This window comes from Streptomyces sp. NPDC053426, from assembly GCF_055585405.1.
In genome coordinates this window covers 1-56421 of sequence record NZ_JBVJKE010000011.1, presented here as the reverse complement: position 1 = coordinate 56421, position 56421 = coordinate 1, and the positions used below count along the sequence as shown (strand labels likewise).

Sequence of the window (56421 nt, the reverse complement as noted above, 5' to 3'; positions counted from 1 at the left end):
TCCCTGACGTCACCCGCCGCAGCGAGCGCTCCCGGCGGGCCATCTACGACGCCGCCCTCGCCCTGGTGGCCGAGATCGGCTACCCGAAGACCACCATCGAGGGCATCGCCTCCCGGGCCGGCGTCGGCAAACAGACGATCTACCGATGGTGGTCGTCGAAGGCGGACGTACTCCTCGAAGCCTTCCTCGACCTGGGCGAGCAGGCCGCGGAGGCCGCCGGCCAGGCCCCGTACACCTTCCCGGACACGGGTGACCTCGCCGCCGACCTCAAGCAGGTCCTGCGCGCCACGGTCGACGAAATGCGCGACCCCGCCTTCGAGGCCCCCTCCCGCGCCCTCGCCGCCGAGGGCGTCGTCAACGAGGAACTCGGCCGCGAGTTCGTCGCCAAACTGCTGGAACCCCAGCTCCAGCTCTACGTCGACCGCCTGCGCTCCGCCCAGGACGCCGGAGACGTCCGCCCCGACGTCGACCCCCGCATCGCCCTGGAACTCTTCGTCTCCCCCCTCGCCCAGCGCTGGCTCCAGTACACGGCCCCGATCAGCTACGAGTACACCGACACCCTCGTCGACTACGCCCTCAACGGCATCGCCCCCCGCTGACCTCACCGCCCCAGCGCCGCGCTCACCCTCCCCGGCACCCGCGCCGGATGCCGGGCCAGCCGCCCCGGCGCGTCCGTGATGATGCCGTTGCAGCCCAGGGCCAGGGCGCGGTCGCGCTGGCTCGGGGTGACGACCGTGTGGGCCCACACCCGGGGGACGCCGGAACGCACCGCGCGCCGCAGATCGGCGTCCCGCGCCTTGACGTCGACGTCGAGCAGATCGACGTAGGAGCGCCATCGCCCGGGCCGGTCGGTGCGCATCTGGCGGGCCGAGCGCCACAGCTGGGTCAGCAGCCCCAGCCGGTGGACGCGGCGGGCGACCTCGGGGTCGTTGGTGTTCACGAACACCGAGCGGGTCAGCCCGCGGGCACGGATCAGCGCGGCCAGCCGGCCGAGCCCGCGCGGATCCTTCGCCTCCAGCATCAGCACGATCCGCCCGCCGAACCGGTCCAGCACCTCGGCGACCGTCGGCGGCCGCTCCGAGCGCCAGCTCCCCGGCAGCCGGTCGCGCGGACGCAGCCGCACGCCCCGCCACTCCCCGGCGTCGAGACCGCGCACCTCGCCGCCCAGGAAGGTCGTGCGGTTCAGGGTCGCGTCGTGGAAGACCACCGGCGTGCCGTCCCGCAGCACCCGCGTGTCGAAGTCCAGCACCTGCGCCGTACCGCGCCGGAACGCCGCCATCAGCCCCGACATGCTGTTCTCCGGCACCTCGCGCGCCCCGCCCCGATGGGCGACGTACGGGATGCGCGGCAGCGAGTCCACCGTCAGCGGCCCGCCGCCCCACTCCAGCGGCCCCGGAGGACCCGTGAGGGTCAGCGCGACCACGGAGGCCACGGCCGCCAGGCCCGTCGACGTGACACTTGTGACCATGACGACCACGGTAGGTCCGCGGATCACCGCAGACCGCCCGATGACACCCGGAAAGGTGCACGCGCCCGCGCCGCGCGTGCACCTTTCACCACCCCTCGTCCCCTCGGGGCCCCCTCGTCCCACCTGCGCCGATTGTGCGCTCCGGCCCCCCGGCGCGCACGATCGTGGGACCATGGGGCATGCTGTTGGGCACGACGGCGAGGCGAGGGGATAGATGAGCGCGGAGTTCGGTGGCCGGAACGGCCGGCAGGGCAGGCTCTCCCAGTGGCTGCGCGGACGCCGCCCGAAGCAGGCCGCCGACGAGGGCGGCCGTGAGGCCCTGCTGCTCGCCGCCGCCGGAGCGGGACTGCCGCTCGCGCCCGCCGCCCACCCCGCCGCCGGATACGGCTGCTCCTGCGACCGCGTGGGCTGTCCCACCCCCGCCCGGCACCCGGTGTCGTTCGCCTGGCAGACGCAGTCCACCACCGACCGCGCCCAGATCGAGCGCTGGGCCCGCCACCAGCCGCAGGCCAACTTCATCACCGCCACCGGCATGGTGCACGACGTCCTCGACGTCCCCCTCGACGCCGGCCGCGAGGCGCTCACCCGCCTCCTCGACGCCGGCATCGAGGTCGGCCCCGTCGCCGAGAGCACCGACGGCCGCCTGCTGTTCTTCACCCTCACCCGCGGCACCCCCGAGGACGAGGACGAGTGGTGGCCGTGCGAGCTGGACTGCCACCCGGAGACCATGGACGAGCACCCCGGCCTGCGCTGGCACTGCCGCGGCTCCTACGTCCTCGTCCCGCCCGCCCGCCTCCCCGGCGACGACGGCCGGTCGGTGCACTGGGTACGCGGCCCCGAGCATCCGCTCCCGGACCCGCTGAGCCTGCTGGAGGTCCTCACCGACTCCTGCGCCCGCCACGCCGTCGAACAGCCCGACCACGCGGCCACGGCCTGGCCCCTGCGCCACTGATCCGAGTCAGGGACCTACTCGCCCTTCGCCGACGTCAGCCCCTGGATCCGCCCCAGCACCTCCACCGCACCGTCGCCGGCCGGATCGAGCACCACCTCGTTGGAGACGAACTCCATCGTCAGCGACTGCCGTATCTCCCCGGTCGTCAGCGCCAGCACGTCCTTGTTCGGCGTCGGCACCGACGCCCCGGCCGCCGCGGTCTGCTTCTCGAAGTGGCGGGTGGTGAAGAACACCAGCGCCCCGCCGTCCTCCGTGCGCAGCGCCAGCGGCGCGTAGTCGCCGTTCGTCATCGGCTCGTCGATGTACTGCGTGGCCAGCCCCGGCCGCGACGACTTCTTCTCGCGCTGCGCCCGCCACTCGCTGGTGTGCGGCCCGTCGGCGAAGGAGTCCCCTCCGCCCTTCAGATACGTGACGTAGTCCTTGCTCAACTCGCCCGGCTGCACCGCGAGTTCCGTCGAGTTCGCGGGTACGGCCTCGGCCCACCCGTCCGTGTCGGTCTTGAACTCGGGTATGTCGTCCGGGGCGACCAGTGTCAGATACGCCGCTTCCCAGGTCTCGTCCAGCCCGTTCCGGGTGAACACCAGCAGCCAGCGCGACTCGCCGCCCTTGTTGCCGGCCGCGTCGGCGAGGAACCAGCGCGGCCAGCCGGCCTTCTTCGGGATGGTGAACTTCGCGTCCGTCAGCTCCAGCGGCGTGTGCGAGGCGTTGCCCTCCGGGCTGTTGGCCCGCCCGGCCTCCAGCCGCGCCCCGTCGATGTCGGCGAGGGCGCCGGTGGTGTGGTCGGCGTCCAGGGAACTGTCGTACGCCTTGTCGGCCTCGTTGTACGCGGCCGTGAACTCCTCGAGCGCCTCGGCGGCTTCGGCGCGGGTGGTGGCCGGGAGCACCTCGCGCTCACCGTGCACCACCACACAGCCGCTCGCCGTGACCGACAGGGCGACCACGAGCACGCACGTGTCGAGCCTGCGGAGCCCACGAGAGCCGAGATCCCTGCTCATCCGGTTCCCCTCACCTTCCCCTTCCCGGAGGCGAACCCTACCGGGGCGCGGAACGGCGCGAGCGCCGGGACCGGAACCAGCGGCCACACCGTGACCTGGAGGACGGCCGTCAGTGCCGGGCCGGGCCGGACGGCCGGCGGGGGAGCACCAGCACCGCCCCCGTCCGCGGATGCGGGAACACCTCGACGGGCTGCTCGTACACCTCCGACAGCAGCTGCTCCGTGAAGACCTCCGCGGGCGGCCCGTCGGCCGCGACCCGGCCGGCCCGCAGGACCGCCACCCGGTGCGCGTAGGCCGCCGCGAGCCCCAGGTCGTGCAGGACGACGACGACCGCGTCACCGGCCCGCGCCCGCGCCCGGCACAGCCGCAGCACCAGCTCCTGGTGCCGGAGGTCGAGCGCGGCGGTCGGTTCGTCGAGCAGGAGGAGGGGAGCGTGCTGGGCCAGCACCCGGGCGAGCGCGACCCGGGCCCGCTCCCCGCCGCTCAGCGCGGAGAAGGGGCGGGCGGCGAAGCCGGTCACCTCGGTGGCGGCCATCGCGCCGGCCACGGCCGCCTCGTCCTCGTCGGGCCGGGCGGCGGCGGTCCAGGGGGCCCGGCCCATCCGGACCACCTCCTCGACCGTGAACGGGAAGGAGAGGGACGCGGACTGCGGCAGCACGGCCCGGCGCAGCGCGAGTTCGGGCGCGGACCAGTCCGACGCCGGACGTCCGTGGATCCGTATGCTTCCGGCGGCCGGCGGGAGATCGGCGGCGAGGGCGCTCAACAGGGTCGACTTCCCGGCCCCGTTGGGGCCGACGAGGGCCAGCACCTCCCCGGCGCGGACCCGGACGCCGACGTCCGCGAGGACCTCGCGGGCGCCGAGCCGGACGGACAGCCCCTCGGCCTCGGCGAGCACCTCACCGGGCTCGGGAGCGGCCGGCGGGACGGGACGGCCGCGCAGGCGGATCGAGCCCAGAGGGCGGTTCGTGCCCGGGGGACGGTTCATGCCCAGCCTCCCTGCCTGCGCCGGGTGCGGCGCAGCAGCCAGAAGAAGAACGGGCTGCCGAGCAGCGCCGTGAGGACACCGAGGGGGAGTTCGGCGGGTTCGGCGACGGTACGGGCGGTCAGATCGGCGGCGAGCAGCACCAGCGCGCCCAGCAGGGTGCTGCCCGGGAGCAGGAACCGGTGCCCGGGACCGGCCGCCATCCGCAGCAGGTGCGGCACGACCAGCCCGACGAACCCGATGATCCCCGACACGCTGACGGCCGCCGCCGTCAGCAGCGCGATGACCAGCACCAGCACGATCCGCAGCCGCTCCACGTCCACGCCCAGGTGCCGGGCCGGACGTTCGCCGAGCGCCAGCAGGTCGAGCCGGCGGGCGTACAGGGGCGCGACGGTCAGTCCGAGCGCCGCGCACGGCAGGACGGCGAGCACCTTCGGCCAGGTGGCCTGGGAGAGGGAGCCGAGCTGCCAGAAGGCGATCTGGTTGACGGCGGCGGTGTCCGCGACGAACAGGAACAGTCCGATGAGGGCGCCCGCGAAGGCGTTCACCGCGATGCCGGTGAGGATCAGCGTCACCACTTCCGTACGGCCGCCCGAGCGGGACATCGCGTACACCAGCAGGACGGTGGCGAGCCCGGCGGCGAACGCGAGCACCGAAACCGTCCAGTTCCCGGCGAAGTCCAGCCCGAGCGCGATGGCCGCCACCGCGCCCACCGCCGCGCCGGAGGAGACCCCGATGACGCCCGGTTCGGCGAGCGGATTGCCGAACACGCCCTGCATCAGCGCGCCCGCGCACCCCAGCGAGGCCCCGACGAGCAGCGCGAGCACGATCCGCGGGAACCGCACGTTCCACAGCACCGACTCGGCGACCCGGTCCAGTCCGGTGCCGCCGAGCCCGAGCCGGTGCTGCACGGAGGCGAGCACGTCGCCGACGGGCACGGGGTAGGCGCCGGTGCCGGCGGCCACGGGGACGAGGACGAGGAGTCCGGCGACGAGTCCGGCGGTCAACAGCCGGGCGACGGTGTGCCGTCGCCCGGTGACAGGGGGCGCCGGCTCCCGCACGGTCTTCTCCAGGACGGTCACGCGTCACCGCCACTTCCGCCGTACAGCTGTGTGACGACCGACTCCAGCACCCGGTCCGTGCGCGGCCCGTAGTTCAGCAGCATCCCGTCCTCCACGGAGACGATCCGCCGGTCCGTCCCGGCCGGGGTCTGCGCGACGCCGGGGATCTCCACCAGCCCGTCCACGCCGCCCACCGACTCCAGTCCCTTCGACATCACGAGGATGGCGTCGGGCGCCGCCTTCACCAGGGCCTCGCCGGTGATGGCGGTGAAGTCCTTCTCCAGTCCGGACTCGGCCCCGGCGTCGACCGCGCCGGCCGCCTCGATCAGCGAGGTGGCTCCGGAGCCCTTGCCGCCGATGAGGTAGACGGAGGCGGAGCCGCGCAGATAGAGGAAGGCGACGCGCGGCCGGTCGCCGTCCTCCGGAACCCCCTCGCGCACGGCGGCGATCCGCTGCTCGGAACGGCGGGTCAGTTCCCCGCCGGCGGCCGGTACGCCGAGCGCGTCGGCGACGGCCCCGATGCGCGGGCCCACGTCGTCGAGTCCGGTGGCCGCTTCGACGACCAGCACCGGTATCCCGGCGGCGCGGATCTGGTCCATGGCCTCCGCCGGGCCGGTGGTGGCCTCGGCGAGCACCAGATCGGGCCGCAGCGACAGCACGCTCTCGGCGGAGACGTCGTGGCCCCGGGTGACGACGGGGAGGCCGGCGGCCTGCGCGAAGGTGGCGGTGACGTCGCGGGCGACGACGCGGTCGCCGAGGCCGAGGGTGAACACGATCTCGCTGAGGCTGCCGGAGAGCGGGACGAGCCGGTCGGCCCGCTCGACCGTGAGCCGCTCGCCGTCGGCGGAGCGGACGGTGACCGGGAGCGCGGGTTCCGGCGGGTCGGTGAGGGGTTCCACGCGGTCGGGCCGCGCGGACGTGCCCGTCCTCGCGGACGGCGTGTCCGTCTGCGGACCGCCTCCGCACGCGGTCGTGGTGAGGGTGAGGGCGAGCACGGACAGCAGTGCTCCCGCCAGTCGAGTGCGCAAGCGTCGCACGGTCCCGTCCGTTCCTTCCGTCCGTGGCGGATGTCGATGCGGTGGATGTTGCCCGAGATGCAGCTTAGGTTAGCCTTACCTTCGTTCGCTACCGGCTGTCGTCTCCGGAGGACCCGCCATGCCCACCCGTCCGCATGCCCTGGTGGCCGTGGTCTGCGCGGCCGTCCTGGGAGCACTCCTCCCGGCCGCCACGGCACACGCCGAGGCACGCACCGTCCAGGGCGGCCGGCTCGACTGGGGCATCAAGTCGTCCTTCCAGCGCTATGTCACCGGCCCCGTGGCGAAGGGGAGCCACTCCCTCACGGGCGGCGCCGCGACCGTCGGCGGCAGCGGCTTCCGCTTCCACTCGGCGACGGGGACGTACGACGGCGACACGGGCACCTTCCGCGCCGCCTTCTCCGGCGGGGTGCGCTTCACCGGCCACCGCACCGAGGCCGGGACGTACCAGCTCGACCTCACCCTCAGCCGCCCCACGGTGAGCATCGCGGGCTCCACGGGCACGCTGTACGTGGACGTCACCAGCAAGGCGAAGGACACCGGGACGGTCACGACGTCCCGCCAAGTGCCCTTCGCCTCCCTCTCCCTGGGCGGGATCGACATGCGCGGCGGCGGCACGTCCGTCGTCCTGAACGACCTGCCCGCGACGCTCACCACGCGGGGCGCGCGGTCGTTCGCCGGTTACTACACGGCCGGGACGGCACTCGACCCGGTCAGCCTCTCGGCGGACGTGCTGCGGGCGGAGAAGCGCGAGCGGCCGTCGAGCACGCCGAAGCCGACACCGACGAAGGCCCCGAAGCCCGAGGCGACGTCGGACGGCGAACTCGTGGACGCCGCCGTCGACTGGGGCGTGCGCCGCACGTTCCGGGAGTACGTCACCGGGGACATCGCGAAGGGGGAGTGGGCCCTGTCCTCCGGAGCCCTCGACGGGGGCGCGCTGTTCCGCTTCCCGGGCGGGAAGGGGACGTACAGGAGCGGCGACCTGACCGCCTCCTTCAAGGGCGCGGTCCGCTTCACCGGCGCCCACGGCCTCGACCTGAACCTGAGCGGCGTCCGCGTCACGGTGGAGGACGACGAGGGCACGCTGTACGCCGATGTGAGGTCGCCCGGCCACAGCGGCGAGGAGGTCCCGCTGGTCACCTTCACGGCGAAGGACCTGAAGCCGAAGAACGGCCTGGTGGCGGTGGTGGAGGCGCCCGCGAAACTCACGGCGGAGGGCGCGGAGGCGTTCGCCGGGATGTACCCCGAGGGCACCGGGATGGACCCGGTGACCCTGGCCGTGGCCCTCACCGAGGACGCCGAACTCCCCGCACTGCCGGACCTCGGCAGCACCCCGTCCCCGTCCCCGTCCCCGTCCTCGTCCGGGGCGTCCCCCGAGCCGGTGGCGAAGGCCGCCGCGAAGGCGGACACCGGCGACGGAACGGGGGCTCCCGTCCTCCCCCTCGCCCTCGCGGCCGGCTCCCTGTCGGCACTCGCCGCCGCGGCCGCGTTCACCGTCCGCCGGCGCCGCGCGCGCCGGGCGGACACCACCCCGAACCGAACTGATCCTTGAGGAGAAGCCGACCATGCCCGTCAGACGACGCAGTTCCCTCGTCCTGGCCGCCGCCGTGGCGACGGCGGCGGCCGCCTTCGCCGCCCCCGCCGCGTCGGCGGCGGAAGTCCCCCTCACCGGCTACGAGTTGACCTGGGGCATCAAGCAGTCGTACCGCTCCTACGTCACCGGCATGGCGCAGGGCACCTTCACGCCCGGCGACGGTGCCACCCAGGCGGAGGGCGACGGCGCGTTCACCTTCACGGAAGGCACGGGCGGCTACGACTCGACCGCGCACACGGTGAACCTGGCCTTCAAGGGCACCCTGGGCATCAAATCCGAAGCCCACCACTTCGAACTCGTGCTGGCCGACGTGAAGTTCGACAGCGCCGCCGCGGAGGTCACGGCGGACGTGACGGCGAACGGAGCGACGAAGGACGACGTCCCCCTCGCCACGGTCACGGTCACCCGCGAGATGAAGGACATGGCGACCACGCTGACCAAGGAGGCCGCGGAGGTCTTCGGCAGCGCGGGTTACGAAGGAGCGGCGGGCGACCCGCTGACGGTCGTGCAGAAGACGAAGCCGTCCCCGTCCCCGACCCCGACGACGACGCCACCCACGTCTCCGTCACCGAAGCCCACGGAGTCCCCCACCACCTCACCGACGACGAAGGCCCCGTCCCCGTCCGTGTCCACCACCAAGGGCCCGATAGCCGACGGCACGCTCGGCTGGGGCGTGAAGCAGTCCTTCCGTACCTACGTGGTCGGCCCGATGGCGAAGGGCGAGGTCACGGTGTCGGCCGGTGCGACGCAGGCCGCCGGCAACGGCGCCTTCACCTTCACCGGCGCGACCGGCACGTACGACACGGACGCCGGCACCCTGAAGGCCGCCTTCAGGGGCGCGGTCGACTTCAAGGGCCACGAGGCGAACGGCACCTACGGCCTCGACCTCACCCTGACCGACCTCAAGGCCACGCTCGACGACGGCACCGGCACGCTCTCCGCCGACGTCACCAGCCTCGGCAAGGGATCGCAGGACGTCGCCCTGGCCACCCTGAAGGCGAAGTCACCCGCCCTCACCGCGAAGGACGACGTCATCACGGTCGACGACGTGACCGCGACCCTCACCGAGGCCGGCGCGAAGGCCTTCGGCGGCTTCTACACGGCCGGGACCACCCTCGACCCGGTCGACCTCTCGGTCGCCCTGACCACCGGCGCGAACCTGCCCGACGACAACGGCACGGGCTCCACCGGCGGCGGCACCGACCCCGCCACGACGGACCCCACCGGCTCCACGACCGGCGGCACCGGCTCCACCACGGGCGGCACCACCCTGACCGGCAGCCTCGCCGACACCGGTTCGGACGTCCCGGCGGCCGCCCTCGGCACGGCGGCCGGGGCCGCGGTGGCGGCGGGCGCGGGGGTCGTCCTCGCCCTGCGCAGGCGCCGTACGACGATCGAGCGGACCGGGTGAGGAAGAGCGGGGGTGCCCCTGCCGAGCAGGGGCACCCCCGCCCACGGCCCACGCGCCTCTGCCAGACTGCCGGACATGGAGCTGATCGCACGGGGGCGGGACGCCGACGTGTACGCCCTGGACGAGTCCAGGGTGCTGCGGCGTTATCGGCGGGGTGGGCCGACGGAGCGGGAAGCGCGGTTGATGGCCCATCTGGCGGGCTGCGGATATCCCGTGCCGAAGGTGTACGAGGTCACCGATACCGACATGGTTCTGGAACGGGTGACCGGTCCGACGATGCTGGACGCGCTGGCCCGGAGTCCATGGCGGGTCGGCTCCCTCGGCCGGACCCTGGGCCGCCTCCACGACCGGCTGCACGCGTTGCCGGCGCCGCAGTGGCTGCCCCGGCGGTTCGCGACGGCGGGCGACGACCGGGTGCTGCACCTGGACCTGCATCCGGGCAACGTGCTGCTGACCGGGCGTGGCCCTGTGGTCATCGACTGGAGCAACGCGGGCGCCGGCGACCCCGCCGCGGACGTGGCGATGACCGTGGTGACCGTCGGCAGCGCGGATGTCCCCGGACTGACCGTCCGCTTCGGACGGAGCCTGCTCGTCCACAGCATCCGCAAGGGCTGCCGGACCGACCCCCGGCCACGCCTGCGGGACGCGGCCGAAGCCAAGCTGACCGACCCGAACCTCAGACCCGCGGAGGCGGCCTGGCTACGGCGTCACGTCGACGACCGGCCCCACGGCCTGGGACGACTCCGCCGCTCGCGCGGTGCTTGAATGCCTCCGTGACTGACTACGACGTGCTGCGCGTCTTCTGCGGACCTCGCGGCGGGTACGGCAATGAACTGGGTGTCGTGCGCGACGGTTCGGTGATGCCCGGGCGGGAGGACCGGCAGGCGTTCGCCGAGAAGCTCGGTTTCAGCGAGACCGTGTTCGTCGACGACCCCGAGCGCGGGGTGATCGACATCTACACCCCCACCCTGCGCCTGCCCTTCGCCGGCCACCCCTGCGTCGGCGCGGCCTGGCTGCTGGACGTACCCGAGCTGGTCGTCCCCGCCGGGGTGATGGGCGCCCGGCAGGACGGGGAGTTCTGCTGGATCGAGGCGCGGGCGGAGTGGGTGCCGCCGCGCACCCTGCGCCAGTACACGAGCGCCGCCGAGGTCGACGACCTGCCCGTGCCGCCGAAGGGGGAGTGGATCTACGCCTGGGCCTGGCTGGACGAGCCGGCCGGCCGCGTCCGGGCCCGCGCCTTCCCCGGCCGCGACGACGGCATCGACGAGGACGAGGCGACGGGCGCCGCGGCCCTCCTCCTCACCGACCGCCTGGGCCGGGCCCTGAACATCACCCAGGGCACGGGCTCCCAGATCCTCACCGCGCCCCAGCCGGAGGGCTGGACGGAGATCGGCGGCCGCGTCTACCTGGAACGCTGACGGCCAGGACCGGATCAGTCGGCCGTCATGGCGCGGCGCACGCTCTCGCGGAGCAGGGCGCGACGCCGCTCGTGCAGCTCGGAGGGCTCCTCGGCGGTCGCCGCGTAGACGTTGCTGACCGGTGACCAGGCCATGGACATGGCGATGACCACGGCCATCACGTCGAACGGGTCTCCCTGCCGCACCAGGCCCGCGGCCTGCGCGTCGGCGATGGCGCGCAGCTTGGCGTCGTGGTGGCGGTCGTGGTTCTCCACCAGATGGCCGGCCGGGCGGCGCTCCAGACGTGCCCAGGTGGCCAGCCGGATGAGGTCGGGGCGGCGCAGATACTCGTCGTAGAGGCGTACGGCCCAGTCCGCGAGGTCGGTCGCGTCGATCGGGGCGACGTCCACGATCCGGTCCAGGGAGCCGAGGAAGATGGCGTCGAAGAGCCCTTCCTTGTTACCGAAGTAGGCGTAGAGCTGCGCCTTGTTCGTGCGTGCGGCGGCCACGATCCGCTCGATGCGCGCCCCGGCGATCCCGTACTCGGCGAACTCCCGGGTCGCCACGTCGAGGATGCGCTGATACGTCGCCGCTCCGCGCGGGGTCAGGGGTTGGTCGGGCATGTCAGGCACGCTACCAAACAGAACTGTTGGTTTGCCTTCGGGCGGCGGATGTGCCTACTTTGAAATAGACGGAACAGTCTGTTTGAAGGAGGCGTACTGTGCGGACGACGACCGGCTGGCAGGTGGAGGGCCCGACGGTGCCACTGCGGCGCACATCGCTGGAGCGGCGCGACCTGCGTCCCGACGATCTCGCGGTCCGGGTCGACTACTGCGGCGTCTGCCACACCGATCTGCACGCCGTCCGCGGCCACGACGGTGCCGCGGGCCGTCCTCTGGTGCCGGGACACGAGTTCACGGGCGTGGTGACCGGGACCGGACCCGCGGTCACCCGTTTCTCCGTCGGCGACGCCGTGGCGGTCGGCAACATCGTCGACTCGTGCGGCGAGTGCCCCATGTGCCGGGCCGGTCAGGAGAACTTCTGCCACGCCTTCCCGACCCTGACCTACGGCGGTGCCGACCGCCACGACGGATCGACCACCCTGGGCGGCTACTCCCGCGAGTACGTCGTCCGCGAAGGGTTCGCCTACGCGCTTCCCGCCGGCCTGGATCCTGCCGCCGCCGCGCCTCTGCTCTGCGCCGGGGTCACGGTCTGGGAACCGCTCCACTCCCTGGGCGTGGGCCCGGGGACCCGCGTCGCCGTGGCGGGCCTGGGCGGCCTCGGGCATCTCGCGGTCAAGTTCGCCGTGGCGCTGGGGGCCGACACCTCGGTCATCAGCCGCTCACCCGACAAGGCCGACGACGCCCGCCGTCTCGGCGCCCGGGGCCTGGTCGTCTCCACGGACCCGCAACAACTGGCCGACGCCCGTGACCGGTTCGACGTCGTCATCGACACCATCTCCGTCCCGCACGACCTCGGCCCCTACCTGCGACTGGTCGCCATGGACGGCACGCTCAGCCTCGTCGGGTACCTCGGACCCGTCACCGTGGAGACCATGGACCTGCTCGTGGGCCGCAAGAAGCTCAGCTCCGCGGGCAGCGGCGGCAGGCCCGCGACCGCGGCCATGCTGGACTTCTGCGCCGAGCACGCCATCACCGCCGACATCGAACTGCTCGCCTCGGCACGGGTGGACGAGGCCCTCGACCGTCTCGGCCGCAACGACGTCCGCTACCGCTTCGTACTCGACATGTCCGACCTGGACATCGGCCCGGCCGTGCGATGAACGCACTCCGGGCGTCCCGGGTGAGGTCGCGGAAGCTCCGGGAGTCACGCCGACAACGGGAACTCCTCGCCCAGCGCCCGGAACACGTCCGTGTTCAGCGCGAACGCCCGCTTGCACTCCGCCACGATGCGCCGCTTCCCCAGGTCGTCGACCGGGACCGCGTCCAGCAGTTCGCGGTAACCCCGCTTGAAGGCCGCCGGGTTGGGGATCTCCTCGAAGACGTAGAAGCGGACGCCGTCGCCCTTCCTCGCGAAGCCCCACGTCTTCTCCGCCTTGTCGCGGATGATCTGGCCGCCGGAGAGGTCGCCGAGGTAGCGGGTGTAGTGGTGGGCGACGTAGCCGGACGGCCAGGTGCGGGCGCACTCGGTGACTCGGGCCGCGTAGGCGCGGGTGGCGGGGAGGGCGGTCAGGGTGGAGCGCCAGTCGGGGCCGCGCAGGTGGGCCAGGTCGCGTTCCAGGGAGGGCAGGCGGAACAGTTCCGGCCGGACGAACGGGCCCGCCACCGGGTCCGGGGTCAGCCGTCGCGCTTCGGACTCCAGGGCCTCGTACACGAACCACAGCTGCTCGGTGTAGCGCGCGTACGCGTCCACGCCCAGTCGGCCGCCGAGCAGATCGCTCATGAACGTCGACGTCTCCGCCTCCATGTGCTGCTCGTGGGAGGCGGTGCGGATGAGGGCCGAGAAGGAGTCCATGGGTCCAGATCTTCTATGGTTAGGCTTACCTAAGTCAATGGCTTGCCGACGGCTTGTCGGCAACTCCCACCCTGCCACGGCACGCGAAAGCCCGCCCTCCGGGAGGAGGGCGGGCCGGGAGAACGGGGAACCGCTACGGCAGCGTCAGGATGTCCGCGCCCGTGTCCGTCACCACCAGCGTGTGCTCGAACTGCGCCGTGCGCTTGCGGTCCTTCGTCACGACCGTCCAGCCGTCGTCCCACATGTCGTACTCGTGGGTCCCCAGCGTCAGCATCGGCTCGATGGTGAAGGTCATCCCCGGCTGGATCACCGTCGTCGCGTGCGGACTGTCGTAGTGCGGGACGATCAGGCCCGAGTGGAAGGACGAGTTGATGCCGTGGCCGGTGAAGTCGCGGACCACGCCGTAGCCGAACCGCTTCGCGTACGACTCGATCACCCGGCCGATGATGTTGATCTGCCGGCCCGGCTTGACCGCCTTGATCGCGCGGGCGAGGGACTCGCGGGTGCGCTCCACCAGCAGGCGGCTCTCCTCGTCCACCTCCCCGACCAGGTACGTCGCGTTGTTGTCGCCGTGCACCCCGCCGATGTACGCCGTCACGTCCAGATTGACGATGTCGCCGTCGCGCAGCACCGTCGAGTCCGGGATGCCGTGGCAGATCACCTCGTTGACCGACGTGCACAGCGACTTGGGGAAGCCGCGGTAGCCGAGCGTGGAGGGGTAGGCGCCGTGGTCGCACATGTACTCGTGCGCCACCCGGTCCAGTTCGTCCGTCGTCACGCCGGGCGCGATCAGCTTCGCGGCCTCCGCCATCGCCCGCGCGGCGATCCGGCCGGCGGTGCGCATCGCCTCGACCGTCTCGGGCGTCTGCACCTCCGGACCGGTGTACGGCGTCGGGGCGGGCTTGCCGACGTATTCGGGACGACGGATGTTCCCGGGCACGGAGCGGGTGGGGGACAGCTCCCCAGGGACGAGCAGCGACTGGCCAGACATGCCGGCGAGTCTAATTCAGCGGCGACGGGGGACCATCTTCCTGGTGAGATGGCGATGAGGGCGAGAGGAGAGCCGGTCATGCCCCTGTTCAAGAAGCGGACGGTCGGAAAGCCGGGCGAGTGGTACTACTGCCTGGAGCACAAGAAGGTCGAGGAGGGGCCCGACTGCCCCGGCAAGGACCGCTTCGGCCCGTACGCCAGCCGCACCGAGGCCGAGCACGCCATGGAGACGGCCCGCGAGCGCAACCTCCAGTGGGAGAACGACTCCAGGTGGCGCGACGCCCCCGCGGGCGAGCGGGGCGACGACTGACCGCACCGGCGCGAGCCGCGCTACCAGCGCGTCGGCGGCGGGGCCGTCAGCAGGTCGGCCAGCCGTGACAGGCGGTCCCGGAAGCGGCGGGGGCCCCGGCGGGCCGGCAGCGCGTTCTCGCCCGCCGCCGCGCTGACCAGGTGCTGCACGGTGTCCAGGTCCAGCTCGGAGCCGTCGGGGACGGGCAGGACCTCGTGGGCCATCGCCGGGAGCTCCCCCTCGCCGGGGCCCAGCGACAGCACCGTCGCCCCGGCCCGGCGGGCGTCACACACCCGCTCCAGGAGCGGGGCGGCCACCTTTCCGGCCGCTTCCCCGGCCGCTTCCCCGAGCGCCTCTCCGGCCGTCTCCCCGGGCGCCACCACCAGCAGCGTCTCACCCCGCCGCGCCGCCTCCAGGCGCCCCAGGCCCACCGACAGATGCGCGGGGTTCGAGGGGCGCGCGTCGTGCCGTACGAGCGTGGGGGCCAGCTCGGGGGTGCCCGACCAGGCGGCCTCGTCCGCCAGGTGCGCCGCCAGGTGCCACGGCTCGTACGCCGGTGTGCCCACGAGCAGCAGCCCGCCGCCGTGCGAGACCACCGACCCGCGCAGCGTCCCCGCGAAGTGGCGGGTGGCGCCCAGCCACTCCGTCCCGGCGAGCACTTCCCGCAGCAGCGCGACCCGTACCGCATCCATACGGCCGCATCCTGTCCCAACCGCGCGCCCGCGTCCCGGTGTTCGGCCCGGATTCGCCCGAACCGGGGACACGGCCCCGGACCGCGTGACAGGGCTCACGTACACCGGGCGCGGCACCGTCACGGACGTAGAGTCGGGCCATGACCTCCAGTGACAGTGACAGCACGCAGCGGCCCGCGAAGACCCCCGCCAAGGACCCCTGGGACCTGCCCGACGTCTCCGGGCTCGTCGTCGGCGTGCTCGGCGGCACCGGACCGCAGGGCAAGGGCCTGGCCTACCGCCTCGCCAAGGCCGGCCAGAAGGTGATCATCGGCTCCCGCGCCGCCGAGCGCGCCCGGGACGCCGCCGAGGAGCTCGGACACGGCGTCGAGGGCGCCGACAACGCCGAGACCGCCCGGCGCAGCGACATCGTGATCGTCGCCGTGCCGTGGGACGGCCACGGCAAGACGCTCGACTCCCTGCGCGAGGAGCTGGCCGGCAAGCTCGTCGTGGACTGCGTCAACCCGCTCGGCTTCGACAAGCAGGGCGCCTACGCGCTGAAGCCGGAGGAGGGCAGCGCCGCCCAGCAGGCCGCCGCGCTGCTGCCGGACTCCCGGGTCACCGCCGCCTTCCACCACCTGTCCGCCGTACTGCTCCAGGACCCGGAGATCGACGAGATCGACACCGATGTGATGGTGCTCGGCGAGGTCCGGGCCGACGTCGAGATCGTGCAGGCGCTCGCCGGGCGCATTCCGGGCATGCGGGGCGTCTTCGCCGGGCGGCTGCGCAACGCCCACCAGGTGGAGTCGCTGGTCGCCAACCTGATCTCCGTCAACCGCCGCTACAAGGCACACGCCGGGCTCCGCGTCACGGACGTATGAGGCGATGGGGGACACTGGACGCCGTAGCAGTGCCCCAGCAGCGCCGTAGCAGTGTCCCCCGACAGGAGCCCCCAGCCATGCCCCGCCTCGCCCTCTACGCCCTCGCCGTCTGCCTCCTCGCCGTCGCCGCGGCCGTCGTCTCCTTCGTGCGGGGCAGCGTGTTCATCGGCATCGTCTGGGTGCTGCTCGCGGGCCTGTCGTCCAACATGACCTGGTACTACGCGCGGCGCGGGCGGGCGGCGTCGCGGGACGGCGGGCCGGTCACGGGCTGACCGAGCAGTACCCGCTCGTCTCCCGCCAGAAGCGGAACAGGTCGTAGCCGCAGTACGTGTCGAGCTCGTCGATGCCCAGCGTCCCCAGCAGCGAGTCGATCACGTCGAAGAACGCGCCGTTCACCGACGGCACCCACAGCAGCGCGAACACGAACAGCAGACCGAACGGGGCGAACGGCTCCACCTGCCGCCGGACGTCGTACGACAGCCAGGGCTCGATCACGCCGTAGCCGTCCAGGCCCGGAACCGGCAGGAAGTTCAGGATCGCAGCCGTCACCTGGAGCAGCGCCAGGAACGCCAGCGCGAAGCGGAAGTCGGCCGGTACGCCGTCCAGCGCGCCCAGCCAGAACGGCGCCGTGCACACGATCGCGAACAGCACGTTCGTCAGCGGGCCCGCCGCCGAGATCAGGCTGTGCCGCCACCGCCCCCGGATCCGGCCGCGCTCGATGAACACGGCACCGCCCGGCAGACCGATCCCGCCCATGATGACGAAGACGACCGGGAGCACGATGCTCAGCAGGGCGTGCGTGTACTTCACCGGGTTCAGCGTGAGGTAGCCCTTCGCGCCGACCGATATGTCGCCGCTGTGCAGGGCCGTGCGCGCGTGCGCGTACTCGTGCAGGCACAGGGAGACGATCCAGGCGGCCGTCACGAACAGGAACACGGCGACCCCGGGCTGCTCGGCGAACCCGGTCCAGGTGGCCCACCCGGTGACCGCCGTCACGGCCAGGATGCCCAGGAAGACCGGGCTGATCCTCCGGTCGCTGTGACGGGTGGCGGCGGTGGTCATGGGGCTCCTCGGACGGTCGGGCGCGGACGGGGACCGCCCGACGGTACCGGGCGCACGGTGAAAACGTCTCGCGCCGGCCGCCGGTTCCGCGCAGGGTGGGAACGACCACACCGACCACGCCGACCGGGCCCCGTGCCCCCCGCCGGCACCACCGGAGACAATGGACCCCGTGCGCTACCGCATCCTCGGCACCACCCAGGCACTCCGCCCCGACGGCACCGTCGTCCCCGTCGGCGGGGCGCGGCTGCGTGCCCTGCTGACCGTGCTCGCCCTGCGGACCGGGCGCACCGTGCCCGTGGGCCTGCTGGTCGACGAGGTCTGGGGGGACGCCGATCCGCCGGCCGACGCCACCGGGGCGCTCCAGGCCCTGATAGGGCGGCTGCGCCGGACGCTCGGCGCGGACCAGATCGCCTCCGTCGACGGCGGCTACCGGCTGACCGCCGCGCCCGACGACATCGACCTGCACCGTTTCGAGCGGCTGGCCGGCGAAGGTCTGCGCGCCCTCGCCGACGGCGACCCGGCGAAAGCGGCCGCCGTCCTCGACGACGCCCTCGCCCTGTGGCGCGGCCCCGCCCTCACCGGCCTGCCCGACCGCACCGCGGAGGCGGCCCGCCTGGCGACCCGGCACCTGGACGTGCTGCGCGCCCGGCACACCGCCGCCCTCGCCCTCGGCGACGCCGAGCAGTCCCTGCCCGAGCTGACCGCGCTGTGCGAGGGCCACCCCCTCGACGAACCCCTCCAGGCGCTGCGGCTGCGCGCCCTGCGCGACGCGGGCCGCACCGCCGAGGCCCTGGCCGCCTACGAGGACGTACGACGCCTGCTCGCGGACCGCCTCGGCTCCGATCCCGGCGCCGAACTGCGCGCACTGCACGCCGAGTTGCTGGAACCCGGGCCGGCGCCCAAAAGCCGGGCCGGTGCGCCGCCCGGCAACCTGCGGGCCCGGCTGACCTCGTTCGTCGGCCGGGAGGCCGACATCGAGACCATCCGCGCCGACCTCACCGCCGCCCGCCTGGTGACCCTGCTCGGACCGGGCGGGGCCGGCAAGACCCGGCTGTCGCAGGAGGCCGCCGAGACCGTACGGCAGACCCTCCCCGACGGCGTGTGGCTCGCCGAACTCGCCCCGGTCGACGACCCCGACGCCGTCCCCGAGGCCGTCCTCACCGCCGTCGGCGCCCGCGAGACCGTGCTCTACGGCGCCGGCGCCGAGAGCATGCGGGCCGTCACCGACCGGCACGACGACCCGGTGGAGCGCCTCGCCGAACACTGCGGCCCGCGCCGCATGCTGCTGATCCTGGACAACTGCGAGCACGTCGTCGAGGCCGCCGCCCACCTCGTGGAGGCGCTGCTGGAACGCTGCCCCGAACTCACCGTCCTCGCCACCAGCCGCGAACCCCTCGGCGTGCGCGGGGAGTTGCTGCGGCCGGTGGAACCGCTGCCCGAGCCGGTCGCGCTGCGCCTGCTCGCCGACCGGGGGGCCGCCGCCCGCCCCGGCTTCCGCACCGACGCCGACGACGACACCGCGGCGGCCTGCGCGGAGATCTGCCGCCGCCTCGACGGACTGCCGCTGGCCATCGAACTCGCCGCCGCCCGGCTGCGGATGCTCACCCCGCGCCAGATCGCCGACCGGCTCGACGACCGCTTCCGGCTGCTCACCTCCGGCAGCCGCACCGTCCTCCCCAGACAGCAGACCCTGCGGGCCGTCGTCGACTGGTCCTGGGACCTGCTCGACGCGGACGAACGCGACGTGCTGGGCCGCCTGTCGGTCTTCGCGGGCGGCTGCGACCTCGCCGCCGCCGAGGCCGTCTGCGGACCGGCCGCGCTCGACGCGCTCGGCTCCCTCGTCGACAAGTCCCTGGTGGTGGCCGCCCCCTCGGGCGACGGCGAGATGCGCTACCGGCTCCTGGAGACCGTCGCCGAGTACGCCGGCGAACGCCTCGACGAGTCCGGCCGGCGCCCCGAGGCCGAGCGGGCGCACCTGACGTACTTCCGTGAAGTCGCCCGCACCACCGAGCCGATGCTGCGCGGCCCGAACCAGGTGGCCGCCATCGCACTGCTGGAGCGGGAGTACGAGAACGTGCGCACGGCCCTGCGCCACGCCCTCGCCCTGCGCGACGAGCAGGAGGCCCTCTGCATCTGCCTGTCGCTCGTCTGGTACTGGCAGATGCGCGACCTGCGCATCGAGGCCCGCAACTGGTGCTCCGAGGTCATGACCCTCGCCCCCGACCCGTTCACCGAACCGGTACGGCCCGCCGCCCCGCTGTGGCAGCGCTGCACCGACGCCCCGCCCCCGATGACCGGCGAACTCCTCGCCGAGGCCCGCCGCGGGGTGCACCTGGCCCATCTCGCCCACATGGACACCGAACTCGACGACTGGCAGACCCCGCGGGCACAGCACAAGCTGCGCCTCGTCGGCGCGACCTACGAGCCGGGCCTGCCGCAGGTCTGCCGGCCGCCCGGCCTGCTCTGGGTCTTCGCCGTGATGCTGACCGGCGACATGGAGCGGCTGCGCGAGGTGGTCGACGCGGCGATCCGCACCTGCCGGGAGAACCCCGGGTTCGAATGGGAGCTGGCCTCCAACCTCCAGTTGCGCGCCAACTTCCTGGCCAACCGCAGCGACTGGGCCGGCGACGCCCGCCGCGACGCCGACGAGGCCCTGGAGATCCACCGCAGGCTCGGCGACACCTGGGGCATCGCCGAGGCCCACTCCGCACGCGGCGAGGCCCGTGAACAAGCGGGCGCGTACGAGGACGCCGCCGCGGACTACGAGGCGGCGATCGAGCACGCCGAGCGTCTCGGCGCCCGTGCCCACACGGCCATCCTCACCGCCCGGCTGGGCAGCGCGCTGCTGGAGGCGGGCGAGGCGGAACGCGGTGAGCGGCTGCTGCGCGAGGTCATCGACGACACGCGCGGCCGGCACGTCGAGGCCCTGCCCGCCGCCCGGCTCTTCCTGACCGGCTGGCTCTGCATGACCGGCCGCACGGCGGAGGCCCGGGAGCATCTGCGGGCGCTGCGCGAGGAGTTCCGCATCGCGCACTACGTCGTCTTCGACGCGTTCATCCTCGGAGCCGAGAGCTGGCTGGAGGTGGCCGACGGCAACGACGAGCAGGCCCTGGTCATCATCCGCGAGGCGATCCGGAAGGCGGGCGACCCGCTGTCCGTCGCCATGGCGCCCTACATGCCCTCGGCGTACGTCACGACGGGCGCCGTCGCCCTCGCCGGAGTCGACGGCGGGCGGCGCGCCCGGGACGCGGCCCGCTGCCTCGGCGCGGCCGACTCCTGGCTGCCGCCCGAGCACCATGCCGGGCAGGTGGAACGCGAGGTGCGCGAACGCGCCGAGGCGCGCACCCGGGCGGTACTGGGCGACACGGCGTACGACACCGCGTACGCCGAGGGCGCCGGCCTCTCCCCGGAGGAGGCCGCCGCCCTGCTCGAACCGGCGTGATCAGCTCTTCGTACGGAACTTGTGGATCGCGACCGGCGCCATCACCGCCGTGATCCCCACCGACCAGGCCAGCGTCATCCACAGGTCGTGGGCGACCGGGCCGCCCACCATCAGCCCGCGCGCGGCGTCCGCCAGCGCGGACAGCGGGTTGACCTGGGTGAAGGACTCCAGCCAGCCCGGCATCGACTGGGTCGGCGCGAAGATCGACGAGCCGAACTGCAGCGGCATCAGCACCAGGAAGCCCATCGCCTGCACCGACTGCGCGTTCTTCATCACCACACCCAGCGTGAGGAAGATCCACATCAGCGCCGAGCCGAACACCGCGGACAGTCCCACGGCGGCGAACAGCCCCGGCCAGTTGTTGATGTCGAAGCCGACGAGCACACCGACGACCATCAGGATCGCGGTGGCGATCAGCATCCGCACCATCTCGACCGAGATCTTCGCGAACAGCACCGAGCCGCGCCCGATCGGCAGCGACCGGAAGCGGTCCATGACCCCGGTGTTGAAGTCCTGGTTGAACCCGGTGCCCACCCCCTGGGCCATGTTCATGCCCATCATGGCCATCAGGCCGGGCACGATGTACTGCACGTACGCCTCCTGTCCGCCGCCCAGCGACTGCCCGATGGAGCCGCCGAAGACGTACACGAACAGCAGAGTGAAGACGATCGGGAACAGCACGGCGTCGAACATCGACTCCGGGTCCTGCCGTATCCACAGCAGATTGCGGCGCACCAGCGCCCCGGTGTGCCGCAGATGGGCGCGCAACGGGATCCGCGCGTCCGCGCGGAGGTCGGTGGTGGCGGCGACGGCGGTGGTGGCACTCATACGGCGACGACCTCCTCGTGGGTCTCGGCGGGTACGGCGTCCTGCGGGGCACCGGCGCGGTGGCCGGTGAGGGACAGGAACACCTCGTCCAGGCTGGGCAGTTCGGTGGTGATGGAGCTGAGGGTGATGCCGCGCGCGGTGACCGCGCCGACCACGGCGGTCAGCTGCTCGTCACTGAGCACCGGGACGAGCACGGCACCCCGCTCGGTGTCCACGGTGGTCGTGGCGAGCCCGGTGATGCCCAGCGTGTCGAGGGCGTCCGCCAGCGGGCGCAACTGGAGCGGATCGGCCGGGCGGACCCGCAGCGTACGGCCGCCGACCTTGGCCTTCAGCTCCTCGATGCCGCCGCTCGCGATGACCTTGCCCCGGTCCACGACGGTCAGCTCGGAGGCGAGCTGCTCGGCCTCCTCCATGTACTGGGTGGTCAGCAGCACCGTCACCCCGTCCCCGACCAGCCGCTTGACCTCGTCCCACACCTCGTTGCGGGTACGGGGGTCCAGTCCCGTGGTCGGCTCGTCCAGGTACAGCACGGCCGGCCGGCCGATCATCGAGGCGGCCAGGTCGAGGCGCCGCCGCATACCGCCCGAGTAGGTGGCCGCCGGCCGGCGGGCCGCCTCGGTGAGCGAGAACCGCTCCAGCAGCTCGTCGGCGCGGGAGCGGGCCTCCTTGCGGGACAGGTCGAGCAGCCGCCCGATCAGATACAGGTTCTCCCAGCCCGGAAGCTTCTCGTCCACGGAGGCGTACTGCCCGGTCAGCCCGATCACCCGGCGCAGCTGCCTCGGCTGGCGCACCACGTCGTACCCCGCGACGGTGGCGTGCCCGGCGGTCGGCGTGAGAAGGGTGGACAGGATCCGTACGAGCGTGGTCTTCCCGGCCCCGTTCGGCCCGAGCACCCCCATCACGGTGCCCTCGCGCACATCCAGGTCGACCCCGTCCAGCGCCTTGGTCCCCCCGTAGTGCTTGACCAGCCCCCGCACGGTGACGGCGCTCCCCGCGCCCCCCAGGTCCTTGTCGTTTCGCGTCATGCCAAGGACTGTCCCAACCCCCACCGACAAACCCCCGACATCCCACCGACACGACCACTCCCGCGGGCAGCCGTGCCGCAGGGCGGCACGGGTGGGCGGTGGGGGAGGCACCCCGCAAGCGCCGGGCAGCGCGAACACCCCCGCCCAGCCCGGACATGCGTCGGCCCCGCCGACGGGGGAAGATCGACGGGGCCGACAGGTGGTGCGGCAATGGCTCAGCGGCAGCAGAGCTGCTCAGTGCACGGAGTGCGCCTCCGTCGGGAACGTCCCGCCCACCACATCCTCGGCGAACGCCTTCGCCGCCCCGCTCATGACCTCACGCAGATCGGCGTACTGCTTGACGAACTTGGGCACACGCCCACCCGTCAGCCCCAGCATGTCGGTCCACACCAACACCTGCGCGTCCGTGTCCGGCCCGGCCCCGATCCCGACGGTCGGAACGTGCAGCACCCGAGTCACCTCGGCCGCCAGCTCCGCCGGCACCAGCTCCAGCACCACCGCGAACGCCCCCGCGTCCTGCACGGCCTTCGCGTCCCGCAGCAACTGCTGCGCCGCCTCCTCGCCCCGCCCCTGCACCCGGTACCCCATCGCGTTCACCGACTGCGGCGTCAGCCCGATATGGGCCATCACCGGGATCCCGGACTCCACCAGCAGCTCGATCTGCCGGTGCGACCGCTCGCCGCCCTCCAGCTTCACGGCGCCGACACCGGCCTCCTTCACCAGCCGGGTCGCCGAGCGCAGCGCCTGCACCGGACCCTCCTGATAGGAGCCGAAGGGCAGGTCGCCCACGATCAGCGCGCGCGAGGTCCCGCGCACGACCGCCGCCGACAGCATGGTCATCTCGTCGAGGGTCACGGGCACGGTGGTCTCGTACCCGAGGTGGCAGTTGCCGGCCGAGTCGCCGACGAGCATGACCGGGATGCCGGCCTCGTCGAACACGGACGCGGTCATCGCGTCGTACGCGGTGAGCATGGGCCACTTCTCGCCGCGCTCCTTGGCGGCGGCGATGTCGCGGACAGTGATACGGCGCGTGCCCTTGCCCCCGTACAGCGTCTTGCCGTCGGAGGGGGAACCGGACGTCGTCCCGGTCTGGGCAGCCGAAAGCTGCGTCATTGAACCGTCTCCCAACACGTCATCTCGAGGCGCCCTGACGGCGTCCCCGGACCACGTCCATGGTGGCACCTCGCCCCGACGAGGGCCAGAGGTCCCCCTGTGAGTTCCGCCGTGCAATGTCCCGGCAAGTTCTGGGCAAAACGTTTACGATACGAGACGGTTCCGTATCGTAATTGGCTACTGTGGGTCGCATGACTTCTCCTGCCGCCCCTGCCCGCCGCCGGGTCCCGGAAGCCGTGCACCGGCGCCGTTGGGTGATCCTCGGCGTGCTGATGCTGAGCCTGCTGATCGTCGTACTCGACAACTCGATCCTGAACGTCGCCATCAAGACGATCTCCACCCCCGCCCCCACCGGCCTGGGCGCCACCCAGAGCGAGCTGGAGTGGGCGATCAACTCCTACACGCTCGTCTTCGCCGGCCTGCTCTTCAGCGCGGGACTCCTCGGCGACCGGCTCGGCCGCAAGAAGGTGCTGATCGGCGGTCTCGTCGTGTTCGGCGCCGGCTCGGCGCTCGCCGCGTTCTCCGGCTCACCGGCCGAGCTGATCGGCTTCCGCGCGGTGATGGGGTCGGGCGCCGCGTTCGTCATGCCGGCCACCCTGGCCGTCCTGATGAACGTCTTCGAACGCGACGAGCAGCCCAAGGCCATCGGCATCTGGGCGGGCGGTGTGGGCCTCGCCATCGCCATCGGCCCGATCACCGGCGGATTCCTCCTGGACCACTTCTGGTGGGGCTCGGTCTTCCTCGTCAACGTGCCCATCGTCGTCCTCGCCGTCGCCCTGATGCTGTGGCTGGTCCCCGACTCCCGCGACCCGAACCCGGGCCGGATCGACCCCGTCGGCGTCGTCCTGTCCGTGGCCGGACTGGTCCTGCTGGTCTACGGCATCATCAAGGGCGGCCAGCTCGCCGACTTCACCGACGTCACGGTGGTGTCGACGATCGGCGCAGGTCTCGCCGTGCTCGCCGCGTTCGTGGTGTTCGAGAAGCGCAGCGACCACCCGTCCATCGACGTCACCTACTTCAAGAACAAGGTGTTCTCCGCCTCGGTCGTCGCGATCGCGCTGGTCTTCTTCGCCCTGATGGGCGTGACGTTCTTCGCGGTGTTCTACACCCAGAGCGTGCGCGGCTACTCGCCGCTGGAGACGGGCCTGCTGATGCTGCCGCTGGCCGCCACACAGATGATCTTCGCGCCGCGGGCCCGCCTCATGGTGGACCGCTTCGGCAACAAGGTCACCACGACCGCCGGACTGCTGGTGCTCGCCGCGACGCTGGCCGCGTTCGCCACCCTGGACGGGGACACGCCGATCTGGATCCTGGAGGTCGTCTTCTTCCTCATGGGCGCCGGCATGGCGCACGTCATGACACCGGTCAGCGTCGTCATCATGCAGGCCCTGCCCCGCGAGAAGGCCGGCTCCGCCTCCGCCCTCAGCAACGTCTTCCGCCAGGTCGGCGGCGCCCTCGGCATCGCCGTCCTCGGCTCGGTGCTGTCCGCCGCCTACCGCAACGGCATCGAGGACGACCTCGGCCCGCTGCCGCCCGGCGTCCGGCACGCCGCCGGCGAGTCCATCGAGGCCACCCTGGCCGTGGCGGACCGGCTGGGCGCGCGCGGCGAGCCCCTGATCGGCGCGGCCGACGACGCGTTCCTGCACGCCATGCACGTCACCGCGCTGTGGGGAGCGGGCGTCGCGGTGCTGGGCGCGGTCGTCGTCGCCGTGTTCCTGCCCGGCCGTACGCCGACGTCCGAAGGGGACGAGGAGAAGCGGGAATTGATGCCGGCGGCGGACCGGTGACCCCCGGGCGGTGGACCGCCGCCACCGCCCACCGGGGAGAATCGTCCCAGCCCGCCTCCGACGTAAGGACCCGACGACGTGACCCCGGCCGACACCGACCCCCGGCAGGGCGGCCCCGCACGGGGCCGCCCCCGCAGCGAGGCGGTCGAACGCGCCATCATCGAGGGAGTGATGAAGCTCCTGGAGGACGGCGTGCCCCTCGCGGAGCTCTCCATCGAGCGCATCGCCCGCACCGCCGGCGTCGGCAAGGCCACCATCTACCGTCGCTGGAGCGGCAAGGAGCAGCTCCTCGTCGACGTCCTGCGCGCCGCCGAGCCCCCGGACCCCGAACTCCCCGGCACCTCCATGCGCGACGACCTCGTCGTCCTGCTGGAGTCCCTGCGCCTGCGCGGCCTGGCCGGGCGGACCTCGGCGATCCTGCACAACGTGCGCGCCCAGATGAAGAGCAGCCCCAACCTCTGGGCCGCCTACCACGACACCGTCATCCTGCCGCGCCGCCGGCTCGGCCTGGAGGTGCTGCGCCGGGGCCGGGAGAACGGCGAACTGCGCGCCGACGTCGACATGGAGATCCTCAACGACATCGTCGTGGGCCCCATCCTCGTCCGCACCGTCCTGCGCCCCGACGCCGACCTCCCGGACGACCTCGCCGAACAAGTCGTCGACACGCTCCTCCAGGGTCTACGCCCCGTCACCGACTAGCCGCGATGTGCGCGTTTCGTCACAGAGGACGCTTTCCCCGCCCCCGCCCGGAACTCCCCGAGCGCCCCGGCACGTCCTCGCCCCCGTACGGCCGTCGAGAGGCGGCAGGAAAGGAACCGATCATCCCCTAGGGTCGTACGGACACGGGGGGCGACGGTGTGCACGGCAGGTTGTGAGGCGACGGTATGGCGCGGCAGGCGTACATGACGGAGACGGACAACGGCGGTTCGGGGTCCGAGCCGCAGCCGACCCGGCTCCGACGCCTGCGCGAGCGCCTCACCAGAGGCTGGCGCGGCGACCGCCGCATCTGGCGCCGCGGCCTCGTCCTGGCCGCCTGCTCGGTCCTGACGGCCCTGGTCATGCTGGCCCACGGCCACATCCCGAACGCGATCGGCAACCTGGGCAGCCTGGTGGACACCTTCCTCCCCTGGGTGGGCCTGCTGATCCCCCTGCTGCTCGTCCTCGGGCTGATCCGCAGGTCGGCGACGGCGCTGATCGCGACGATCCTGCCGGCGGCCGTCTGGCTGAACCTCTTCGGCGGCCTGCTCACCGACAAGACCGCCACGGGCGGCGACCTCACGGTGGCCACGCACAACGTCAACGCCGACAACCCGGACCCGTCCGCCACCGCCCGCGGCGTGGCCGCCTCGGGCGCGGACGTGCTGGCCCTGGAGGAACTGAAGGCGTCGGAGGTCCCGACGTACGAGCGGGCGCTGGAGTCGACGTACGAGTACCACGAGGTGGTCGGCACCGTCGGGCTGTGGAGCAAGTACCCCCTGAGTGACGTGAAGGCGGTCGACATCCGCCTCGGCTGGAAGCGCGCGATGCGGGCCACGGTGGCCGCCCCCGCCGGCCGGGTCGCCGTCTACGTCGCTCACCTCCCCTCGGTCCGCGTGAAGCTGGAGGCCGGTTTCACGGCCCGTCAGAGGGACAAGAGCGCCGACGCCCTGGGCGAGGCCATCGCCGACGAACCGCTGCCGAACGTCGTGCTGCTCGGTGACCTGAACGGCACGATGAACGACCGCGCCCTGAACGCCGTCACCTCCCAGATGCGCTCCACCCAGGGCGCCGTGGGCAGCGGCTTCGGCTTCAGCTGGCCGGCGTCGTTCCCGATGGCACGGATCGACCAGATCCTGGTCAAGGGAGCCGAACCGGAGAGTTCCTGGACCCTCCCGGCCACGGCGAGCGACCACCTCCCCATAGCGGCCCGTGTGAGGGTCACCACACAGGACGACTGAGAACCGCAGGTCAGCCGCCCTTTCTTCATCCCCTGGCCACTCAACGGAATACCGGACCTGCGAGACTTTGTTCCGCACGTGAACATATCTCGTCCTCCGAAAGGTCCGCACGTCATGCCCCTGGCCCTGCTCGCCCTCGCCGTGGGTGCCTTCGGCCTCGGTACCACCGAGTTCGTGATGATGGGGCTGCTCCCCGATGTCGCGGACGACCTGGGCGTCTCCATCCCCGGCGCGGGCCACCTGGTCTCGGCCTACGCCCTGGGCGTGGTCGTCGGTGCCCCGCTGCTGGCCGCCGCGACCGCGCGGATGGCCCGCCGCACGGTCCTGATCGCCCTCATGGCCCTCTTCGTGGCGGGCAACGCGCTCTCCGCGCTCGCCCCCGACCACGACTGGCTGCTGGCCGCCCGCTTCCTCAGCGGCCTCCCGCACGGCGCCTTCTTCGGCGTGGGAGCGGTGGTCGCCACGACGATGGTGGCCCCGGAACGCAAGGCCCGCTCGGTCTCCCTGATGTTCCTCGGCCTGACCATGGCCAACGTGGCGGGCGTCCCCGTGGCCACGCTCATGGGCCAGAACGTCGGCTGGCGGGCCACCTTCCTCGGGGTCAGCGCCATCGGCCTGGCGGCGATGGCGTCCCTGGCCCTCCTGATCCCCCGCGACGCCGCTGCCGCCCCGCGGTCCGCGCTGCGCGGCGAACTGGCGGCGCTGCGCTCCCTGCCGGTCTGGCTGGCCCTGGGGACGACGGTCGCGGGCTTCGGGGCGCTCTTCGCGGCGTACAGCTACATCACACCGATGCTGACCGGTACCGCGGGGTACGCCGAGACGAGCGTGACGCTGCTGCTGGCCCTGTTCGGCGTGGGCGCCACGGCCGGCAACCTGCTGGGCGGCCGGCTGGCCGACCACTCCCTGCGCGGGACGCTGTTCGGCGGTCTGGCCTCGCTGACGGCGATCCTGGTGCTGTTCCCGCTGCTGATGCGGACGGAGGTGAGCGCGGCGATCGCGGTGACCGCGCTCGGTACGGCGGCGTTCGTGACCGGGTCGCCGTTGCAGCTGATGGTGATGGAGAAGGCGTCCGCGGCGCCGTCGCTGGCCTCGTCGGCCAACCAGGCGGCGTTCAATCTGGCGAACGCCGGTGGGGCGTGGATCGGGGGCCTGGCCCTGGCGGCCGGCTTCGGGACGACGTCGCCGGCGCTTGCGGGGGCTTTGCTGTCCGCCTTCGGCGTCGGTGTGGCGGCGGTGGCGTACGCGGTGGACCGCAGGGTGGCGCCGGGGGTGGCCGTCGGGCGTGAGCGGGTGGTCGCGGGGGGCGTGCCGCAGCGGTCGGAGGTGAGCGGGGTCTGAGCCGCGGCGCCGACGCGGGCCGGCGCTTTGCGGGTGCCCCGGCGTTGGTGTGGGCCGGGGGGTGTTCGCGCGGCCCGGCGCTTACGGGGTGCCGTCGCGCCCACCCGTGCCGCCCTGCGGCACGACTGCCCGCGGAGGGCGGCGCGCAGGGCACGGAATGCGGGGCGCAGACGCGTATGGTCCGGGGCGCGTGCCACGGTGGGCGCACCGCAGTCGCCCGCGGCGGGGAGGGGACGGGGCGGGGGTGGCCGCCCGCAGTGGCTGGCGCGTCCGCACCCCGCACCCCCTCCAAGGAACGCAGTCGCGCCAGTCCGAGGACGGACACCCCCGACGCGGCCCCGACCCACCCACCCACCGCAGGCGCTACACACGCCCCCACCGAACCGAAAGAGGCGCCGCAGGCATAAAACCCAAGCCCCCACCGAACCGAAAGAGGCGCCGCAGGCATAAAACCCAAGCCCCCACCGGACCGAAAGCCGCGCCGCAGGCGGTAAAGGCGTCAGCCCTCGCGCCAGCCGTTGGTGATCGGCAGGCGGCGGTCCTTGCCGAAGCCCTTCGGGGAGATCTTCGTACCCGGCGGGTACTGCCGCCGCTTGTACTCCGCCCGGTCCACCATCCGCAGCGTCTTCGTCACCAGCTCCGCCTCGAACCCGGCCGCGACGATCTCGTCCGCCCCCCGGTCCCGGTCCACGTACAGCGCCAGGATCGCGTCCAGCACCGGATAGTCCGGCAGCGAGTCCGTGTCCACCTGCCCCGGCCGCAGCTCCGCGCTCGGCGGCTTGGAGATCGAGTTCTCCGGGATCGGCGGCGTCTGCCCCCGCTCCACCGCGGCCCGGTTGCGCCACTGGGCCAGCCGGAACACCGACGTCTTGTACACGTCCTTGATCGGCCCGTACGCCCCGACCGAGTCCCCGTACAGCGTCGAGTACCCCACCGCCAGCTCCGACTTGTTCCCCGGCGCCAGCACGATGTGCCCCTCCTGATTGGAGATCGCCATCAGCAGCGTCCCCCGCAGCCGCGACTGCAGGTTCTCCTCCGCCAGCCCCGTCAGCCCCAACGCCCCCATGTACGCGTCGAACATCGGCTCGATCGCCACCGTCCGGTAGTTCAGCCCCGTCCGCCGGGCCAGCTCCGCCGCATCGTCCTTGGAGTGCTCGGACGAGTACTTCGACGGCATCGACACGCCGTACACGTTCTCCGCCCCCACCGCGTCACAGGCGAGAGCGGCGACCAGCGCCGAGTCGATCCCCCCGGACAGCCCGATCAGCACCGACCGGAACCCGTTCTTCTCGACGTACGCCCGCAGCCCCACGACCAGCGCGGAGTACACCTCCTCGTCATCGTCGAGCCGCGAGGCGTACCCCCCGGCCGACGAGGCGTCGTACGCGGGCACGGGGTCCTCCGACAGCACGACCCGGTCGATCCGCAGCCCGTCGTCGACGACCCCCGTCGGCGCGTCCGTCTCCGCCGCCGGCAGCTCCAGATCGACCACGACGCACGCCTCGGCGAACTGCGGCGCACGCGTCACGACGCCGCCGTCACGGTCCACGACGATCGAGTCCCCGTCGAAGACCAGCTCGTCCTGCCCGCCCATCATCGCGAGGTACGCGGTCGTGCACCCGGCCTCCTGCGCCCGCTTGCGCACCAGCTCCAGCCGGGTGTCGTCCTTGTCCCGCTCGTACGGCGAGGCGTTGATCGACAGCAGCAGCCCGGCCCGGGCCGACCGCGCCGCCGGCACCCGCCCCCCGTCCTGCCACAGGTCCTCACAGATGGCGAGGGCGACATCGACCCCGCGCACCCGCACCACCGGCATGGTGTCGCCGGGCACGAAGTAACGGAACTCGTCGAAGACGCCGTAGTTCGGCAGGTGGTGCTTGGCGTAGCTCAGCACCACCTCACCCCCGTACAGCACGGCGCCCGCGTTCTGCGGCGCACCGGCCGGCTGCCCGTACTTCGGCTGGGCGGCGGCGCTGCGGTCGAGGTACCCGACGATCACCGGAAGCTCCCCGAACCCCTCTTCGGCGAGCCGCGCGGCCAGCGAGCGCAGCGCGGCCCGCGAGGCCTCCACGAAGGACGACCGCAGGGCGAGGTCCTCGACGGGATACCCGGTCAGCGCCATTTCGGGGAACGCCACGAGGTGCGCTCCCTGCTCGGCGGAGTGCCGGGTCCAGCGGACAATCGTTTCGGCGTTGCCGGCGAGGTCGCCGACGCTCGAGTCGATCTGATTCAGGGCGAGACGTAGTTGAGGCACGGGCCCAGTGTAATCGTCAAAGCGACGCGATGTCCCGGAGCCCCGTCCGCTACGGCCGGGCAGCCGCCCCCCGCGCCTTCAGCATCCCCGCCATCAGCGCGATCTCGGACTCCTGCCCCTCCACCATCCCCCGGGCGAGCCGCTTCTCGACCCCCACCTCGCAGGCACGGACGCACGCCTGAGCCATGTGCACCCCGCCCTTGTGGTGGTCCGTCATGAGCTGCAGGTAGAAGACCTCCGCCCGCTCCCCGCTCAGTGACCCCAGCTGCTCCATCTCGGCGTTGGTCGCCATCCCCGGCATCAGCGCGCCGTCCTTGCCGGAGGCGCTGTCGCCCATCCCCATCCAGGTCATGGGCGGATCCATGGACACCTTGGGCAGCCCCCACAGGTCGAGCCACCCCAGCAGCATGCCCCGCTGGTTGGCCTGCGTCTGGGCGATGTCGTAGGCGAGCCGCCGGACCTCCTCGTCGTCCGTGCGGTCCCGTACGACGTACGACATCTCGACGGCCTGCTGATGGTGCACGGCCATGTCCCGGGCGAACCCGGCGTCCGCGGACTCCGCCGTCGGGACCGTGTCCGAGGACCCCTCGTCGCCGGCCACCGCGTAGGTGATCGCCCCGGCCGCGACCAGCGCCAGGGCCGCGGCCCCCGCGATCAGCCCGATCTGCCTCACTTGGACAGCCCGTTGGTGCAGGCGGCCCCCGGCTCGGGCGTCTGCTCCCCCTGGACGAACTTCTCGAGGAACTTGTCCAGGTTCGGATCGTCCGCACCGGTCACCGTGCGCTGGTGCCCCCAGGCGGACAGCATGATCGGGTCCTTCTGGCCGTCCACCGGACTCATCAGCGTGTACGGCGTCTTCTTCACCTTCGCCGCGAGCGCGTCGACGGCGGCCTTGTCGGCCGAGGAGTTGTACGTCACCCACACGGCGCCGTGCTCCAGCGAGTGCACGGCGTTGGTGTTGTTGATCTCGTCGGTGTAGACGTCCCCGTTGCAGTTCATCCACACCGGGTTGTGGTCACCGCCCACCGGGGGAGAGGCGGGGTAGTCCACGGCCTTGGTCACGTGGTTGCGCCCCAGCTCGCCCTCCCACTTCCGCACACCGTCCGCGCCGGTGACGAACTTGCCCGAGTCCTTCGAGCCGGAGGCCGCGCTGCCGCCGTCGTCGTCCGACTGCGACTGGACGAGCACCACACCGCCGGCGACGAGCCCGACGACGACCACCACACTGGCGGCGATGGTGAGGATGCGGGCGCGACGCTCGCGGGCCTTCTCGGCACGCCGCATCTCCTCTATGCGCGCCGAACGTGCCGAGCTGCTCTTCTTGGCGGAGCCCATGGGAGTGTCCTTCGGGGGAGTGGGACGATCGGGTCAGCTGATCGTAATAGGGGAGAGGGGGCGAGCCGTAGGGTTCACGGCCATCGGAACCGGACCGCACCCGGCGGACCCCACCCCCCGGAAAACTTGAACCCCAGATGCGTATTACCTACGCTCTCTGCCATGCGGCTCCTCCGCTCCACAGACCTGGCCCTCCGCGTCCTCATGCGCCTCGCCGTGGCCGGCGACTCCAACCCGACGACGCGCGACGTCTCGGAAGCCATGGACGTGCCCTACACGCACGCCGCGAAGGTGGTCGCCGAGCTCCAGCACATGGGCCTGCTGACGGCCCGCCGCGGCCGGGGCGGCGGTCTGGGCCTCACGGAGGAGGGCCGTACCGCCTCGGTGGGCGCGGTGGTCCGGGCCTTCGAGGGCGAGGGGGACGTCGTCGACTGCGAGGGCACCGCCACCTCGTCCCCCTGCCCGCTGAACTCGGCCTGCCGGCTGCGCGGCGCCCTGCGCGGGGCCCAGGAGGCGTTCTTCGCCTCGCTGGACCCGGTCACGGTGGCGGACATCGTCTCGGCCCCCACCGGCCCCCTCCTGCTGGGCATCTCCCCGAGGCCGTGAACCGCCCGCCACGCCCGTTACGGATGTCGGCCCGAGCGGGCAAGATGGGTCCCGGAGCGGTACACCTGTCGTGTGCGAGACGTTCGAGCCACGGCAGGCCGACCGACCGGGCCGACCGACCGGGCCGACCGACCGGGCCGACCGACCGGGCCGACCGACCGGGCCGACCGGCCAGGCCGTCCGATCAAGGTCGGCAACGCGTATGAAACGCTGGTGTGGTGGGATGCTCGCAATGCCCGGCCGTCTCCCCGGGGCGTGGGAGCGGACAGGCGGCCTGACCGGCAAGGATGGGGAAGCGGAAGATGGACAAGCAGCAGGAGTTCGTGCTCCGGACGTTGGAGGAGCGCGACATCCGGTTCGTGCGCCTGTGGTTCACCGACGTCCTGGGCTTCCTCAAGTCCGTGGCGGTCGCCCCCGCCGAACTCGAGCAGGCCTTCGACGAGGGGATCGGCTTCGACGGCTCCGCCATCGAGGGCTTCGCCCGGGTGTACGAGTCCGACATGATCGCCAAGCCGGACCCGTCGACGTTCCAGATCCTCCCCTGGCGCGCCGAGGCCCCCGGCACGGCCCGCATGTTCTGCGACATCCTCATGCCGGACGGCTCCCCGTCCTTCGCCGACCCGCGCTACGTCCTCAAGCGCGCCCTCGCCCGCACCTCCGACCTGGGCTTCACCTTCTACACCCACCCGGAGATCGAGTTCTTCCTGCTGAAGGACAAGCCGCTGGACGGCAGCCGCCCGACCCCCGCGGACAACTCCGGCTACTTCGACCATACCCCGCAGAACGTCGGCATGGACTTCCGCCGCCAGGCGATCACCATGCTGGAGTCGATGGGCATCTCGGTGGAGTTCTCCCACCACGAGGGCGCCCCCGGCCAGCAGGAGATCGACCTCCGTTACGCGGACGCGCTCTCCACGGCGGACAACATCATGACGTTCCGCCTGGTCATGAAGCAGGTGGCCCTCGAACAGGGTGTCCAGGCGACCTTCATGCCGAAGCCCTTCTCCGAGCACCCCGGCTCCGGCATGCACACCCACCTCTCCCTCTTCGAGGGCGACCGCAACGCGTTCTACGAGTCCGGCGCGGAGTACCAGCTCTCCAAGGTGGGCCGTTCCTTCATCGCGGGCCTGCTGCGGCACGCGGCGGAGGTGTCCGCGGTCACCAACCAGTGGGTCAACTCCTACAAGCGCATCTGGGGCGGCACGGAGCGCACGGCGGGCGCCGGCGGCGAGGCCCCGTCGTACATCTGCTGGGGCCACAACAACCGCTCGGCGCTGGTGCGCGTGCCCATGTACAAGCCCGGCAAGACCGGCTCGGCGCGCGTGGAGGTCCGCTCCATCGACTCCGGCGCCAACCCGTACCTGACCTACGCCGTCCTGCTGGCCGCCGGCCTGAAGGGCATCGAGGAGGGCTACGAGCTCCCGCCGGGCGCCGAGGACGACGTGTGGGCCCTGTCCGACGCGGAACGCCGCGCGCTGGGCATCGAGCCCCTGCCGCAGAACCTGGGCGAGGCCCTGACCCTGATGGAGCGCAGCGACCTGGTCGCCGAGACCCTCGGTGAGCACGTCTTCGACTTCTTCCTGCGCAACAAGAAGCAGGAGTGGGAGGAGTACCGCTCGGAGGTCACGGCCTTCGAACTGCGCAAGAACCTGCCGGTGCTCTGAGCCCCGCACGCGGCGTTCCAGGGGGCCGACGGTCACGCACCGTCGGCCCCCGACTGCTGTGCGCGCCCTTCCGCGACTAAACCGGAACCTAACCGGAATCCACCTCTCCGTAACTGCGCAGAACCTTGCCAGCCCCTCGAACGTGGCCCTACTGTCGCGACGAACAGAAAGAAAGCGCTTTCTCGCCGATGGGTCGGCTCACCCCGCCTCCCCTCATCGGTTGTACTGACATGCCCATGACATAAGGCAGCTCGGTGCGGAACGCCCGGCACATGAGAGCGAAAGGCGAGACGAGAATGAGACGATCAGTCGCAGTGCGACTCTCCGCGGTCCTGGCCACGGGAGCCCTGGCGGCGGCGACCGGTGTGGCCCTGTCCACCTCCACGGCATCCGCCGCGACCGGCGGTGTCACCGGCTACGCGACCCAGAACGGCGGGACCACCGGCGGCGCGGGCGGCCAGACGGTCCGCGCCACCACCGGCACCGCGATCCACCAGGCCCTCTGCAACCGGGCCAGCAGCTCCACCCCGATCGTCATCCAGGTCGAGGGCACCATCAACCACGGCAACACCACCAAGGTGTCCGGCGACAGCTGCAGCACCGCGGAAGACAAGATCGAGCTCAAGCAGATCAGCAACGTCACGATCGTCGGGGTCGGCAACGGCGCCGTCTTCGACCAGCTGGGCATCCACATCCGGGAGTCCAGCAACATCATCATCCAGAACGTGACGATCCGGAACGTCAAGAAGTCCGGCTCGCCCACGTCGAACGGCGGCGACGCCATCGGCATGGAAAGCGATGTCCGCAACGTCTGGGTCGACCACACCACGCTGGAGGCGTCCGGCGGCGAGTCGGAGGGCTACGACGGCCTCTTCGACATGAAGGACAACACCCAGTACGTGACGCTGTCCTACAGCACCCTGCGCAACTCCGGCCGCGGCGGCCTGATCGGCTCCAGCGAGAGCGACACCTCGAACGGGTACGTCACGTTCCACCACAACCTGTACGAGAACATCGACTCCCGTGCGCCCCTGCTGCGCGGCGGCATCGCGCACATCTACAACAACCACTACAAGAACCTGAACGAGTCCGGCATCAACTCCCGGGCCGGCGCCCGCGCCAAGGTGGACAACAACTACTTCGAGGACTCCAAGGACGTCCTCGGCACCTTCTACACCGACGCGGCCGGCTACTGGCAGGTCAGCGGCAACATCTTCGACAACGTGACCTGGTCCGAGCGCAGCGGCGACAACAACCCCGCGGGCCCGAACCCGACGTCGAACACCTCGGTCGGCATCCCGTACGCGTACACCCTCGACGCGGCCAACTGCGTGCCGGGCGTGGTGAGCCAGACGGCGGGCGCCAACAAGGGCCTGAAGGTCTCCGACGGCAGCTGCACCCCGCAGAACCCGGACCCGACCGACCCCGACCCGACGGACCCGGACCCGACCGACCCGGACCCCACTGACCCGCCCGCCGGCACCAACCTCAGCATCGGCGCGGGCTCCGACGGCTCCTCCAAGGCCGACGGCACGAGCTACGGCAACGTCCGCGACGGCGACATGAGCACGTACTGGTCGCCGTCCGGCTCGACCGGCTCCGTCTCGATCAAGTGGGGCTCGGCCACCACCGTCTCCAAGATCAACATCAGGCAGGCGTCGGGCTCGGGCACCATCGGCTCCTACCGCGTCCTCAACCACGACACGGGCGCCGTCCTGGCCTCCGGCAGCGGAGCGGGCGTCATCGGCTTCTCCGCGACCTCCCTGAACAAGATCACCTTCGAGATCACCAGCGCCTCGGGCACCCCGAGGATCGCCGAATTCGAAACGTACGCGAGCTGACCGCGCCGGGGGCCGCCCTCGGGGCGGCCCCCGGCCTCCGGCCCCCGGCCCCCGGCCTCCGGCCCCCGGCCCCCGGCCTCCGGCCCCCGGCCCCCGGCCTCCGGCCCCCGGCCTCCGGCCCCCGGCCCCCGGCCTCCGGCCTCCGGCCCCCGTCGTCCCCGGCGCGGACCGCCGGAGTCACCGGCCGCCCACCACGGCGGGAGGAAGCCCTGTCCACGGCCCGTCCGGGCCGTCGACAGGGCTTCCTCCGTCCGCCGCGCCCGGTCTCAGGCCGGGCCGGAGCGGCGGCCGGTCTCGTCCTTGAGGCTGCGGCCGGATTCCTTGGCCTGGTCGGTGACCTGGCCGGCCCGGTCGCGGGCCTCGTCCTGGGTGGTACGGGCCGCCTGTTGCGCGGTGTCCTTCACCTCCGTGGCCGCGCTCTGCGTGACCTCCTTGGCGCCTTCCTTCAGATGCTGCGCGGACTCGGTGGCGGCCTGCTTCACCGGCTCCAGCGCCTCGGCGCCGCGCTCCATCAGCTCGGACGCCTTCCGCTGTTCCTTCTCGGAGGCGGGCACCATCGAGGCGGCCAGCAGGCCGACGCCGAAGGCGACCAGGCCGGCGGCCAGCGGGTTGCCCTGCGTCTGGCGGCGGGCCATCTCGGGCGTCTGCTGGACGGCCTGTCCCGCCTGACCGGCGGCCTCGCGGGCCGAGTCGGCCGCCCGCCCGGTGCCCTCCTGCACCGAACCGGCCGCCGAGCCCGCCGCCGACTGCACCGAACCGGCCGCCGACCGGGCGGTGCCGGCCATGCCGTGCGCCGTGTACGAGGCGGTGCCCATGACGCGGTCACGGACGCCCGACACCGTGCGGCGCATCCTCGCCCTGCGGCGGCGGGCCATGCGGCGCGGGCTGGCCCGGTCGGCGAGCCGGTCCACGTCCGCGGACAGCTGGTTGCGGGTGGCCGCGATCTCGGCCCTCATTTGGTCGGGTGACGTGCCCATTCCGCGTCCTCCTTCAGGGTCTGGACGGTGTGCTCGGGCTTCGGCGAGACGGTGCGCATCTTCGCGCGGCCCTTCTGGTACAGCACGGCCGCGGCGGCGGCCCACAGCGCGGCGACGATCAGCGCGGCCCAGCCGCCGTCCATCACGTTGGCCAGGCCGAACATGGCCGCCAGCGACAGGAACAGCAGGACCATGTAGCCGGCGAACCCGGCACCGCCGTACATCCCGGCGGCCTTGCCCGCCTTGGTGCCCTCCTCCTTGATCTCGGCCTTGGCCAGCTCCACCTCCTGGCGGAAGAGGACCTGGATGTCGGAGGTCACCCGGGACAGCAGCTCGCCCGTGGACCGCTCCCCTTCGTACGGCTCGGCCGAGCGGGCCCGGGACAGCGGGGACATCGTGGCCATCTCACGCCTCCGGGAACGGGCGGCCCGGCGTGCCGAGGCTCGGCGGAGTGGACGGCGCGGGCGGTGCGGTCCCCGGCGGGGGAGCGACCGGCAGGGCCTCGGGAGCCGGGGCCGCGGTGACCCGCCGCTGTTGTCCGTCCCCGTCGGCCCGGGAGGCCGTCTGCGTCACCTTCGCCAGGCGTCCGACGGCCAGTCCGGCCAGCAGGGCGCCGCCGAGGAAGGCGCCGGGGCGGCGGCGGGCGAAGCCCTGGAGGTCGGCGGCGATGCCTTCGACCCCCTGCCGCTCCAGATAGTCGGCAGCCCGCCGGCCCCTGTCGCCGGCCCGTGCCGCCAGGCCCCGGGCGGGCGAGTCGTGCTCGGCGCGTGCGGCCAGGTCGGAGAAGTCGTCCGCCCACTGCCGCAGCGTGCCGGCCGCCCGCCTGGTCTGCCCGTCCGCCTCGTCGATCGCGCGGCCGCGCAGGTCCTCGATGACCGTACCGGCCTGCTGCCGCGCCTCACCCACGACGGTCCGGGCCTGTTCCGCCGCGGTCCCCGCCACCTGGCCGGCGGCCTGCCTGGCCTGGCCGGCCGTCGCGGAGGTCTCTGCCTTGACCTTGTCTCCGGTACTCCCGGATCCGGTTCGTACGGACTCACTCATCGGCGACTTCCCCTCATCGGATGTGCTGGGTGCGGCTCCTGCTCCCAAGGGCCGGCCGACACACGCCGGAGGCCTGCGCCGGCCGGAACACGAAGCCGCCCGTAACGCGACGGGTCGCCATTTGTCCTGGATTGACACGTGATGACGGGATCGGATATCGGGAGTGGCAGGTGGCGGACAGCACCCGTCCGCCACCCGCAGGGGAGTGCGGGAGACGGAGATGATCCGCGAGGGCGTCCACCGGATCGCCTTGGCGCACCGCGTCCGGGTGGCGCTACAGGTCGTCGGGCAGGAGCCGGAACGACCTGTGTCCGGTCAGCGGTCGGATCATGCGGAAGTGCAGGTCCGAGGTGAACATGACGTCGGTGTGGTAGGCCGCGGCCAGGGCGACGTTCATCGCGTCCGTGAGTCCGACGCCCTTGCCTCCGTCCGCGTCCTTGTACCCCTCCGCGACGGCGATGGCGGAGCTCAGGTGGACGCTCAGGGACGGTACTTCGAACCGGCGGGTGGCCACGTTGCGTTCCACGAACCGGGCGGCCACGACAGCCTTCTCGGCGCCGGCCCTGGTGGCGATGAGGTAGTCCAGTTCGGCCAGGACCATGGGGGAGATGACGAGATGGCTGATGGAGGCCAGGGCGTTCCTGTGTGCCTCGTGGCCGGACAGCTTGGGGTCCAGCAAGCGGTACAGCGCGTTCGTGTCGGCGATGGCGATGAGACTCAAGTTCCCATCCCCTTGAGCGTCTCCTCGATCTCGTCGTCGTCGAGGTCGGGCAGTCCCAGGTCGGGAAGGTCGAGATCCCCCATGGGGTCCGTGGGGTAGGCGGGGACGTCTTCCTCCGAGATCGGTATTACACGGGCGACGGCGACGCCGTTCTTGGTGACCGTGACGGTCTCTCCGCGTGCAGCCGCAGCGAGGATCTGGGAAGACCTCTGATTGAATTCGCGGGCCGTAGTCTCCATGTAGTACATGTTACTACGTGGGCGTCCTACGCCCCGGCGAGATCCCCCAGCACCTTGTGCAGCGGCTCCGTCGCCCGTCGCCGGTACTCCTGTACCGCCCAGCCGTTGCCGTCCGGGTCCGTGAAGTACATGAAGGTCGCGCCGTCGGCCGGGGCGTACTCGACCGGGTCGGAGACGTCCAGGCCCCGGGCGGTCAGTTCCGCGTGGGCCGCCTTGATGTCGGCGACGCAGAGCTGGAGCCCCCGGTAGGAGCCGGGGGCCGGGGTGGGGCCCGGGGTCATCTCCCAGATGCTGTCGCCCAGGGCGATCGAGCAGCCGGAGCCGGGCGGGGTGAGCTGGACGATGCGCATGCCCGGCATGACCTCCTGGTCGATGTCGACGTGGAAGCCGACCTTGTCCCGGTAGAAGTCCCTGGCGCGGTCGATGTCGCTCACCGGGAGCGGGATCACTTCGAGGGTCATGTCCATGGAACAACGACTCCTTCGTCGGCGTATCGGCTGACCGCCACCCGGCCCGGCCGGACGGCTGTCCCCACCGAATCCGAAAACCGTCCGCCGCGCCACCGAAATGCCGACAGAGGCATGTCTCGCCACGCCCCGGGCCAGGGCCCCGTACTCCGGATAGGCTCATGGCCGTACGACCCTGATCCGAGGCATGTGCGGCGGGCACAGGCACGAGGCACGAGGGAGGCCGGGGATGACGTCGGCGCCGGGGCGCAGGAGCAGTACCTTCACGCGGCTGCTGCGGCACGGTTTCACCGATCCGTCCGCAGCCGAGCGGCTGCTCGACAGCGCCGGACTCGCGCTGGTGCGCAACGACCCCGTACTGCTGGACGCCCTCGGCGCCACCGCCGACCCCGATCTCGCGCTGCGGGGCCTGGTGCGGCTGCTGGAGGCGCAGGACGGGCCCACCGCACGCCAGGAGCTGCTGGACACGCTGATCGCCGCCAAGCCGCTGCGGGACCGGCTGCTCGGGGTGCTCGGCGCGTCCGAGGCGCTCGCCGACCACCTGGCCCGGCACCCGAGCGACTGGCAGGCCCTCGTCACCTACGAGCCGCGCGACCTGCACCCGGGCGTCGAGGAGTTCGAGCGGGGCCTCGCCGGGGCCGGCGACCCGGTCTCGCTGCGCGTCGCCTACCGGCGCTGTCTGCTGTCCATCGCCGCCCGTGACGTCTGCGGCACCATCGAGGTCGCCCAGACCGCCGCCGAGCTCGCCGACCTCGCCACCGCCACCCTGCGCGCCGCCCTCGCCCTCGCCGGGGCCGCCGCGCCCGGGGACGCCGCGCTGTGCCGGCTCGCGGTGATCGCGCTGGGCAAGTGCGGGGGACACGAGCTGAACTACGTCTCCGACGTCGACGTCGTCTTCGTCGGCGAGGCGGTGGACGGGGCCGACGAGGACAAGGCGCTGCGCGCCGCGACCCGGCTCGCCGCGCACATGATGCGGATCTGCTCCGAGACCACCGTCGAGGGCTCCATCTGGCCCGTCGACGCCAACCTCCGCCCCGAGGGCCGCAACGGGCCGCTGGTGCGCACCCTCGCCTCCCACCTCGCCTACTACCAGCGCTGGGCCAAGACCTGGGAGTTCCAGGCGCTGCTCAAGGCCCGCCCGGTCGCCGGCGACCTCGCGCTCGGCGAGGAGTACGTCGCCGCGCTCCAGCCGCTGGTGTGGGGGGCCGCCGAGCGGGAGAACTTCGTCGCCGACGTGCAGAAGATGCGCCGCCGGGTGGTGGCGAACATCCCCGCCGCCGAGATCGACCGCCAGCTCAAGCTGGGCCCGGGGGGCCTGCGGGACGTCGAGTTCGCGGTGCAGCTGCTGCAACTGGTGCACGGCCGCTCCGACGCCTCGCTGCGCAGCGGCACCACCCTCGACGCGCTGAAGGCCCTCGCCGCCGGCGGCTACGTCGGCCGCGCGGACGCCGCCCAGCTCGACGACGCCTACCGCTTCCTGCGCTCCATGGAGCACCGCATCCAGCTCCACCGGCTGCGCCGCACCCACCTCGTCCCCGAGGACGAGGCGGACCTGCGCCGCCTGGGCCGCTCCCTCGACCTGCGCACCGACCCGGTCGCCACCCTGACCCGGGAGTGGAAGCGGCACGCCTCCGTCGTGCGGCGGCTGCACGAGAAGCTGTTCTACCGGCCGCTGCTGGACGCCGTCGCCGCGCTCGCCCCCGGCGAGGCCCGGCTCAGCGCCGAGGCCGCGCGGGAGCGGCTGATCGCGCTCGGGTACGCCGATCCGGCCGCCGCGCTGCGCCACCTGGAGGCGCTGGCGTCCGGGGTCACCCGCAAGGCCGCCATCCAGCGCACCCTGCTGCCGGTGCTGCTCGGCTGGTTCGCGGACTCCGCCGACCCGGACGCCGGTCTGCTCACCTTCCGCAAGGTCTCCGACGCGCTCGGCAAGACGCCCTGGTACCTGCGGCTGCTGCGCGACGAGGGCGCCGCCGCCGAGAACCTGGCCCGCGTGCTGTCCGCCGGGCGGCTCGCCCCCGACCTGCTGATGCGCGCCCCCGAGGCGGTGGCGCTGCTCGGCGACGGGGGCGGCGGGCTCGAACCGCGGCCCCGCGCCCATCTGGAGCAGGAGATCCTCGCCGCCGTCCGCCGCGCCGACAACGCCGTCCAGGGCGTCACGGCCGCCCGCGGGGTGCGCCGCCGCGAACTGTTCCGTACGTCCGCCGCCGACATCGTCGGCTCCTACGGCACCGAGTCGCAGCCCGCCGAGGCCGACCAGGGCGCCCTGGTGGACCTGGTGGGCGGCGCGGTGTCCGACCTGACGGCCGCCACCCTCGCCGGCACGCTCCGCGCGGTGGTCCGCGAGGGCTGGGGCGACACCCTCCCCACCCGGTTCGCGATCATCGGCATGGGCCGCTTCGGCGGGCACGAGCTGGGCTACGGCTCCGACGCGGACGTCCTGTTCGTGCACGAACCGCGCGACGGCGTGGACGAGCGGGAGGCCGCCGAGGCCGCGGGCAAGGTGGTCGCCGAGATGCGCCGCCTGCTGCAGATACCGAGCGCCGACCCGCCCCTGATCGTCGACGCCGACCTGCGCCCGGAGGGCAAGTCCGGCCCGCTGGTGCGCACGCTCAAGTCGTACGAGGCGTACTACCGCCGCTGGTCGCTGGTGTGGGAGCGGCACGCGCTGCTGCGCGCCGAGCACGTCGCCGGGGACGAGGACCTGGGCCGCCGCTTCACCGGGCTGATCGACCCGCTGCGCTATCCGGCCGCCGGGCTCGACGAGGAGGCCGTCCGCGAGATCCGGCGGCTGAAGGCCCGTATGGAGTCCGAGCGGCTGCCGCGCGGCGCCGACCCCAAGCTGCACGCCAAGCTCGGGCCGGGCGGGCTGTCCGACGTGGAGTGGACCGTGCAGCTCTTCCAGCTGCGGCACGGCGCCGAGGTGCCGGGCCTGCGCACGACCCGCACGCGGCAGGCGCTGGCCGCCGCCCGCGCGGCCGGGCTGATCTCCGAGGACGACGCCTCCACCCTCGACGAGGCCTGGGTGCTCGCCACCCGCGTGCGCAACGCGGTGATGCTGGTCCGGGGCCGGGCCGGGGACACCTTCCCCACCGTCCCCCGCGAACTGGGCGCCGTCGGCCGCTACCTGGGCTACGGCCCCGGCCACGCCGGCGACATGCTCGACGCGTACCGGCGTACGGCGCGGCGGGCGCGGGGCGTGGTGGAGGAGCTGTTCTACGGGGGGCTGTGACCCCTCCGACGGGGCCCGGCCCCCCTGAGGCCGCCCCGGCCCGTCGTGTCGTACGGGGCGGCGTTGCCCCGTCTCCCCGACAAGGGCGGCGGTTCGGCCGTCGCCCGGGGCAGGAGCCCAGGCCCTCGAGGGGTGCCGCCCGGTCCCACCGGGTTAGCCCTGTTTCGGCACCGGGATCCGGTCCGGCTCCCGTTTCCGCTGTCCGGGCACCCGCCTCGGCAGGGCGTACGGCTGACGGCCGTACCAGAGCAGTGCGATGCCGTAGCCGAAGGCCAGGCAGAGGACGCCGCCCACCGCGTCCAGCCAGAAGTGGTTGGCGGTGGCGACGATGACCACCAGCGTGGCCGCCGGGTACACCAGGCCCAGCACCCGCACCCAGGGGACGGTGGCCAGCGCGAAGATCGTCAGCCCGCACCACACCGACCAGCCGATGTGCATCGACGGCATCGCGGCGTACTGGTTCGACATGTTCTTCAGATCGCCGGAGGCCATCGACCCCCACGTCTGGTGGACCATGACGGTGTCGACGAAGTCCTGGCCGTTCATCAGCCGGGGCGGGGCGAGCGGATACAGGTAGTAGCCGACGAGGGCGATGCCGGTGGTGGTGAAGAGGACCAGGCGGGTCGCCGCGTACCGGCCGGGATGACCACGGTAGAGCCACACCAGGACACCCAGCGTCACCACGAAGTGCAGGGTGGCGTAGTAATAGTTCATGCCGACGATGAGCCAAGTCACCGAGTTCACGGCGTGGTTGACGGACTCCTCGACGGCGAGGCCCAGTTGCTGTTCGAGCCGCCAGATCCAGTCGGCGTTGCGCAGCGCCTCGGCCCGCTGTTCCGGCACGGCGTTGCGGACGAGCGAGTACGTCCAGTAACTCACCGCGATCAGCAGGATCTCGAACCACAGCCGGGGCCGGCGGGGGGTGCGCAGACGGCGCAGGCGGCCCGGCCCCGTCTCTTCCGCGACGGGGTGCGCTGCGGCCTCTTGCCGGCCTTCCAGCGTTGTCACCGTCGTGTCACCCATGGGCCAGAGTCTGCCAGAAAAGACCCTCCCCCAGATCATCCCCCGGTCGGGCTCTGCCCGCATGCCCTCGTAGGGGATGTGCCCGCGTTCTCCTACCAGGGGACTAGGCCGGTCCGGCGCACCGTCGGGGTCCGGTCCGGACGGCAGGTCCTACGGGACGGGCGCGGACGTGAGGCCGGCCTGGAGGAGGCGGAGGCAGGCGTCGGTCGCGGAGGCCTGTCGGTCGGCCGGGTGCTCGCTGATGGCCTGGAACAGTCCGCACCGCGGTTTCAGCAGGTTCTCGCCGGTGAGGGCGGGGGCCGGGCTTCGGCGGTGCCCGCCCGGACGGCCTGCGGGACGAGGAGGGATACGCGGCCCGGCCCGCCGAGGAGCTGCGGGCCGTCGACGGACCGGTCGACGTCGTCGGCCACGACCGGGGCGCCCACCTGGCGATACGGGTCGTCTCCGCCCACGACGTCCCGGTACGCAGCCGGGTGTGCGACGTCGCGTACGGCTGGCACCCCGACTACCGGTGGCACGAGGCGGCCGCCCTGTGGCAGAAGAGCCCCGAGGGGGAGCGGTCGCTGGCCGCGGCCCGCGAAGCGTCTTTCCGCAGTGGCCTGACCTTCGGCGACCACCTCATGTCCCAAGGGATGAACCCCGGCATGGCGAAGGAGATCGACGACGCCCACGACGCGGAGACGAGCGAGGCCGCCCTGCTGCTCTACCGCTCGGCCACGCCCGATCTCCACGCCGACCGGGGACAGGACCTCGACCGCCCCACCAAGGCACCGGGACTGGTCCTGGTGCCGACCGGCGATCCCATGACGCGGCTCACGGCCGACCAGGACATGGCGCGCCGACTCGGCGCCGGGCTGACGGAACTCGACGGCCTCACCCACGGGTGGATGCTCCAGGACCCCGACCGCGTCGCGGGGGTGCTGCGCCGTTTCTGGTCCTCACTCCCCACCGGGCCGGACGGGTCCGCGTGAGGCGGGCCGCGACCGTCAGCCGGGACGGTTCCGGTCGCCGGGGGCCGAAGCGGTCGAACCGCGCACCACCAGTTCCGGCATGAACACGAACTCGCTGTGCGGCGCGGGCGTTCCGCCGATCTCCTCCAGCAGCGTGCGCACCGCGGCCTGGCCCATCGCCGGGACCGGCTTGCGGACCGTGGTCAGCGGCGGGTCGGTGAAGGCGATCAGCGGGGAGTCGTCGAAGCCGACCACCGAGATGTCCTTCGGCACGTCCAGACCGCGCTGCCGGGCCGCCCGTATCGCGCCCAGCGCCATCATGTCGCTCGCGCACACCACCGCCGTGCAGTCGCGGTCCATCAGCGCGGTGGCGGCGGCCTGGCCGCCCTCCAGCGTGTACAGCGAGTGCTGGACCAGCTCGGTCTCGACCGTCTCGGCGCTCAGGCCGAGCTGCTCCTGCACGGCGCGCACGAAACCCTCGATCTTGCGCTGCACCGGCACGAACCGCTTCGGCCCGAGCGCCAGCCCGATCCGGGTGTGGCCGAGGGAGGCGAGGTGGGTGACGGCGAGCGCCATCGCGGCCCGGTCGTCGGGGGAGATGAACGGCGCCTGCACCTTCGGCGAGAAACCGTCCACGAGCACGAACGGCACGCCCTGCGCCCGCAGCCGCTCGTAGCGCTGGGTGTCGGCGGTGGTGTCCGCGTGCAGTCCGGAGACGTAGATGATGCCGGCCACCCCGCGGTCCACGAGCATCTCGGTGAGCTCGTCCTCCGTCGACCCGCCCGGGGTCTGGGTGGCGAGCACCGGCGTGTAGCCCTGCCGGGTCAGCGCCTGCCCGATGACCTGGGCCAGCGCCGGGAAGATCGGGTTCTCCAGCTCCGGGGTGATCAGACCGACCAGGCCCTCGCTGCGCTGCCGCAGCCGCACCGGGCGCTCGTAGCCGAGGACGTCGAGGGCGGCGAGCACGGACTGGCGGGTGGTGGCGGCGACGCCCGGCTTGCCGTTGAGGACGCGGCTGACGGTCGCCTCGCTCACCCCCGCCTGAGCAGCGATATCGGCAAGGCGTGTGGTCACAGGACTGGACTGTAGCTGCCGGTTCTCCCCTTGCACACCGATCGGACGCCTGGTGCGCGCCGTCGAACGGCCCGCTGTGGGCTGCTGGGTCATCGCGGTCCCTCAAGTCGTGGTCGGCGTCCGGTCCGCAACGGATGATTCCCCCGGCGGCAACGGATGGCAAGTGCTTGCAGAGTCTTGCACAACAGTCCGAACCCCTGTCGTACGGGCGGAAACCCGGGTTGCCGGGCGGTCGAGAACAGGTCACGGCGGCATAACTCTCAGCGGCTCTTGCAAAACTTTTCTGCAAGGTCTTTCGAAAAGGTTCCAGCGCTGTTACGTTCACGTCGCCCGGCGGCGGCAACGGCGCCCTCGGCAAGTCAGCAGGACGGCAGACGGGGCCGACCCTGCACCACACGGGCTTTCACCCTCAAGGAGAACCTCATGCGGCGTGGCATAGCGGCCACCGCGCTGGTGGCGTCCCTCGCCCTCGCGGCGACGGCCTGCGGCGGCGACAGCGACAGCGGCGACTCGGCCGGCGGCCCGGTCACCATCACCTGGTGGGACACCTCCAACGCGACCAACGAGGCGCCGACGTACAAGGCCCTGGTCAAGGAGTTCGAGGCCGCCAACAAGGACATCAAGGTCGAGTACGTCAACGTCCCCTTCGACCAGGCGCAGAACAAGTTCGACACCGCCGCCGGCGCGTCGGGCGCCCCCGACGTGCTGCGCGCCGAGGTCGGCTGGACCCCCGCCTTCGCCAAGAAGAGCTTCCTGCTGCCGCTGGACGGCACCGAGGCCCTCGCCGAGCAGGACAAGTTCAAGCCCAACCTGATCGAGCAGGCCAAGTACGAGGGCAAGACCTACGGCGTCCCGCTGGTCACCGACACCCTCGCCTTCGTGTACAACAAGGCCCTGTTCGAGAAGGCCGGCGTCGAGGCCCCCAAGACCTGGGACGACCTGAAGAAGGCCGCCGCCACCATCAAGGACAAGACCGGCGTCGACGGCTACTGGGGTTCCACCGCCGGCTACTACGCCCAGCCGTTCCTGTACGGCGAGGGCACCGACACCGTCGACGTCGACGCCAAGAAGGTCACCGTCAAGTCGCCCGCCGCCGAGAAGGCGTACGGCACCTGGCTGGACCTCTTCGACGGCAAGGGCCTGCACAAGGCCGACGTCACCGCCGACGCCTACGCGCACATCCAGGACGCGTTCATCAACGGCAAGGTCGCCTCGATCATCCAGGGCCCGTGGGAGATCACCAACTTCTACAAGGGCTCCGCGTTCAAGGACAAGAACAACCTCGGCATCGTCACCGTCCCGGCCGGCTCCACCGGCAAGGCGGGCGCCCCGACCGGCGGCCACAACCTCTCCGTCTACGCCGGCTCCAGCAAGGACAAGCAGGCCGCCGCGCTGAAGTTCGTCAACTTCATGACCTCGGCCAAGGCGCAGGAGACCGTCGCGCTGAAGAACTCCACGCTGCCCACCCGCGACGACGCCTACACCGACGCGGTCAAGGCCGACCCGGGCATCGCCGGCTACCAGACGGTCCTCTCCGCCGCCCAGCCGCGCCCGGCCCTGCCCGAGTACAGCTCCCTGTGGGGCCCCCTGGACGACGAGCTGCCGCAGATCGCGAGCGGCAAGGAGTCCCTGGACAAGGGCCTCGGTGACGCGGAGACCGCGATCGCCAAGCTGGTGCCGGACTTCAGCAAGTAACGCCCGTGTGGCCGCCGGACCCGTTTCCAGGAGGGGAGGGTCCGGCGGTCGCCGGCCTGTGTGCCGTACCCCTTGACCATCCAGAAGGTGCCGAACCATGACAGTCGCCATCGACCGCGCGACCGGCAAGCGCCGCGGTGACCGCGCGCCCCGCCCCGGGCCGGTCAGCCGTCTCAAGCGCGGATACCAGAAGCACTGGTACGCCTACGCCATGATCGCGCCGGTGGCGCTCGTGCTCGGCGTCATCGTGCTGTACCCCCTGGCATACGGGCTCTACCTCACCCTCACCGACGCCGACAGCCTGAACTCGGCCCGCACCATCGGCGTCAACGAGATCGAGGCCACCTACAAGTTCATCGGCATCGACAACTACGCCGACATCCTGTGGGGCGAGACGGCCTACGACCGCTTCTGGTCCAAGTTCATCTGGACGATCGTGTGGACGGCCGCCTGCGTCGCCCTGCACTACGGCATCGGCCTGGGCCTGGCCCTGCTGCTCAACCAGAAGCTGCGCGGCCGCACCCTCTACCGGCTGGTCCTCATCCTGCCGTGGGCCGTGCCGACCTTCGTCACCGTCTTCGGCTGGCGCTTCATGCTCGCCGACTCCGGCATCATCAACGACGGCCTGAGCGCCCTCGGCCTGCCCACCCCGGCGTGGCTGGAGGACACCTTCTGGCAGCGGTTCGCCGCCATCATGGTCAACACCTGGTGCGGTGTGCCGTTCATGATGATCTCCCTGCTCGGCGGCCTGCAGTCCATCGACGCCAGCCTGTACGAGGCGGCCGAGATGGACGGCGCCAACGCCTGGCAGCGCTTCCGCCACGTCACCCTGCCCGGCCTGCGCTCGGTCAGCTCCACCGTGGTCCTGCTCGGCGTCATCTGGACCTTCAACCAGTTCGCCGTCATCTTCCTGCTGTTCGGCAACACCGCCCCGGAGGCACAGATCCTCGTGACCTGGGCCTACCAGCTCGGCTTCGGACAGCAGCCGCGCGAGTTCGCCGAGTCCGCGGCCTACGGCATGCTCCTGCTGGCCATCCTCGTCGTCTTCACCTCCTTCTACCGCCGCTGGCTGAACCGCAATGAGCAGCAGCTCGCGATCTGAGGCAGGAGTCCCCATGAGCACATCCACCGTCACCACCACTGCTCCGGCGGACCGGCCTGCCGACGAGAAGCCCGCGCCCCGCCCGTCCCGCCGGCGCGGCGAGAGCGGCCTCCTGGCCCGCCTCACCACGCACGGCGTGCTGACCGTGGCCAGCCTGATCGCGCTGTTCCCGGTCGCCTGGCTGGTCTTCCTGTCCCTCGGCCCCGACAAGGACGACTATCTGCGCCCCGGCGGCATCTGGGGCAAGATGACGCTGGACAACTACACGTTCGTCCTGCAGAACACGAACTTCTTCGACTGGCTGAAGAGCTCGCTGATCGTCTCGCTCGGCACCACGTTCATCGGTGTCCTGGTCGCCGCCACCACCGGCTACGCGGTCTCCCGCATGCGGTTCCCGGGCTACAGGAAGTTCATGTGGGTGCTTCTGCTCACCCAGATGTTCCCCGTGGCCGTCCTGATGGTCCCGATGTACCAGATCCTCTCGGACCTGCAGCTCGTCGACAGTTACCTTGGACTCATCCTCGTCTACTGCTCGACGGCGGTGCCGTACTGCGCCTGGCTGATGAAGGGCTACTTCGACACCATCCCGTTCGAGATCGACGAGGCGGGACGCGTCGACGGGCTGACCCCCTTCGGCACGTTCGCGCGGCTGATCCTGCCGCTCGCCAAGCCCGGGCTGGCGGTCGCCGCGTTCTACAGCTTCATCACCGCGTTCGGCGAGGTCGCCTTCGCCACGACGTTCATGCTCGACGACGAGAAGTACACGCTCGCCGTCGGTCTGCAGAGCTTCGTCAGCGAGCACGACGCACAGCGCAACCTCATGGCCGCCACCGCGGTCCTGATCGCGATACCGGTCTCCGCGTTCTTCTACCTCGTGCAGAAGAACCTGGTCACCGGCCTCACCGCCGGCGGCACGAAGGGCTGACCCCCTTCGGCCGACGACTCCCGCGCGCCTGACTCGCGCGGGTAGGCGGCCGCGGTGTCCATCCGACCCCGCCGTCACCGCGGCCGCCTCGTCTCCAGCCGCGCACCCCCACTCGTCTCCCGACCGCACTCGTATCAAGGACGACATGAGCCAGCAGCACTCCGCCGCCCCGGCCCCGACCCCCACCACCGACGCGGCCGTCGCCACCGTCACCCGGCGCCGCGACTGGTGGCGGGACGCGGTGATCTACCAGGTGTACCCGCGCAGCTTCGCCGACAGCAACGGCGACGGCATGGGCGACCTGGAAGGCATCCGCTCCCGCCTGCCGTACCTGCGCGACCTCGGCGTGGACGCCGTGTGGCTCAGCCCCTTCTACGCCTCCCCGCAGGCCGACGCCGGCTACGACGTCGCCGACTACCGCGCCGTCGACCCCATGTTCGGCACCCTGCTCGACGCGGACGCCCTGATCCGGGACGCCCACGGTCTCGGCCTCAGGATCATCGTCGACCTGGTCCCGAACCACTCCTCCGACCAGCACGAATGGTTCAAGCGCGCCCTCGCCGAGGGCCCCGGCTCGCCCTCCCGCGACCGCTACCACTTCCGCCCCGGCAAGGGCGCCGACGGCGAGCTGCCGCCCAACGACTGGGAGTCGATCTTCGGCGGCCCCGCCTGGACCCGCGTCACCGAGCCCGACGGCACCCCCGGCGAGTGGTACCTGCACCTGTTCGCCCCCGAGCAGCCCGACTTCAACTGGGAGCACCCGGCCGTCGGCGACGAGTTCCGCTCCATCCTCCGCTTCTGGCTGGACATGGGCGTGGACGGCTTCCGCATCGACGTCGCCCACGGCATGGTGAAGGCGGAAGGGCTTCCCGACCTTGGATCCCATGAGCAACTGAAGCTGCTGGGCAACGATGTCATGCCGTTCTTCGACCAGGACGGCGTCCACGACATCTACCGCCAGTGGCGGCTCATCCTCGACGAGTACAGCGGAGAGCGCATCTTCGTCGCCGAGGCGTGGACCCCGACCGTCGAGCGCACCGCCAACTACGTCCGCCCCGACGAACTGCACCAGGCGTTCAACTTCCAGTACCTGGGCACCCACTGGGACGCCGGGGAACTGCGCACGGTCATCGACCGCACCCTGGACGCCATGCGCCCGGTCGGCGCCCCCGCCACCTGGGTCCTCTCCAACCACGACGTCACCCGCCACGCCACCCGCTTCGCCAACCCGGCGGGCCTCGGCACCCAGATCCGCCTGGCCGGCGACCGCGAGCTGGGCCTGCGCCGCGCCCGCGCCGCCACCCTGCTGATGCTGGCGCTGCCCGGTTCGGCCTACGTCTACCAGGGCGAGGAGCTGGGCCTGCCGGACGTCGTCGACCTCCCCGACGAGGTGCGCCAGGACCCGGCGTACTTCCGGGGCGCCGGCCAGGACGGCTTCCGCGACGGCTGCCGCGTCCCGATCCCGTGGACCCGCGAGGGCTCCTCGTACGGCTTCGGCGACGGCGGAAGCTGGCTGCCGCAGCCGGCGGGCTGGGGCGAGCTGAGCGTCGAGGCGCAGACCGGCACGCCCGACTCGACCCTGGAGCTGTACCGCTCCGCGCTCGCCGTCCGCCGGGACCAGGCCGACCTGGGCGCCGGCGACGCGGTGGAGTGGCTGCGCGCCCCCGAGGGCGTCCTCGCCTTCCGGCGCGGAGAGTTCGTGTGCGTCGCCAACACCACGGGCGAGTCGGTGACGACCCCGTCGTACGGCCGTGTCCTGCTCGCCAGCGGTGAGGTGGAGGAGACGGCCGGCGAGGCGAAGCTGCCGGCCGACACGACCGTGTGGTGGACCACGGCCTGACGCCGAAGTCCCGCCCAGGGCCCGCCGCTCCGACCGGAGCGGCGGGCCCTCGCGCCCTCCGTCGTCCATGTCGCGCAGATCCGACAGCCGTGTCCCGGTGGCGACCTGCCCGGGGTCGGCGCCGTGCGGCAGGGCGATCCGTTCGGCGCTGACGTTCTCGCCGCGGAAGAAGGCGAGGTGGGTGTAGGGCTCCTGCTCGCGCCAGGAGCGGGCGATCCGGGCGAGGCCCTCCAGCGGGTCGCGTCCGCACGGCCGCGCCGCCTGCCCGTCGTCCGTGCCGCTGGCGCGGAACCGGCGTCCCCGGACGGGGTCGATCCGGTCCGTCGACTCCGCCTGCCCGGTGACGAGGCCGGCGGCCGGCCCCTCGCCCGGGGAGTGCGCCGCGAGGTGCTCGGCGAGATGACGGACGGCGTCCTCGGCGGCGGAGTACAGCACCTCGTCGAGGTCCCGGGTCGCGAAGACCTCGTGGCAGGGACCGTCGTAGCCGTGCGCGGTGCCGATGGGCGGCGGCACGGCGCCGTCGAGCAGGTCGGAACCGGCGGCCGTCCGGTGCCGGGCCAGTCTGATGGTCTCCTCCGTGATCCGCATGGGGGCCAGTAGGGAGCCGGGCACCGACACCGGCCGACGACGCCGTGCAAGTTCTTACCGTTACTTTCAGAACCCTTGCTGTAAAGCTTTCAACGGCGATACGGTCACGCCGACGCTCCGGTGACGTGGCCGAGACAGGCCGTGCCGCGGCGTATGGGGTCGGACCCGAAATGAGCCGTAAGCGCAAGGAGTTCTCGCCTTGATACCCAGATGGCCCGCGCCCCCGGGGCGCCGCACCGCGCGCGGCAGACGCGTCGCCGCCGTCACCGTGGCCGCGCTCGCCGCCGCCCTGGTGCAGCCGGTCGCCGCCAGCGCCGCGACCCCGCCCGCGCCGCCCTCGGACGCGAAGCTCGCCAAGTCGCCCGCGCGGCACGATCTGACCCGCGAGCAGTTCTACTTCGTCCTGCCGGACCGTTTCGCCAACGGCGACGCGAAGAACGACCGCGGCGGACTGACCGGCTCCCGCCTCACCACCGGGTACGACCCCACCGACAAGGGCTTCTACCAGGGCGGTGACCTCAAGGGCCTGACGAAGAGGCTCGACTACATCAAGGGGCTCGGCACCACCGCCATCTGGATGGCGCCCATCTTCAAGAACCAGCCCGTGCAGGGCACCGGCAAGGACGCCTCCGCCGGTTACCACGGTTACTGGATCACCGACTTCACCCAGGTCGACCCGCACTTCGGCACCAACGAGGACCTCGAGACCCTCATCGACAAGGCCCACGCCAAGGGCATGAAGGTCTTCTTCGACGTCATCACCAACCACACCGCCGACGTCGTCGACTACGAGGAGAAGTCCTACGGCTACCTCTCCAAGGGCGCCTTCCCGTACCTGACGAAGGACGGCGAGCCCTTCGACGACGCCGACTACGCCGACGGCTTCCGGAAGTTCCCGCGCGTGGACGGCGGTTCCTTCCCGCGCACCCCGGTCGTGCCCGGGGCGAAGGAGGACCTCAAGGTCCCGTCCTGGCTCAACGACCCGGAGATGTACCACAACCGGGGCGACTCCACCTTCGCCGGCGAGTCCGCCGAGTACGGCGACTTCTCCGGGCTCGACGACCTGTGGACCGAGCGTCCCGAGGTCGTCGACGGCATGGAGAAGATCTACCAGCGGTGGGTCAGGGACTTCGACATCGACGGCTTCCGGATCGACACCGTGAAGCACGTCAACATGGAGTTCTGGACCCAGTGGGCCACCGCCCTGGACGCCTACGCGGCCAAGAAGGGCCGGGACGACTTCTTCATGTTCGGCGAGGTGTACTCCGCCGACACGGACATCACCGCCCCGTACGTCACCCGGGGCCGCCTGGACGCCACGCTCGACTTCCCGTTCCAGGAGGCGGCGCGGCAGTACGCCTCGCAGGGCGGCAGCGCGAAGAAGCTCGCATCGGTCTTCGGCGACGACTACAAGTACGCCACCGACAAGGCCAACGCCTACGAGCAGGTCACCTTCCTCGGCAACCACGACATGGGCCGCTTCGGGACGTTCCTGACGCAGGACAACCCGCAGGCGTCCGAGGCGGAGCTGCTGAAGAAGGACATGCTCGCCAACGAGCTGATGTTCCTCAGCCGCGGCAACCCGGTCGTCTACTACGGCGACGAGCAGGGCTTCACCGGCGCCGGCGGCGACAAGGACGCCCGCCAGACCCTGTTCGCCTCGCGTACGGCTGACTACCTCGACGACAACCTGATCGGCAGCGACCGCACCCACGCCGAGGACACCTACGACACGCGAGCACCGCTCTACCGGCAGATCAGTGCTCTCGCCAAGCTCCGCAAGACCCACCCGGCCCTCACCGACGGCATCCAGCAGGAGCGGTACGCGGCCGACGGCGCGGGCGTCTACGCCTTCTCCCGCACCGCCACGGGCAAGGACACCACCGAGTACGTCGTCGCCTTCAACAACTCCGGTGAGGCGAAGCAGGCCACCTTCGCGACCGGCTCCGCCAAGATGACGTACAAGGGCCTCTACGGCACCGACGCCACCGTCACCAGCGACGCCGACAAGAAGATCACCGTCACCGTCCCGGCCGGCTCGGCGATCGTCCTCAAGGCGTCCGGCCCGCTCGCCGGGCCGGCCGCGAAGCCCACGGTCACCCTCAAGGCCCCCGAGGCGGGCGCCACCGGCACCGTCGAGGTCACCGCCGACGTCGAGGGCGGACAGCTCAACCGGGTCGTCTTCGCCGCCCAGACCGGCGACGGCACGTGGCGGACCCTCGGCTCCGCAGACCACGCCCCCTACAAGGTCACCCACACCATCGGCGAGGACGTCCCCGCCGGCACCGCCCTGCGCTACAAGGCGGTCGTGATCGACTCGGCCGGCCGCACCGCGAGCGCCCTGGCCGCCTCCACCACGGGCACCCCGCCCCTCGAGGAGCCGCCCACCGCCGCCTCCCGCGACTACGCGATCGTCCACTACAAGCGCGCGGACGGCGACTACGACGACTGGGGCCTGTACGCCTGGGGCGACCTGGCGGACGGCGAGGCCACCGAGTGGCCGAACAGCCACCCCTTCACCGGCCGCGACGCCTACGGCGCCTTCGCCTACGTCAAGCTCAAGCCGGGCGCGTCCGACCTCGGCTTCCTCGTCATCGACAAGGAAGGCAACAAGGACGTCTCCACCGACCGCACGATCGACCTCACCAGGACCGGCGAGATCTGGATCGAGCAGGGCAAGGAGACCGTCACCACCGAACGGCCCGAATACCCCGCGCAGGACGAGACCAAGGCGGTGCTCCACTACCACCGCGCCGACGGGAACTACGACGGCTGGGGCCTGCACACCTGGACCGGTGCCGCGAACCCCACCGACTGGTCGAACCCCCTGGAGCCGGTGAAGACTGATGCCTATGGCGCTGTCTTCGAGGTGCCGCTCGCCGAGGGTGCCACCAGCCTCAGCTACATCCTCCACAAGGGCGACGAGAAGGACCTGCCCACCGACCAGTCGCTGGACCTCAAGGCCAACGGCCACGAGGTGTGGCTGTTGAACGGCCAGGAGAAGTACCTGCTGCCGCAGCCGGCCGGCTCGGCGGCGGCGCTCGACCCGACCACCTCCAAGGCGGTCTGGATCGACCGGGACACCGTCGTCTGGGACGGCTCCGAGGCCGCCGCCTCCACCCAGCTCCTCGCCTCCCGCACCGGCTCCATCAAGGTGCAGGACGGTGCGCTGGCCGGCGAGGACGCGCGCTGGATCCGGCTGACGAGCGCGACGCTCACCGACGCCCAGAAGGCGAGGTTCCCGCACCTGAAGGACGGCACCGCCTGGTCCGTCGACCCGCGTGACCGGGACCGGGTGCGCGAGGCCCTGCGCGGTCAGGTCGTCGCCACCCAGCGCGCCGCCAACGGTGCCGTGCTCGCGGCGACCGGCGTGCAGATCGCGGGCGTGCTCGACGACCTCTACGCGGACGGTGCGACGAAGGCGGAGCTCGGCCCGGTGTTCCGCCACGGCCGCCCCACCCTCTCCGTGTGGGCGCCGACCGCGCAGGACGTCTCCCTGGAGATCGGCGGCCGCACCGTCCGGATGCGCCGCGACGACGCCACCGGCGTCTGGTCCGTCACCGGCCCCCGCTCCTGGAAGGGCGAGGAGTACCGGTACAAGGTGAAGGTGTGGGCGCCCAGCACCCGCGAGATCGTCACCAACGAGGTCACCGACCCCTACTCGGTGGCCCTGACCACCGACTCCGAGCGCAGCCTCGTCGTCGACCTCGGCGACCGGTCCCTGAAGCCGCGGGAGTGGTCGACGTACGACAAGCCGAAGGCCGTGCCGCTGAAGGACGCGCAGATCCAGGAGCTGCACATCCGGGACTTCTCCGTGGCGGACCGCACGGCGGACCACCGGGGCACCTACCTGGCCTTCACCGACGAGGACAGCGACGGCAGCGAGCACCTGCGCGAGCTGGCGGAGGCCGGCACCTCGTACGTGCACCTGCTGCCCGCGTTCGACATCGCCACCATCCCCGAGAGGAAGTCCGACCAGCAGACCGTCGACTGCGACCTCGCCTCCTACCCGGCCGACTCCGACAAGCAGCAGGAGTGCGTGGCGAAGGCCGCCGCGAAGGACGCCTACAACTGGGGCTACGACCCCTACCACTACACCGTCCCCGAGGGCTCCTACGCCA

50 protein-coding genes and 1 pseudogene (1 of these 51 only partly in view) are annotated in these 56421 nt (G+C 72.2%); 26 read left to right on the top strand and 25 right to left on the bottom strand.

Translation table 11 applies throughout. From position 1 onward, the window contains the following. Positions 1-599, top strand: the 3' portion of a protein-coding gene (locus tag ACZ62B_RS22535; protein ID WP_344564968.1) for a TetR/AcrR family transcriptional regulator. 19 nt of this gene lie to the left of the window's left edge; 599 of the gene's 618 nt are visible here — the last part of the coding sequence; the start codon falls outside the window, past its left edge; it ends in the stop codon at positions 597-599. 2 nt (positions 600-601) lie between these two features. On the opposite strand, the gene ACZ62B_RS22530 is transcribed toward ACZ62B_RS22535, so the two are convergent. Continuing rightward, on the bottom strand, positions 602-1468 hold the full coding sequence (locus ACZ62B_RS22530) for a glycerophosphodiester phosphodiesterase (RefSeq protein ID WP_344564970.1): 867 nt from the start codon (positions 1466-1468) through the stop codon (positions 602-604). Positions 1469-1682: 214 nt separating this feature from the next. Between ACZ62B_RS22530 and ACZ62B_RS22525 the strand changes: the two genes are divergently transcribed. After that, the gene (locus tag ACZ62B_RS22525; RefSeq protein ID WP_344564971.1) at positions 1683-2420 is read left to right on the top strand and encodes a bifunctional DNA primase/polymerase; all 738 of its coding nucleotides are present in this window, start codon (positions 1683-1685) and stop codon (positions 2418-2420) included. Between the two features lie 14 nt (positions 2421-2434). Here the strand turns inward: ACZ62B_RS22525 and ACZ62B_RS22520 are convergent, their stop codons facing one another. The 5 genes and pseudogenes from ACZ62B_RS22520 to ACZ62B_RS22500 all read right to left on the bottom strand — a co-directional run bounded on the left by ACZ62B_RS22520 (position 2435) and on the right by ACZ62B_RS22500 (position 6486). Then, the gene (locus ACZ62B_RS22520) at positions 2435-3361 is read right to left on the bottom strand and encodes an SCO2278 family lipoprotein (protein WP_468724356.1); all 927 of its coding nucleotides are present in this window, start codon (positions 3359-3361) and stop codon (positions 2435-2437) included. Next, positions 3312-3519: pseudogene (locus ACZ62B_RS22515) on the bottom strand (hypothetical protein); the annotation flags it as partial. The pseudogene ACZ62B_RS22515 and the gene ACZ62B_RS22520, both read right to left, overlap by 50 nt. A 5-nt stretch (positions 3520-3524) precedes the next feature. Beyond that, positions 3525-4400 (bottom strand): heme ABC transporter ATP-binding protein, encoded by an 876-nt coding sequence (locus ACZ62B_RS22510; RefSeq protein ID WP_469691842.1) that lies wholly within the window; start codon positions 4398-4400, stop codon positions 3525-3527. Next, on the bottom strand, positions 4397-5479 hold the full coding sequence (locus ACZ62B_RS22505; RefSeq protein WP_469691840.1) for a FecCD family ABC transporter permease: 1083 nt from the start codon (positions 5477-5479) through the stop codon (positions 4397-4399). The genes ACZ62B_RS22510 and ACZ62B_RS22505 overlap by 4 nt, the downstream gene beginning before the upstream one ends. Further along, complete coding sequence (locus ACZ62B_RS22500; protein ID WP_469691838.1) at positions 5476-6486, bottom strand: heme/hemin ABC transporter substrate-binding protein; 1011 nt, start codon at positions 6484-6486, stop codon at positions 5476-5478. Before ACZ62B_RS22500 ends, ACZ62B_RS22505 begins: the two co-directional genes overlap by 4 nt. 127 nt (positions 6487-6613) lie before the next feature. Here ACZ62B_RS22500 and ACZ62B_RS22495 point away from each other — a divergent pair, with 127 nt between their 5' ends. The 4 genes from ACZ62B_RS22495 to ACZ62B_RS22480 all read left to right on the top strand — a co-directional run bounded on the left by ACZ62B_RS22495 (position 6614) and on the right by ACZ62B_RS22480 (position 10915). Next, entirely contained in the window at positions 6614-8044 is a 1431-nt protein-coding gene (locus ACZ62B_RS22495; RefSeq protein WP_469691836.1) for an HtaA domain-containing protein, read from the top strand. 13 nt (positions 8045-8057) lie between these two features. Beyond that, complete coding sequence (locus ACZ62B_RS22490; RefSeq protein WP_469691834.1) at positions 8058-9497, top strand: HtaA domain-containing protein; 1440 nt, start codon at positions 8058-8060, stop codon at positions 9495-9497. Between the two features lie 75 nt (positions 9498-9572). Then, the gene (locus ACZ62B_RS22485) at positions 9573-10262 is read left to right on the top strand and encodes a phosphotransferase (RefSeq protein WP_468890427.1); all 690 of its coding nucleotides are present in this window, start codon (positions 9573-9575) and stop codon (positions 10260-10262) included. Between the two features lie 8 nt (positions 10263-10270). Beyond that, positions 10271-10915 carry a PhzF family phenazine biosynthesis protein gene (locus ACZ62B_RS22480; RefSeq protein ID WP_468890429.1) on the top strand — a complete coding sequence of 215 codons (645 nt, stop codon included), beginning with the start codon at positions 10271-10273 and terminating at the stop codon, positions 10913-10915. A gap of 14 nt (positions 10916-10929) precedes the next feature. Here ACZ62B_RS22480 and ACZ62B_RS22475 read toward each other — a convergent pair whose 3' ends face one another. Next, positions 10930-11517 (bottom strand): TetR/AcrR family transcriptional regulator, encoded by a 588-nt coding sequence (locus ACZ62B_RS22475; protein ID WP_468724253.1) that lies wholly within the window; start codon positions 11515-11517, stop codon positions 10930-10932. Between the two features lie 98 nt (positions 11518-11615). Between ACZ62B_RS22475 and ACZ62B_RS22470 the strand changes: the two genes are divergently transcribed. After that, positions 11616-12677: an NAD(P)-dependent alcohol dehydrogenase gene (locus ACZ62B_RS22470; RefSeq protein WP_344564988.1), complete on the top strand. Its 1062-nt coding sequence runs from the start codon at positions 11616-11618 to the stop codon at positions 12675-12677. 44 nt (positions 12678-12721) lie between these two features. Here the strand turns inward: ACZ62B_RS22470 and ACZ62B_RS22465 are convergent, their stop codons facing one another. Both ACZ62B_RS22465 and map read right to left on the bottom strand, forming a co-directional pair. After that, complete coding sequence (locus ACZ62B_RS22465; protein WP_344564990.1) at positions 12722-13369, bottom strand: biliverdin-producing heme oxygenase; 648 nt, start codon at positions 13367-13369, stop codon at positions 12722-12724. A gap of 133 nt (positions 13370-13502) precedes the next feature. Continuing rightward, positions 13503-14360: a type I methionyl aminopeptidase gene (gene map, locus ACZ62B_RS22460; RefSeq protein ID WP_344564992.1), complete on the bottom strand. Its 858-nt coding sequence runs from the start codon at positions 14358-14360 to the stop codon at positions 13503-13505. A gap of 78 nt (positions 14361-14438) precedes the next feature. Here map and ACZ62B_RS22455 point away from each other — a divergent pair, with 78 nt between their 5' ends. Further along, the gene (locus ACZ62B_RS22455) at positions 14439-14669 is read left to right on the top strand and encodes a hypothetical protein (RefSeq protein ID WP_344564994.1); all 231 of its coding nucleotides are present in this window, start codon (positions 14439-14441) and stop codon (positions 14667-14669) included. Between the two features lie 20 nt (positions 14670-14689). Here the strand turns inward: ACZ62B_RS22455 and ACZ62B_RS22450 are convergent, their stop codons facing one another. After that, positions 14690-15340, bottom strand: a complete 651-nt coding sequence (locus tag ACZ62B_RS22450; protein ID WP_469691830.1) for a hypothetical protein — start codon at positions 15338-15340, stop codon at positions 14690-14692. A gap of 140 nt (positions 15341-15480) precedes the next feature. Between ACZ62B_RS22450 and npdG the strand changes: the two genes are divergently transcribed. Both npdG and ACZ62B_RS22440 read left to right on the top strand, forming a co-directional pair. Continuing rightward, a complete protein-coding gene (gene npdG / locus ACZ62B_RS22445) occupies positions 15481-16200 on the top strand; it encodes an NADPH-dependent F420 reductase (RefSeq protein WP_344564998.1) in 720 nt (239 codons plus the stop codon). 77 nt (positions 16201-16277) lie between these two features. Next, positions 16278-16472 carry a hypothetical protein gene (locus ACZ62B_RS22440; RefSeq protein WP_344565000.1) on the top strand — a complete coding sequence of 65 codons (195 nt, stop codon included), beginning with the start codon at positions 16278-16280 and terminating at the stop codon, positions 16470-16472. On the opposite strand, the gene ACZ62B_RS22435 is transcribed toward ACZ62B_RS22440, so the two are convergent. Then, entirely contained in the window at positions 16462-17262 is an 801-nt protein-coding gene (locus ACZ62B_RS22435) for a site-2 protease family protein (RefSeq protein WP_344565002.1), read from the bottom strand. The two genes, ACZ62B_RS22440 and ACZ62B_RS22435, sit on opposite strands and share 11 nt — an antisense overlap. 160 nt (positions 17263-17422) lie before the next feature. On the opposite strand from ACZ62B_RS22435, the gene ACZ62B_RS22430 reads away from it, so the two are divergent. Further along, the gene (locus ACZ62B_RS22430) at positions 17423-20704 is read left to right on the top strand and encodes an AfsR/SARP family transcriptional regulator (RefSeq protein WP_469691828.1); all 3282 of its coding nucleotides are present in this window, start codon (positions 17423-17425) and stop codon (positions 20702-20704) included. Here ACZ62B_RS22430 and ACZ62B_RS22425 read toward each other — a convergent pair whose 3' ends face one another. The 3 genes from ACZ62B_RS22425 to panB form a co-directional block, all read right to left on the bottom strand. Continuing rightward, a complete protein-coding gene (locus ACZ62B_RS22425) occupies positions 20705-21532 on the bottom strand; it encodes an ABC transporter permease (protein ID WP_468724243.1) in 828 nt (275 codons plus the stop codon). Beyond that, the gene (locus tag ACZ62B_RS22420; protein WP_468724241.1) at positions 21529-22557 is read right to left on the bottom strand and encodes an ATP-binding cassette domain-containing protein; all 1029 of its coding nucleotides are present in this window, start codon (positions 22555-22557) and stop codon (positions 21529-21531) included. The genes ACZ62B_RS22425 and ACZ62B_RS22420 overlap by 4 nt, the downstream gene beginning before the upstream one ends. 234 nt (positions 22558-22791) lie before the next feature. Then, positions 22792-23670, bottom strand: a complete 879-nt coding sequence (gene panB / locus ACZ62B_RS22415) for a 3-methyl-2-oxobutanoate hydroxymethyltransferase (protein WP_344565010.1) — start codon at positions 23668-23670, stop codon at positions 22792-22794. Between the two features lie 191 nt (positions 23671-23861). Here panB and ACZ62B_RS22410 point away from each other — a divergent pair, with 191 nt between their 5' ends. From ACZ62B_RS22410 to ACZ62B_RS22395, 4 genes are all read left to right on the top strand, one after another. Continuing rightward, positions 23862-25457: an MFS transporter gene (locus ACZ62B_RS22410; protein WP_344565012.1), complete on the top strand. Its 1596-nt coding sequence runs from the start codon at positions 23862-23864 to the stop codon at positions 25455-25457. A gap of 78 nt (positions 25458-25535) precedes the next feature. After that, positions 25536-26156, top strand: coding sequence for a TetR/AcrR family transcriptional regulator (locus tag ACZ62B_RS22405; protein WP_344565014.1), 621 nt, complete (start codon positions 25536-25538; stop codon positions 26154-26156). Between the two features lie 185 nt (positions 26157-26341). Continuing rightward, a complete protein-coding gene (locus ACZ62B_RS22400; RefSeq protein WP_344565016.1) occupies positions 26342-27394 on the top strand; it encodes an endonuclease/exonuclease/phosphatase family protein in 1053 nt (350 codons plus the stop codon). A 114-nt stretch (positions 27395-27508) separates the two neighbouring features. Beyond that, positions 27509-28732, top strand: a complete 1224-nt coding sequence (locus tag ACZ62B_RS22395) for an MFS transporter (protein ID WP_344565018.1) — start codon at positions 27509-27511, stop codon at positions 28730-28732. Between the two features lie 499 nt (positions 28733-29231). Here ACZ62B_RS22395 and ACZ62B_RS22390 read toward each other — a convergent pair whose 3' ends face one another. The 3 genes from ACZ62B_RS22390 to ACZ62B_RS22380 are packed head-to-tail and all read right to left on the bottom strand — an operon-like array spanning position 29232 to position 32318. After that, positions 29232-30983, bottom strand: a complete 1752-nt coding sequence (locus ACZ62B_RS22390; protein WP_344565020.1) for an NAD+ synthase — start codon at positions 30981-30983, stop codon at positions 29232-29234. A gap of 49 nt (positions 30984-31032) precedes the next feature. Then, entirely contained in the window at positions 31033-31656 is a 624-nt protein-coding gene (locus ACZ62B_RS22385) for a DUF305 domain-containing protein (RefSeq protein WP_468878783.1), read from the bottom strand. Next, positions 31653-32318 (bottom strand): DUF3105 domain-containing protein, encoded by a 666-nt coding sequence (locus ACZ62B_RS22380; protein ID WP_344565024.1) that lies wholly within the window; start codon positions 32316-32318, stop codon positions 31653-31655. Before ACZ62B_RS22380 ends, ACZ62B_RS22385 begins: the two co-directional genes overlap by 4 nt. 162 nt (positions 32319-32480) lie before the next feature. Between ACZ62B_RS22380 and ACZ62B_RS22375 the strand changes: the two genes are divergently transcribed. From ACZ62B_RS22375 to ACZ62B_RS22365, 3 genes are all read left to right on the top strand, one after another. Beyond that, positions 32481-32924, top strand: a complete 444-nt coding sequence (locus ACZ62B_RS22375; protein WP_344565026.1) for an RrF2 family transcriptional regulator — start codon at positions 32481-32483, stop codon at positions 32922-32924. 302 nt (positions 32925-33226) lie between these two features. After that, a complete protein-coding gene (locus tag ACZ62B_RS22370) occupies positions 33227-34588 on the top strand; it encodes a glutamine synthetase family protein (protein WP_361739677.1) in 1362 nt (453 codons plus the stop codon). A gap of 296 nt (positions 34589-34884) precedes the next feature. After that, complete coding sequence (locus ACZ62B_RS22365; RefSeq protein WP_469691825.1) at positions 34885-36429, top strand: pectate lyase family protein; 1545 nt, start codon at positions 34885-34887, stop codon at positions 36427-36429. A 266-nt stretch (positions 36430-36695) separates the two neighbouring features. Here the strand turns inward: ACZ62B_RS22365 and ACZ62B_RS22360 are convergent, their stop codons facing one another. The 6 genes from ACZ62B_RS22360 to ACZ62B_RS22335 form a co-directional block, all read right to left on the bottom strand. After that, positions 36696-37406 (bottom strand): DUF3618 domain-containing protein, encoded by a 711-nt coding sequence (locus ACZ62B_RS22360; protein WP_344565032.1) that lies wholly within the window; start codon positions 37404-37406, stop codon positions 36696-36698. Then, a complete protein-coding gene (locus ACZ62B_RS22355; RefSeq protein WP_344565034.1) occupies positions 37382-37810 on the bottom strand; it encodes a phage holin family protein in 429 nt (142 codons plus the stop codon). Before ACZ62B_RS22355 ends, ACZ62B_RS22360 begins: the two co-directional genes overlap by 25 nt. A gap of 1 nt (position 37811) precedes the next feature. Further along, a complete protein-coding gene (locus tag ACZ62B_RS22350) occupies positions 37812-38447 on the bottom strand; it encodes a hypothetical protein (RefSeq protein ID WP_344565036.1) in 636 nt (211 codons plus the stop codon). 274 nt (positions 38448-38721) lie between these two features. Further along, entirely contained in the window at positions 38722-39168 is a 447-nt protein-coding gene (locus ACZ62B_RS22345) for a PIN domain-containing protein (protein WP_344565038.1), read from the bottom strand. Then, positions 39165-39407, bottom strand: coding sequence for a type II toxin-antitoxin system Phd/YefM family antitoxin (locus ACZ62B_RS22340; protein ID WP_344565040.1), 243 nt, complete (start codon positions 39405-39407; stop codon positions 39165-39167). Before ACZ62B_RS22340 ends, ACZ62B_RS22345 begins: the two co-directional genes overlap by 4 nt. 26 nt (positions 39408-39433) lie before the next feature. Beyond that, positions 39434-39874, bottom strand: a complete 441-nt coding sequence (locus ACZ62B_RS22335) for a VOC family protein (RefSeq protein ID WP_468724223.1) — start codon at positions 39872-39874, stop codon at positions 39434-39436. Between the two features lie 229 nt (positions 39875-40103). Here ACZ62B_RS22335 and ACZ62B_RS22330 point away from each other — a divergent pair, with 229 nt between their 5' ends. Beyond that, positions 40104-43103, top strand: a complete 3000-nt coding sequence (locus ACZ62B_RS22330) for a bifunctional [glutamine synthetase] adenylyltransferase/[glutamine synthetase]-adenylyl-L-tyrosine phosphorylase (RefSeq protein ID WP_344565044.1) — start codon at positions 40104-40106, stop codon at positions 43101-43103. A gap of 153 nt (positions 43104-43256) precedes the next feature. Here the strand turns inward: ACZ62B_RS22330 and ACZ62B_RS22325 are convergent, their stop codons facing one another. Next, positions 43257-44126, bottom strand: coding sequence for a phosphatase PAP2 family protein (locus ACZ62B_RS22325; protein ID WP_344565046.1), 870 nt, complete (start codon positions 44124-44126; stop codon positions 43257-43259). Between the two features lie 329 nt (positions 44127-44455). On the opposite strand from ACZ62B_RS22325, the gene ACZ62B_RS22320 reads away from it, so the two are divergent. Then, the gene (locus ACZ62B_RS22320) at positions 44456-45097 is read left to right on the top strand and encodes an alpha/beta fold hydrolase (protein WP_344565085.1); all 642 of its coding nucleotides are present in this window, start codon (positions 44456-44458) and stop codon (positions 45095-45097) included. 15 nt (positions 45098-45112) lie between these two features. On the opposite strand, the gene ACZ62B_RS22315 is transcribed toward ACZ62B_RS22320, so the two are convergent. Then, entirely contained in the window at positions 45113-46150 is a 1038-nt protein-coding gene (locus ACZ62B_RS22315) for a LacI family DNA-binding transcriptional regulator (RefSeq protein WP_344565050.1), read from the bottom strand. Between the two features lie 423 nt (positions 46151-46573). Between ACZ62B_RS22315 and ACZ62B_RS22310 the strand changes: the two genes are divergently transcribed. From ACZ62B_RS22310 to ACZ62B_RS22285, 6 genes are all read left to right on the top strand, one after another. Continuing rightward, entirely contained in the window at positions 46574-47845 is a 1272-nt protein-coding gene (locus ACZ62B_RS22310; protein WP_344565052.1) for an extracellular solute-binding protein, read from the top strand. Between the two features lie 97 nt (positions 47846-47942). Further along, entirely contained in the window at positions 47943-48947 is a 1005-nt protein-coding gene (locus ACZ62B_RS22305; protein WP_344565054.1) for a carbohydrate ABC transporter permease, read from the top strand. A gap of 13 nt (positions 48948-48960) precedes the next feature. Beyond that, positions 48961-49872 (top strand): sugar ABC transporter permease, encoded by a 912-nt coding sequence (locus ACZ62B_RS22300; protein ID WP_344565056.1) that lies wholly within the window; start codon positions 48961-48963, stop codon positions 49870-49872. Between the two features lie 145 nt (positions 49873-50017). Then, on the top strand, positions 50018-51712 hold the full coding sequence (locus tag ACZ62B_RS22295; protein WP_344565058.1) for a glycoside hydrolase family 13 protein: 1695 nt from the start codon (positions 50018-50020) through the stop codon (positions 51710-51712). A 177-nt stretch (positions 51713-51889) separates the two neighbouring features. Then, complete coding sequence (locus tag ACZ62B_RS22290; RefSeq protein ID WP_468724217.1) at positions 51890-52312, top strand: hypothetical protein; 423 nt, start codon at positions 51890-51892, stop codon at positions 52310-52312. A 187-nt stretch (positions 52313-52499) separates the two neighbouring features. Then, positions 52500-56421, top strand: a 3922-nt coding sequence (locus ACZ62B_RS22285) for an alpha-amylase family glycosyl hydrolase (RefSeq protein ID WP_469691818.1), incomplete at its 3' end; no start/stop codon positions are given.

Bases quoted from the DNA above. Each gene is read 5' to 3' on its own strand.
- ACZ62B_RS22490 (WP_469691834.1), top strand. From the start codon at position 8,058: ATGCCCGTCAGACGACGCAGTTCCCTCGTCCTGGCCGCCGCCGTGGCG.
- ACZ62B_RS22455 (WP_344564994.1), top strand. From the start codon at position 14,439: ATGCCCCTGTTCAAGAAGCGGACGGTCGGAAAGCCGGGCGAGTGGTAC.
- ACZ62B_RS22295 (WP_344565058.1), top strand. From the start codon at position 50,018: ATGAGCCAGCAGCACTCCGCCGCCCCGGCCCCGACCCCCACCACCGAC.
- ACZ62B_RS22475 (WP_468724253.1), bottom strand. From the start codon at position 11,517: ATGCCCGACCAACCCCTGACCCCGCGCGGAGCGGCGACGTATCAGCGC.
- ACZ62B_RS22305 (WP_344565054.1), top strand. From the start codon at position 47,943: ATGACAGTCGCCATCGACCGCGCGACCGGCAAGCGCCGCGGTGACCGC.
- ACZ62B_RS22485 (WP_468890427.1), top strand. From the start codon at position 9,573: ATGGAGCTGATCGCACGGGGGCGGGACGCCGACGTGTACGCCCTGGAC.
- ACZ62B_RS22510 (WP_469691842.1), bottom strand. From the start codon at position 4,400: ATGAACCGTCCCCCGGGCACGAACCGCCCTCTGGGCTCGATCCGCCTG.
- ACZ62B_RS22335 (WP_468724223.1), bottom strand. From the start codon at position 39,874: ATGGACATGACCCTCGAAGTGATCCCGCTCCCGGTGAGCGACATCGAC.
- ACZ62B_RS22400 (WP_344565016.1), top strand. From the start codon at position 26,342: ATGGCGCGGCAGGCGTACATGACGGAGACGGACAACGGCGGTTCGGGG.
- map (WP_344564992.1), bottom strand. From the start codon at position 14,360: ATGTCTGGCCAGTCGCTGCTCGTCCCTGGGGAGCTGTCCCCCACCCGC.
- ACZ62B_RS22425 (WP_468724243.1), bottom strand. From the start codon at position 21,532: ATGAGTGCCACCACCGCCGTCGCCGCCACCACCGACCTCCGCGCGGAC.
- ACZ62B_RS22395 (WP_344565018.1), top strand. From the start codon at position 27,509: ATGCCCCTGGCCCTGCTCGCCCTCGCCGTGGGTGCCTTCGGCCTCGGT.
- ACZ62B_RS22380 (WP_344565024.1), bottom strand. From the start codon at position 32,318: ATGGGCTCCGCCAAGAAGAGCAGCTCGGCACGTTCGGCGCGCATAGAG.
- ACZ62B_RS22440 (WP_344565000.1), top strand. From the start codon at position 16,278: ATGCCCCGCCTCGCCCTCTACGCCCTCGCCGTCTGCCTCCTCGCCGTC.
- ACZ62B_RS22435 (WP_344565002.1), bottom strand. From the start codon at position 17,262: ATGACCACCGCCGCCACCCGTCACAGCGACCGGAGGATCAGCCCGGTC.
- ACZ62B_RS22495 (WP_469691836.1), top strand. From the start codon at position 6,614: ATGCCCACCCGTCCGCATGCCCTGGTGGCCGTGGTCTGCGCGGCCGTC.
- ACZ62B_RS22330 (WP_344565044.1), top strand. From the start codon at position 40,104: ATGACGTCGGCGCCGGGGCGCAGGAGCAGTACCTTCACGCGGCTGCTG.
- ACZ62B_RS22465 (WP_344564990.1), bottom strand. From the start codon at position 13,369: ATGGACTCCTTCTCGGCCCTCATCCGCACCGCCTCCCACGAGCAGCAC.
- ACZ62B_RS22365 (WP_469691825.1), top strand. From the start codon at position 34,885: ATGAGACGATCAGTCGCAGTGCGACTCTCCGCGGTCCTGGCCACGGGA.
- ACZ62B_RS22410 (WP_344565012.1), top strand. From the start codon at position 23,862: ATGACTTCTCCTGCCGCCCCTGCCCGCCGCCGGGTCCCGGAAGCCGTG.
- ACZ62B_RS22310 (WP_344565052.1), top strand. From the start codon at position 46,574: ATGCGGCGTGGCATAGCGGCCACCGCGCTGGTGGCGTCCCTCGCCCTC.
- ACZ62B_RS22450 (WP_469691830.1), bottom strand. From the start codon at position 15,340: ATGGATGCGGTACGGGTCGCGCTGCTGCGGGAAGTGCTCGCCGGGACG.
- ACZ62B_RS22325 (WP_344565046.1), bottom strand. From the start codon at position 44,126: ATGGGTGACACGACGGTGACAACGCTGGAAGGCCGGCAAGAGGCCGCA.
- panB (WP_344565010.1), bottom strand. From the start codon at position 23,670: ATGACGCAGCTTTCGGCTGCCCAGACCGGGACGACGTCCGGTTCCCCC.
- ACZ62B_RS22375 (WP_344565026.1), top strand. From the start codon at position 32,481: ATGCGGCTCCTCCGCTCCACAGACCTGGCCCTCCGCGTCCTCATGCGC.
- ACZ62B_RS22525 (WP_344564971.1), top strand. From the start codon at position 1,683: ATGAGCGCGGAGTTCGGTGGCCGGAACGGCCGGCAGGGCAGGCTCTCC.
- npdG (WP_344564998.1), top strand. From the start codon at position 15,481: ATGACCTCCAGTGACAGTGACAGCACGCAGCGGCCCGCGAAGACCCCC.
- ACZ62B_RS22340 (WP_344565040.1), bottom strand. From the start codon at position 39,407: ATGGAGACTACGGCCCGCGAATTCAATCAGAGGTCTTCCCAGATCCTC.
- ACZ62B_RS22420 (WP_468724241.1), bottom strand. From the start codon at position 22,557: ATGACGCGAAACGACAAGGACCTGGGGGGCGCGGGGAGCGCCGTCACC.
- ACZ62B_RS22350 (WP_344565036.1), bottom strand. From the start codon at position 38,447: ATGAGTGAGTCCGTACGAACCGGATCCGGGAGTACCGGAGACAAGGTC.
- ACZ62B_RS22430 (WP_469691828.1), top strand. From the start codon at position 17,423: ATGGACCCCGTGCGCTACCGCATCCTCGGCACCACCCAGGCACTCCGC.
- ACZ62B_RS22360 (WP_344565032.1), bottom strand. From the start codon at position 37,406: ATGGGCACGTCACCCGACCAAATGAGGGCCGAGATCGCGGCCACCCGC.
- ACZ62B_RS22530 (WP_344564970.1), bottom strand. From the start codon at position 1,468: ATGGTCACAAGTGTCACGTCGACGGGCCTGGCGGCCGTGGCCTCCGTG.
- ACZ62B_RS22370 (WP_361739677.1), top strand. From the start codon at position 33,227: ATGGACAAGCAGCAGGAGTTCGTGCTCCGGACGTTGGAGGAGCGCGAC.
- ACZ62B_RS22300 (WP_344565056.1), top strand. From the start codon at position 48,961: ATGAGCACATCCACCGTCACCACCACTGCTCCGGCGGACCGGCCTGCC.
- ACZ62B_RS22355 (WP_344565034.1), bottom strand. From the start codon at position 37,810: ATGGCCACGATGTCCCCGCTGTCCCGGGCCCGCTCGGCCGAGCCGTAC.